At 61.2% G+C, this 57,671-nt stretch carries 45 protein-coding genes (1 of these 45 running past the window's edge); 25 read left to right on the top strand and 20 right to left on the bottom strand.

What is annotated here, in order from left to right; all coding sequences use genetic code 11:
• A protein-coding gene (gene gbcB / locus CAF90_RS25830; RefSeq protein WP_007959796.1) for a glycine-betaine demethylase subunit GbcB crosses the window boundary here: on the bottom strand, positions 1–765 show its 5' portion. The gene continues 336 nt to the left of window position 1, outside the view; the window shows 765 of its 1,101 coding nt (coding positions 1–765); the start codon lies at positions 763–765; its stop codon lies off the left edge, out of view.
• A 293-nt stretch (positions 766–1,058) separates the two neighbouring features.
• Between gbcB and gbcA the strand changes: the two genes are divergently transcribed.
• Complete coding sequence (gene gbcA / locus CAF90_RS25820) at positions 1,059–2,351, top strand: glycine-betaine demethylase subunit GbcA (protein ID WP_085608917.1); 1,293 nt, start codon at positions 1,059–1,061, stop codon at positions 2,349–2,351.
• Positions 2,352–2,457: 106 nt separating this feature from the next.
• On the opposite strand, the gene CAF90_RS25815 is transcribed toward gbcA, so the two are convergent.
• The 9 genes from CAF90_RS25815 to CAF90_RS25775 form a co-directional block, all read right to left on the bottom strand.
• Positions 2,458–3,702 carry a metallophosphoesterase gene (locus CAF90_RS25815; RefSeq protein ID WP_085608916.1) on the bottom strand — a complete coding sequence of 415 codons (1,245 nt, stop codon included), beginning with the start codon at positions 3,700–3,702 and terminating at the stop codon, positions 2,458–2,460.
• 25 nt (positions 3,703–3,727) lie between these two features.
• Positions 3,728–5,596 (bottom strand): hypothetical protein, encoded by a 1,869-nt coding sequence (locus CAF90_RS25810; protein ID WP_085608915.1) that lies wholly within the window; start codon positions 5,594–5,596, stop codon positions 3,728–3,730.
• Between the two features lie 125 nt (positions 5,597–5,721).
• On the bottom strand, positions 5,722–9,174 hold the full coding sequence (locus CAF90_RS25805; RefSeq protein ID WP_085608914.1) for a GMC family oxidoreductase N-terminal domain-containing protein: 3,453 nt from the start codon (positions 9,172–9,174) through the stop codon (positions 5,722–5,724).
• A 994-nt stretch (positions 9,175–10,168) separates the two neighbouring features.
• The gene (locus CAF90_RS25800; protein ID WP_085608913.1) at positions 10,169–10,939 is read right to left on the bottom strand and encodes an electron transfer flavoprotein subunit beta; all 771 of its coding nucleotides are present in this window, start codon (positions 10,937–10,939) and stop codon (positions 10,169–10,171) included.
• A gap of 9 nt (positions 10,940–10,948) precedes the next feature.
• Positions 10,949–12,169 (bottom strand): electron transfer flavoprotein subunit alpha/FixB family protein, encoded by a 1,221-nt coding sequence (locus CAF90_RS25795; protein ID WP_085608912.1) that lies wholly within the window; start codon positions 12,167–12,169, stop codon positions 10,949–10,951.
• A complete protein-coding gene (dgcB, locus tag CAF90_RS25790; protein WP_085608911.1) occupies positions 12,169–14,118 on the bottom strand; it encodes a dimethylglycine demethylation protein DgcB in 1,950 nt (649 codons plus the stop codon). The genes CAF90_RS25795 and dgcB overlap by 1 nt, the downstream gene beginning before the upstream one ends.
• Positions 14,119–14,277: 159 nt before the next feature.
• Positions 14,278–16,338, bottom strand: a complete 2,061-nt coding sequence (gene dgcA / locus CAF90_RS25785; protein ID WP_011336289.1) for a dimethylglycine demethylation protein DgcA — start codon at positions 16,336–16,338, stop codon at positions 14,278–14,280.
• Positions 16,339–16,353: 15 nt separating this feature from the next.
• Complete coding sequence (locus CAF90_RS25780) at positions 16,354–16,884, bottom strand: DUF5943 domain-containing protein (RefSeq protein WP_007959778.1); 531 nt, start codon at positions 16,882–16,884, stop codon at positions 16,354–16,356.
• 214 nt (positions 16,885–17,098) lie between these two features.
• Complete coding sequence (locus CAF90_RS25775) at positions 17,099–18,076, bottom strand: dipeptidase (protein WP_007959776.1); 978 nt, start codon at positions 18,074–18,076, stop codon at positions 17,099–17,101.
• A gap of 234 nt (positions 18,077–18,310) precedes the next feature.
• Between CAF90_RS25775 and CAF90_RS25770 the strand changes: the two genes are divergently transcribed.
• Positions 18,311–18,712, top strand: a complete 402-nt coding sequence (locus CAF90_RS25770) for a lysozyme inhibitor LprI family protein (protein ID WP_007959774.1) — start codon at positions 18,311–18,313, stop codon at positions 18,710–18,712.
• Positions 18,713–18,751: 39 nt separating this feature from the next.
• Here the strand turns inward: CAF90_RS25770 and CAF90_RS25765 are convergent, their stop codons facing one another.
• Positions 18,752–19,717, bottom strand: a complete 966-nt coding sequence (locus CAF90_RS25765; protein WP_085608910.1) for a tyrosinase family protein — start codon at positions 19,715–19,717, stop codon at positions 18,752–18,754.
• 282 nt (positions 19,718–19,999) lie between these two features.
• Here CAF90_RS25765 and CAF90_RS25760 point away from each other — a divergent pair, with 282 nt between their 5' ends.
• Genes CAF90_RS25760 through CAF90_RS25750 form a run of 3 tightly spaced genes read left to right on the top strand, consistent with a single transcriptional unit; the run spans position 20,000 to position 21,010 of the window.
• Positions 20,000–20,254, top strand: coding sequence for a type II toxin-antitoxin system RelE/ParE family toxin (locus CAF90_RS25760; RefSeq protein WP_085608909.1), 255 nt, complete (start codon positions 20,000–20,002; stop codon positions 20,252–20,254).
• Positions 20,238–20,561 (top strand): helix-turn-helix domain-containing protein, encoded by a 324-nt coding sequence (locus CAF90_RS25755; RefSeq protein WP_085608908.1) that lies wholly within the window; start codon positions 20,238–20,240, stop codon positions 20,559–20,561. Before CAF90_RS25760 ends, CAF90_RS25755 begins: the two co-directional genes overlap by 17 nt.
• Positions 20,562–20,593: 32 nt before the next feature.
• Complete coding sequence (locus CAF90_RS25750; RefSeq protein WP_007959772.1) at positions 20,594–21,010, top strand: DUF3010 family protein; 417 nt, start codon at positions 20,594–20,596, stop codon at positions 21,008–21,010.
• On the opposite strand, the gene CAF90_RS25745 is transcribed toward CAF90_RS25750, so the two are convergent.
• Together CAF90_RS25745 and CAF90_RS25740 are read right to left on the bottom strand one after the other, a co-directional pair.
• Entirely contained in the window at positions 21,011–22,183 is a 1,173-nt protein-coding gene (locus tag CAF90_RS25745) for a hypothetical protein (RefSeq protein WP_085608907.1), read from the bottom strand.
• Between the two features lie 68 nt (positions 22,184–22,251).
• Positions 22,252–23,196 (bottom strand): GlxA family transcriptional regulator, encoded by a 945-nt coding sequence (locus tag CAF90_RS25740; RefSeq protein WP_085608906.1) that lies wholly within the window; start codon positions 23,194–23,196, stop codon positions 22,252–22,254.
• Positions 23,197–23,389: 193 nt separating this feature from the next.
• On the opposite strand from CAF90_RS25740, the gene choX reads away from it, so the two are divergent.
• From choX to CAF90_RS25710, 6 genes are all read left to right on the top strand, one after another.
• Positions 23,390–24,334: a choline ABC transporter substrate-binding protein gene (gene choX / locus CAF90_RS25735; RefSeq protein ID WP_007959767.1), complete on the top strand. Its 945-nt coding sequence runs from the start codon at positions 23,390–23,392 to the stop codon at positions 24,332–24,334.
• 75 nt (positions 24,335–24,409) lie between these two features.
• Entirely contained in the window at positions 24,410–25,297 is an 888-nt protein-coding gene (locus CAF90_RS25730) for a 3-keto-5-aminohexanoate cleavage protein (protein ID WP_085608905.1), read from the top strand.
• A gap of 141 nt (positions 25,298–25,438) precedes the next feature.
• Positions 25,439–26,404 carry an L-carnitine dehydrogenase gene (locus CAF90_RS25725; protein WP_085608904.1) on the top strand — a complete coding sequence of 322 codons (966 nt, stop codon included), beginning with the start codon at positions 25,439–25,441 and terminating at the stop codon, positions 26,402–26,404.
• A gap of 125 nt (positions 26,405–26,529) precedes the next feature.
• Positions 26,530–27,006 carry a thioesterase family protein gene (locus tag CAF90_RS25720; RefSeq protein ID WP_085608903.1) on the top strand — a complete coding sequence of 159 codons (477 nt, stop codon included), beginning with the start codon at positions 26,530–26,532 and terminating at the stop codon, positions 27,004–27,006.
• A gap of 24 nt (positions 27,007–27,030) precedes the next feature.
• Positions 27,031–28,194, top strand: a complete 1,164-nt coding sequence (locus CAF90_RS25715) for a gamma-butyrobetaine dioxygenase (protein WP_085608902.1) — start codon at positions 27,031–27,033, stop codon at positions 28,192–28,194.
• 358 nt (positions 28,195–28,552) lie between these two features.
• The gene (locus CAF90_RS25710) at positions 28,553–28,813 is read left to right on the top strand and encodes a hypothetical protein (protein WP_007959758.1); all 261 of its coding nucleotides are present in this window, start codon (positions 28,553–28,555) and stop codon (positions 28,811–28,813) included.
• A 78-nt stretch (positions 28,814–28,891) separates the two neighbouring features.
• On the opposite strand, the gene CAF90_RS25705 is transcribed toward CAF90_RS25710, so the two are convergent.
• Together CAF90_RS25705 and CAF90_RS25700 are read right to left on the bottom strand one after the other, a co-directional pair.
• Entirely contained in the window at positions 28,892–29,995 is a 1,104-nt protein-coding gene (locus tag CAF90_RS25705) for a GlxA family transcriptional regulator (RefSeq protein WP_007959756.1), read from the bottom strand.
• Positions 29,996–30,535: 540 nt separating this feature from the next.
• A complete protein-coding gene (locus tag CAF90_RS25700; protein ID WP_007959754.1) occupies positions 30,536–31,912 on the bottom strand; it encodes an L-serine ammonia-lyase in 1,377 nt (458 codons plus the stop codon).
• 434 nt (positions 31,913–32,346) lie between these two features.
• Between CAF90_RS25700 and CAF90_RS25695 the strand changes: the two genes are divergently transcribed.
• The 3 genes from CAF90_RS25695 to choV all read left to right on the top strand — a co-directional run bounded on the left by CAF90_RS25695 (position 32,347) and on the right by choV (position 35,378).
• The gene (locus tag CAF90_RS25695) at positions 32,347–33,291 is read left to right on the top strand and encodes a choline ABC transporter substrate-binding protein (RefSeq protein ID WP_007959751.1); all 945 of its coding nucleotides are present in this window, start codon (positions 32,347–32,349) and stop codon (positions 33,289–33,291) included.
• A gap of 66 nt (positions 33,292–33,357) precedes the next feature.
• Entirely contained in the window at positions 33,358–34,203 is an 846-nt protein-coding gene (gene choW, locus CAF90_RS25690; RefSeq protein ID WP_007959749.1) for a choline ABC transporter permease subunit, read from the top strand.
• Positions 34,200–35,378: a choline ABC transporter ATP-binding protein gene (gene choV / locus CAF90_RS25685; RefSeq protein ID WP_007959747.1), complete on the top strand. Its 1,179-nt coding sequence runs from the start codon at positions 34,200–34,202 to the stop codon at positions 35,376–35,378. Before choW ends, choV begins: the two co-directional genes overlap by 4 nt.
• Before the next feature lie 226 nt (positions 35,379–35,604).
• On the opposite strand, the gene CAF90_RS25675 is transcribed toward choV, so the two are convergent.
• Entirely contained in the window at positions 35,605–37,545 is a 1,941-nt protein-coding gene (locus CAF90_RS25675) for a BCCT family transporter (protein WP_256578524.1), read from the bottom strand.
• 482 nt (positions 37,546–38,027) lie between these two features.
• Here CAF90_RS25675 and betI point away from each other — a divergent pair, with 482 nt between their 5' ends.
• The 9 genes from betI (at position 38,028) to yccS (ending at position 51,915) form a co-directional block, all read left to right on the top strand.
• The gene (gene betI, locus CAF90_RS25670; protein ID WP_007959743.1) at positions 38,028–38,621 is read left to right on the top strand and encodes a transcriptional regulator BetI; all 594 of its coding nucleotides are present in this window, start codon (positions 38,028–38,030) and stop codon (positions 38,619–38,621) included.
• A 108-nt stretch (positions 38,622–38,729) separates the two neighbouring features.
• Positions 38,730–40,202 (top strand): betaine-aldehyde dehydrogenase, encoded by a 1,473-nt coding sequence (gene betB / locus CAF90_RS25665; RefSeq protein WP_007959741.1) that lies wholly within the window; start codon positions 38,730–38,732, stop codon positions 40,200–40,202.
• 178 nt (positions 40,203–40,380) lie between these two features.
• Positions 40,381–42,084 (top strand): choline dehydrogenase, encoded by a 1,704-nt coding sequence (gene betA, locus CAF90_RS25660; RefSeq protein WP_085608899.1) that lies wholly within the window; start codon positions 40,381–40,383, stop codon positions 42,082–42,084.
• Between the two features lie 272 nt (positions 42,085–42,356).
• Entirely contained in the window at positions 42,357–43,799 is a 1,443-nt protein-coding gene (locus tag CAF90_RS25655) for a TldD/PmbA family protein (RefSeq protein ID WP_085608898.1), read from the top strand.
• Complete coding sequence (locus CAF90_RS25650) at positions 43,799–45,136, top strand: TldD/PmbA family protein (RefSeq protein ID WP_085608897.1); 1,338 nt, start codon at positions 43,799–43,801, stop codon at positions 45,134–45,136. The genes CAF90_RS25655 and CAF90_RS25650 overlap by 1 nt, the downstream gene beginning before the upstream one ends.
• Before the next feature lie 160 nt (positions 45,137–45,296).
• Complete coding sequence (gene mdtD / locus CAF90_RS25645; RefSeq protein ID WP_007959733.1) at positions 45,297–46,724, top strand: multidrug transporter subunit MdtD; 1,428 nt, start codon at positions 45,297–45,299, stop codon at positions 46,722–46,724.
• A 57-nt stretch (positions 46,725–46,781) separates the two neighbouring features.
• A complete protein-coding gene (gene dbpA, locus CAF90_RS25640) occupies positions 46,782–48,167 on the top strand; it encodes an ATP-dependent RNA helicase DbpA (protein WP_007959732.1) in 1,386 nt (461 codons plus the stop codon).
• A gap of 152 nt (positions 48,168–48,319) precedes the next feature.
• Positions 48,320–49,498 (top strand): NAD(P)/FAD-dependent oxidoreductase, encoded by a 1,179-nt coding sequence (locus CAF90_RS25635; RefSeq protein ID WP_085608896.1) that lies wholly within the window; start codon positions 48,320–48,322, stop codon positions 49,496–49,498.
• A 233-nt stretch (positions 49,499–49,731) separates the two neighbouring features.
• Entirely contained in the window at positions 49,732–51,915 is a 2,184-nt protein-coding gene (gene yccS / locus CAF90_RS25630) for a YccS family putative transporter (RefSeq protein WP_007959728.1), read from the top strand.
• A gap of 154 nt (positions 51,916–52,069) precedes the next feature.
• Here the strand turns inward: yccS and CAF90_RS25625 are convergent, their stop codons facing one another.
• Positions 52,070–52,807, bottom strand: coding sequence for an ABC transporter substrate-binding protein (locus CAF90_RS25625; protein ID WP_064380188.1), 738 nt, complete (start codon positions 52,805–52,807; stop codon positions 52,070–52,072).
• A 256-nt stretch (positions 52,808–53,063) separates the two neighbouring features.
• On the opposite strand from CAF90_RS25625, the gene CAF90_RS25620 reads away from it, so the two are divergent.
• Complete coding sequence (locus CAF90_RS25620; protein WP_011336314.1) at positions 53,064–53,516, top strand: GNAT family N-acetyltransferase; 453 nt, start codon at positions 53,064–53,066, stop codon at positions 53,514–53,516.
• A gap of 42 nt (positions 53,517–53,558) precedes the next feature.
• Here CAF90_RS25620 and CAF90_RS25615 read toward each other — a convergent pair whose 3' ends face one another.
• From CAF90_RS25615 to CAF90_RS25605, 3 genes are read right to left on the bottom strand one after another with little or no spacing between them, the layout of a single operon-like run.
• Entirely contained in the window at positions 53,559–53,855 is a 297-nt protein-coding gene (locus CAF90_RS25615; RefSeq protein ID WP_007894945.1) for a helix-turn-helix domain-containing protein, read from the bottom strand.
• A 24-nt stretch (positions 53,856–53,879) separates the two neighbouring features.
• Entirely contained in the window at positions 53,880–54,371 is a 492-nt protein-coding gene (locus CAF90_RS25610; RefSeq protein ID WP_007959720.1) for a M48 family metallopeptidase, read from the bottom strand.
• Positions 54,372–54,412: 41 nt separating this feature from the next.
• Complete coding sequence (locus CAF90_RS25605; RefSeq protein WP_085608895.1) at positions 54,413–56,536, bottom strand: bifunctional diguanylate cyclase/phosphodiesterase; 2,124 nt, start codon at positions 56,534–56,536, stop codon at positions 54,413–54,415.
• Between the two features lie 350 nt (positions 56,537–56,886).
• Here CAF90_RS25605 and CAF90_RS25600 point away from each other — a divergent pair, with 350 nt between their 5' ends.
• On the top strand, positions 56,887–57,555 hold the full coding sequence (locus CAF90_RS25600; protein ID WP_007959711.1) for a polysaccharide lyase family 7 protein: 669 nt from the start codon (positions 56,887–56,889) through the stop codon (positions 57,553–57,555).
• Positions 57,556–57,671 lie beyond the last annotated feature (116 nt).

Genomic DNA, 57,671 nt, shown 5'->3' with positions numbered 1-57,671 from the left:
CGTGGCGCCGAAGGATTCCTCGTGATAGCGCTTCATGTCGTAGCCGGCGTTTTCCAGCAGGCGCTTGACCGCCGTCATGTAAGGCGTCGGGCCGCAGCAGAAGACTTCGCGCTCGAGGAAGTCCGGCACCATCAGTTCCAGCATCTTGTGGTTGAGGTAGCCGCGATAGCCGGCCCACGGCTCGCCCAAGCCGTGCTTCTCGCAGATCAGGTGCAGGCTGAAGTTGTCGATCCGCGACGCCATGTGTTCCAGCTCGCGGTGATAAATGATGTCTTTCGGCGAGCGGGCGCTGTGGATGAACGTCATGTCGACGTTGCCGTTGGTGTCGTAGAACCAGCGCGCCATGGACATGCACGGCGTGATGCCGACGCCACCGCTCAGGTACAGCACTTTCGGGCTCGGGAAATCGATGGCGTTGAACAGCCCGACCGGCCCGTGCACCGCCAGCTCCTGGCCTTCATGCAGGGTGTCGTGCAGCCAGTTGGACACCTTGCCCCCCGGCACCCGCTTGATGGTCACCGAAAAGCTGTACGGCACCGACGGCGAGCTGGAGATGGTGTACGAGCGCATGATCGGCTGGCCTTCGATTTCCAGCTCCAGGGTCACGAATTGCCCGGGCTTGAAGAAGAACAGGATCGGCTGGTCGGCCATGAAGCAGAAGGTGCGCACATCCCAGGTTTCCTGGATGACTTTGACGCAACGGACGATGTGTCGGCCATTGGCCCAGGTCTGGGTGGTGACCGGATTCAGGAAGCTGTTCGACATGCTGTTCTCCACGGCCGACTGTCGGCCTTCATGTGGCGATTCTGCGTATAGCGCGAACGCCCCGTTTACCTATCCGCGACATTGACATACTTATCGCGACCAGCCCCCAACCACCGGGGGTTGCGCGTCGGGAACAGATTGCACCATGTCGCCCATGGATAAGGTTCTCGCCTGCGCCGGCCCCACACTCGCCCCAACACAAACAGATTCTTTACACCTTGCGTAGCACCCCTTAGCCGCACACCCGATCAGCCACTTTCGCGGCCACGCAGATGGCCTTGAGGATTACATCGATGGACACCGCAAAAATCAGCCTGGGCGACCCGCTGGAACCCGCACGCAAGGCCACCGCACAAATGCTGCAGGAGCGCGAGCGCACCTATTCCCTGCCGCAACCGTTCTACAGTGACGAGAGGCTGTTCGATATCGACATGCAGGAGATCTTCCAGAAGGAGTGGTTGATCGCCGGCATGACCTGCGAAATCCCGGCCAAGGGCAACTACATCACCCTGCAGATCGGCAAGAACCCGATCATCGTGATTCGCGGTGCCGAAGGCGTGGTGCACGCATTCCACAACGTCTGCCGCCACCGTGGCTCGCGCCTGTGCACCAGCGACAAGGGCAAAGTCGCCAAACTGGTCTGCCACTACCACCAGTGGACGTATGAGCTGGACGGGCGCCTGCTGTTCGCCGGCACCGAGATGGGCGCCGACTTCGACATGAAGCAGTACGGCCTCAAACCGGTAAACGTGAAAACCGCCGGCGGCTATATCTTCATCAGCCTGGCGGAGAACCCGCCGGCCATCGATGACTTCCTGTCGACGCTGAACCACTACATGGAACCGTACGACATGGAGAACACCAAGGTGGCGATTACCACCACCTTGATGGAGAAGGCCAACTGGAAACTGGTGCTGGAAAACAACCGCGAGTGCTACCACTGCAACGGTTCGCACCCGGAACTGTTGAAAACCCTGCTGGAATGGGACGACGTCACCGACCCGCGCGCCGATCAGGCGTTCAAGGATCACGTCGCCGCCTCCGCTGCCGCGTGGGAAGCCGAAAAGATCCCTTACGCCCACGCCAGTTTCGGCCTGCGCAACCGCATCGTGCGCATGCCGCTGCTCAAGGGCACCGTATCGATGACCATGGACGGCAAACAGGGCTGCGCCAAGCTGATGGGCCGGATCAAGAACCCCGATCTGGGCTCGATGCGCATCCTGCACCTGCCGCACTCGTGGAACCACTGCATGGGCGACCACATCATCGTGTTCACCGTGTGGCCGATCAGCGCCCAGGAAACCATGGTCACCACCAAGTGGCTGGTGCACAAGGATGCCGTCGAAGGCGTGGACTACGACGTCGAACGCATGCGCCAGGTGTGGGATGCGACCAACGATCAGGACCGTCGTCTGGCCGAAGAGAACCAGCGCGGGATCAACTCCACCGCGTACCAGCCGGGCCCGTATTCCAAAACCTATGAATTTGGCGTGGTCAACTTCGTCGACTGGTACAGCGAGCGGATGCTGAGCAACCTGGGGGCCGAGCCGGCGCCATACCTCAAAGGCGTGCCAGTCCAAGGCTAACAGCAAAAGCATCGCCAGCAGGCTGGCTCCCACAGGGGATTTCTGTGCACCGGAGATCCAGTGTGGGAGCTAGCCTGCTAGCGATGGCGTCATCACTGTCATCGCATCACTTGGATGACCACCTCACACTGCCATCCTCACCAATAAACTCCTCGAAAATCTCCTCCCCCACCAACCTGATCTTCGCGTACCCGTTCAAAACCCTTAGCGGATAGTCCGGATCGTTCGCATCCTTCGTCTCCGAAAACAGCACCCGCGAATGTCCGTTCAGCTCGCTGGTGGTGCCGTAGGGAATCGCTCCGTGGCCGGCACAACGCGCATGCAGCCCGCCCTGGGTCGCGTAGACGATGCCGTTGTGCAGATGCCCCCAATACCAGTAATCCGGCTCACGCCCCAGCGCATCGCACACCGGTTGATACAGCGCGGTCTTGTTGTGCCCGGTGATGTCGAAGCCCTGATGGTGGCTGAGCACCATGAGTTTCTTGCGTTTCGGCAGGCCCTTCATCCACTCGATCTGCGGCTTGTTCAGCGTTCCGTCCATGTACAGGTTCATGACGTCCGAGGCGTACGCCGTGTCCAGCCCGACAATCAGCCAGTCGTCATTGATCAGGGCAAAGTAGCTGGTGCCCTGCTGCCCCGGAAAACGCGCGGCCAGTTCCTTGAAATAACCGTGGGCGCCGCTGTACATCTCGTGGTTGGAATTGAGGGTGAACGAGCCGTGGGTGCCCATCGGCCAGCCCGCCATGTCGGTGTCTTCCTGAGAGTGGGTGCCGGCGTAATAAACATCCCCCAAATGAATGGTGAAGTCGGCATTGGCCAGTTGCATCTGGTTCGCCACCGACACCGCCGGCGCATGGCTGTTGAACGGCCCGGTGCCCCAGTCGCCGGCAATCGCCAGCGTCACTTCACGCTCCATTTTCACCAGCGCCGGATCGGTGCCGAAGGTCGCGTGATGGCGCAGGTTTTCGATCCACTTGAGCAGTGCCTCGCTCCACAGCAGATCCAGCAGCTCCCATTTGCGACAGCCCAGCAGCGTGCCGTCCTTGAGTACCTTGGTTTGCAGTTGATCGGGCGATTGCGGCAGCGGCGTCGCGTTGCCGATGCGCAGGATCGACAGGCCGTGGGACAACTCCCACGGCACCGCTGGCTCGTCGTCCGGCAGCTCGCCGTGCTTGAGCACGTATTGCGCCTGATCGTGACCGCGCTGGAGCAACTTGATGATGGCTTGAAACTCCTGCGGCTCCAGCTCGCTGATGAGCTTCATCCAGGCCATTTCGATGCGCGTGAACAAGCCGTGCAGGCGTACCTTGACCTTGTCGTATTCGTGCTTCAGATGTCCGACCGCTGACATGACGTAATCCTCTATCCGTAAGGGTTCACAGGGTTTTCATGAATTCGATCAGCGCTCGCTTGTCGTCGTCCGACAGCGTCGTGCCGTACAGGTGACCGCTGTTGTGGTTGCCTTCCAGGCGCGTGTCGTAGGTGAAGTCCGCCGAAGCTTTGGCCTGGGCGCCACTGGTCACGAAGCCGACGTTGACCGGGTCGTAGACATCGGAGCCGGTGATGAACACCTGCGGACGTTTTTCCGGCGGTTGCAGCAAGTCCCACAACGTCGGCACCGAACCGTTGTGCAGGTACGGCGCGCGCAGCCAGATGCCGTCGGTGGGCGTGTTGCTGTAGCTCTGGGTCTTGCGGTAGGCGCCAAAATCGAACGGTGGTTTCTTGAAGGTGTGGAACGCCGCCACCAGCCCGGTGGTGAACGAGTTCAGCCGGTGCGGATCGGTGCCGAGCTGGTCGATGTTGGTGGTGACCTGCCCGGTGTCGGTACGCCCGAAATCATGACAACTGGCACAATTGGCCTCCCACACCGGTTTGCCCTGGGCGACCTTGGCCTGATCCAGTGCCCACGGCCACGCCGGCGCCTTGTGCCCGAGCAGCCAGTTGGTCACCCGGTTGAAACTCGGCGGCAGCACCGATTCCGGCGTCGCGCCCACGGCCATCGCAGCCGCGTAGTTGCGCTCGTGGATCTTGTTGTTATTGCCGTCCCAGTGCAGGTACATCGATTCCCGGGGTTTCTGGTTCCACACTTGCGGCAGGTCGACGGTGCCGATGGTCGAGTCATCCGGGAAGCCGAACACCACCATTTTCGTCGGGTTGAAGGTGTCGGTGCGCCCCGGCCCCTGTTGCGGGCGCAGTTTCTGCCAAGCGTAGGCCTGCTTCTGTTTGAGCAGCGCGGTCTTGGCCATCGGAATGATCAGGTAACGGTTGTAGAGCTTCTCGAAAAAGCCCAGCTGGAACTTGCTGTTGATCGCCGCCATCACCGCGTCGGTGGTGAATTTCGGATCGCTGGCGCAATCGTAGGCAAACCACTGGAAAGCCTGCAGTTGCAGGGTATTGGCCGGTGCGCTCGGCACATTCACCGCGACGTCGCTGGCATTGGCCCGGTAGGAACCGGTGTGGCACAGCGCGCAGTTCGGCTCGACGGTCGGGTAACCGATCTGTCGCTTGGCCATGCCGATCGGCAGGTCCTTACCGTTCTCGAACAGGAACCCGAAGACTTCCCAGCCGCCGGGTTTCGGCAGTTTTTCCGGGCACATCTGCGGCAATACCGAGAACAGGTAATACGGAATCCGCGCTTCGATACCGAGGCCGATGGCGGCGTATTTGTAGTGGTCTTCGTCGGAGGCGTAATCCTGCTCCGGCACCACGCGCAGCATCTGATACCAGGTCTGGTAACCGATGAACGCCAGCAGCGCCACAACGATCAGCGTGCCGACCTTGAACGCGTGACTCTGCCACTGCCGCGCCCACGCCGCCCGCCATTCGCGCCAGCCATCACAGAGCAGCGCCAAGGGTCGGTTTTCAGGCGTGGTGCCGAGGTACAGCAGGATGCCGAGGATCAGGAAAAAGCTCAGGTCGCCCATCAGCATCGGCACGAACACCGAACCCTGGCTGCTGGTGTTGATCAGGTAGATCCAGAACGCCACCGCGATCAACCGCGTCAGCACGCACAGCCAGGAATGCACCACGTAGCGCGGCGCGTTGAAGCCCGACGGCATGTAGAACACGCTGATGCCCACCAGCAGCATCCCGGCGTTTTCCAGCCACGGGTCGGAGAGTTGCGGCGGCAGGCCGACCACCGATGTCAGCAACCCCGGCGCGAACAGCGCCGGGATCGCGAACACCATGTTCATCGCAATGCCGAGCCAGATGAAGCGTTGAAACCAGCGGATGTAGCTGTCCATATCAGTTCCCCAGATCGTTCCCCCGCTCCGCGGGGGAATGCCGCCATGGACGCTCTGCGTCCGCTCTTGGGACGCAGAGCGTCCCGGTATGCATTCCCACGCAGAGCGTGGGAACGATCGGGGGGCTATCCGAGGGCTGTTTTCTCCAGGTGTTCAAGGATGATCGGATACACATCGACCACCGCGTTCTTGCCGAACATGCAATCGATGTGGCCGTACCCCGGCACCACATGCCGGCTGTAGCGTTCCGGCCCGTGTTTCTCGCAAACCCGCTGATAAGTCTTGAGCGTGCTTTCCGGCAGATAACACTGGTTGTCGGCGCCGCTGATAAAACAGATCGGCATGGTCAGCCGATCAAAGTGCGGCATGTATACGTCGTGCCCTTTGAAATCCACCAGATGCCCTTTGCGCACGATCAGCGCCAGGTGCTCGAAGGTCTCGATGTTCGACTCGCCGAACAGCTCGTGCAGGTTGTCGTGCAGGGTTTCGTTGAGGGTGTCGTGGCGATACAGCGAGGCGTACATGAAGGTGATGCGGTGGCACACCGGGTTGGTGCAATAGCCTTGGGCTTCGATCCGCGCGTAGCCGTTGAGCGCCTTGTCGTAGAGCCGGTTGAACCAGTTCTCCTTGCTGTCGGCGTAGGCGGTCATGGATTTGATGCCGATCGCGTCAAGCATTCCCGGCAAGTGCAGACCGGCCTTCAACCCCGTTGCCGTCGCGACCACCGTGTCGGCGGCAATCTGCGAGCAGACCACCGAACGCACGCCCTGCAAACCGGCGAGCAGCGACATGAAGAACGTCGTCGCACCGTAGCAATGCACCACGCACTGCACGTCCCTGGCTTGGGTTTCCTGCTGGATCTGTGCGATGGCGGCCTTGAAGTCGTACTGGGCGATCTGGTCGCCGTTCCATTCCTTCTTGCTCGCTGGCAACAAGATGCTCACCCGGAAATCCAGCAGCCACACGTCGTAATCGTGCTTGCAGAGAAACTCCAGCAGGTTGGTCTGGATCGTATCGGTAGAAAAGATATTCGAGCCCACGCCCAGACCATGCACCAGCATCACCGGGCCTTTGCTGCCGGCCTGATAGCGGGTCAGGCGCAGCTGGACGCCGTCTTCGGTGGAGAAGAAATGCACGGCAGGCGTCGGCGCATCCAGTGGCCGTTTCAGCCGTGGCGGCGCGTCGGGATTGAAGTATTTGTCCCCGGCAAACACCCCGCCATAACTTTCCCAGAGAATCCCGGCGAAGAACTTGCCGAACCGCGCCAGCCCTTCGATGCGCTCACGCTCGTTGCGCGCATTGAGGACTTTCATGGTGGTCATCTGCTTGGCGAAATCGGCCGGCTTGATATCCATCACCCCGGAGCCAATCACCTCGCCGGACTTGTCCGGCCCGCGATACAGCGTGACGTAGAGGGTGCTGGTGTCGTGCCAGATATTCAGCACGCCGTTGTCTTCCGGCACGGTCTTGAAGGCGCTGAAGAAATAGTCGTGGCCGTCCTCGGCGGTCAGCTTCATGTCGTACTTCATGTGGCGCGTGTCGACCTGCTGCTCGAACTGCTCGAACAGGTTGAACACGCCGTTGCTGGCGGTCAGCGGTTCCGGCGACAGCGCCGGGGCGATCACCGTGCCGACGATGGTCGCGGCGTGTTCCGGCTCCTTGATCATCCGGTTGAGGTCGTTGGCGGTGATGGTCAGGGTGAAGTCGATCGGCGAGTTGTCCGCCTCGCCGCGCTTGGCAGCCGCCTCGTAAACCTTCAGGTCGGTGCTTTGCGCGGCGGTGAAGGCGCGGGAGAAGTAGCCTTTCATGGTTTCAGTGAACTGCACGCCAAGGGTCGGCGGCGCGGTCTGTTTACGCGGGGCCGACGGCAACGTGTAGTCGATCGTCCAGCCACGATCGGCGGCCAGCAGGCCCATGTTGCGCTCGCTCACGGCGGAGATGGTCAGCAGCGGGTTGACCGCCAGTGACGTCGGGATCACCGCGCCGTCGGTCACGTACAGGTTGGCGTAGACATCGGTGCCACTGGCACCGCTGAACACCTGGCCCTTGTGGTTGACCACGCCTTGCGCGGCGTCTTCGCCCATCACGCAACCGCCCAGCGGATGCACCGAGACGATGCTGTGCTTGAGCAGCTTGGTCCAGATCGGATTCTCGACCCAGATCCCGCCCAGGGCTTTGGTGCTCTGGTACAGGCGTTCGTTGCCGATCTTGAAGTTTTCCTGCTCGCCGACGCCCGGCCAGTCGATGCGCAGCTGATCCTTGCTGTCGAGGACCATGCGTCCCTGACCGCTGTCGTGGCTCATGATCAGGTAGGTCTGCATGTTGTGCAGCGCGCCGTGATACGGACCGCGCAGGAAGCTTTCGGCTTCACGCTCCTTGTACTTCACTTTGCCGCTGAAGCTGTCGTCGGTGGGCTTGCCGATCATCTCGGCGAACCCGGCCATCGCCGGCACCATCGGCCGGCCGAGCGCGCCGGGGATCGAACCTTCCTCGATGACCATGCGACTGCTGCGGTCACCCTCGGTGCGCATGTCGATGATCGAAGTGATGCAGGGGCCGACCGGTTGCATTTCCTTGGCCGAATGCGCGCCGAAACCGATGCCGTTGATGGTCTGCTCGCAGTTGTGGCCGAAGCCGAGGATGTCGCCGTTGCCGCTCATGTTCTCGCCGAGCTGCCCGGACATCACCAGGCCCTTGTCCCGCGAGCGCAGCAGAATTTCGGTGGAACCGAGGGTGCCGGCAGAAACCACCACGATGTCAGCCTTCACGAACAGCGTCGGCGCGTCGAATTTCTCGCGACCGCTGTCCAGATACTGGAAGTGCACGATCCAGCCATTGCCGTCGCGCTCCAGATGCCGCACCTGGGCCTGACAGAAAATCTCCGCGCCGTGGTTGGTGGCGTCCGGCAGGTAGTTCATCAGCGTGGTGTTCTTGGCCTTGTTGTTACAGCCCGATACGCAGTCGCCGCAGTGGTTGCACGGCAGTTGCTCGACGCCGACGTGATTGAGGTTGTTGGGCAGTTTGTCGAAGGTCACGTTGATCGGCGGCTTGTAGAAATGCGCGCCTTGCTTGAGGAAGTCTGCGGATTTTTTGTTGGCATCAAGCTTAGGCAGGTTCGGCGAGGTGCTCGGGTAGGGATTGGGTTTGAGCATCTCCCGGGCTTTTTCGTAACCCGCCTTGAGCAGGCCATCGTTATCCTCGCGCACCGCCAACGGCCAGCGTGGATCCTTGAACACATCGGCTGTCGGTTCCAGCGAGACGTTGGCATTGATCAGCGACGTGCCGCCGAGGCCGCAACCGACCACCACGTTCTGCTGCGCGTTGACATGCAGATCGAACAACCCGGTACGCGAGCCGATGTGGCCGTCCGGATCGTGTACCTGCAATTCCTCGGTCGCGGCGATCATGGTGTTGGGGTATTCGCCGGGCTGGATCTCCCGACCGCGTTCCAGCAGGCAGACCTTCTTACCGGCCCGGGACAGGCGCGACGCGGCAATGCCGCCGCCGTACCCGGAGCCGATGACGATCACGTCGTAGTGTTCTTTTATTTCGCTGATGGGCGTTGCGATCCGTGTCATGAGGGGGTTCCTCTCTCAGGCAGATGGGGCAACTCTGCGGTTGCCTGCAATCGATGGGCGAACGGGCACCTGGCCTCCGGGAAATCCCGACGGCAGTACAACGGTTTAGGCAGGAATCAAGCGCTACAGGCGGGCGTGCTGATTGGCGGCACGACGCAACGTGCGCTTTCGCGGCGAAGGTGCCGGCAGCGCGCGGAGCGTGCAGGGACTGAGGGGTAAGCGGTGTGGCTGGGTATCCATCACGCGTTCTCCCTGAACCAGATGTGGATAAGTGACGGCTGTCCTTGTGCCATTGCAGTGAAGACAGGCACCGGATCGAAGTCAAGGCAGCCTCTTAGAACTGTATGAAATCTGATCAATTGCCTTTTGGACTAAGCCCGCCGGGGGTTGCAGAGTTTGGCGAACAAGTTATCCACATAGACACCCACAGCTAATGGGGACAACTGTGGATGACCTGGAAAAATAATCGGGATTTTGCGAAGAAAAACCGTGACTTATCCAGAAGCAGGGTTTTCATTAGCGATTGATTGTTTTTTGATCAACACTCTATACGGCACGGATTACGTGGCTTGCAGAGGATGGCGAACACCTTATCCACAGAAGCGCCAACAGAGTTCGGGGGTAACTTGTCGGGTGCTGTGGAAAAGCGCTGGAGGCGTTGATAAATGGGGGTTTGCGTGGGGATTAGCGGGTTAAAAGGCTGAATTGAGCGTTTTTTGATCAGGTCTTTGTAAGCCACGGTTTATATGGCTCTTAGCGGATAGCGAACATCTTATCCACAGAAGCGCCAACAGAGATTGGGGGCAAGTCTGGGAATTGTTCTGGGGAAAAAGCTCGTAAAAACCGAGAGTTAGGCTGGTTGTTTTTTGATCTGGGGGCTGGAGGGCTTGATTGGCGTGGGATTCAGGGAGGGGCGAACACGTTATCCACAGATCCGCCAACAGGGATTGTGGGTAAAGCGCCCTCTCCCGAAGGGAGAGGGTCAACAAAGGTTTCAGCGGACAACACCTTCTTCGATCAACAACTTCAAAATCGCTTCAGCCCCGGCCTGCGCCGTCACGCCCTTGAGCACTTGCCCCCCGCCCCCACTGGCCTTGGCCGTAGCCGCCTTCATCCGGTCAGCCCCGCTCTTGGCCTTGATCACCTTCAAGCGTTTCGGCCGGGGCTTGGCCGGTTGCAGGGTCGCCACCGCGAGCAATTCGTCGTCGACCACTTCCACATCCCCAGCTTGGAGAACGCCACGCCGGGCCGGGCCGTAAGCACTTTGCCGAGGCTTGGGCGCAGCGTTATCCACAGTCGCCAGAAACGGCAGGCGCACCTTCAACCGGCGCCGCTGCCCACGGGGCAACGCTTGCAGCACCAGCGCAGAACCATCGTTGATCGATTCGACCTGGGCCAAACCGACGACCAATGGCCAGCCCAGCCCTTCGGCCAGCAGGAACGGCAGCATCCCCGAACCCTCGCCGGTTTCCGCCTGACTGCCGGTCAACACGACCTGTGCGCCGGCATCACGCAGATACTCGGTCAACGCCGGCAACGCGTCGGCACCGGCCGGTTGTTCCAGCACATGCATCTGCGCAAGCCCCATGCCCAGATAGGCGCGCAGCGCCGGTTCCGCGATATCGCCGGCGTGCAGCACTTGCAGGTTATCCCCTGCCAGTTGCAGGCCGAGTTCCACCGCGCGGGCGTCCTGATCGGCGCGGCGCGGGCGGCCGGAGGTCGGGTGGGCGCCGATTGAAACCAGACTGATGATCTTTGTGCTCATAACCGTTCCTTAAGCCGCATCGCGCTTGGCTTCGTTGCGGTAAGCCTCTACCGCCGCGATCAAGGCCTGAAGAATTTCCGCGCTTTCGCCGATCACCGACAGGTCGGCACGCTTGATCATGTCGCAACCCGGATCGAGGTTGATCGCCACCACCTTGTCGCAGGCACCGATGCCTTGCAGGTGCTGGATCGCCCCGGAAATCCCCACGGCCACGTAAACCCGCGCGGTGACCCAGGTGCCGGACGCGCCGACCTGACGGTCGCGGGCCATGAAGCCATCGTCCACCGCCACCCGCGAAGCGCCTTCGGTGGCACCGAGGGCGCCGGCGGTCCTGTGGAAAAGCTCCCAGTCCTTGACCCCGTTGCCGCCGGAGAAAATGAACTCGGCTTCGGCCATCGGAATCGCTGCAGGGTCCACCGCCACCGCACCCAGATCCTCGATCCGCGACAGGCTGCGCGCGACAGGTGTGGATAACTCCACCGGCAGCGCTTCGTGACGGGTTTCGCTGACCGGTTCCGCGCATTCGGCGGACGCCAGAATCAAACGCGCCACCGGGCGGGCAAGATCCTGCAACCCGGCACCGGCGCGGCCGATGCACTCCTGATCCTTGACCTGCCACACCCGCGTCGCCGGGCGCTCGCCCAATGCAGCAGCAAAGCGTCGACCGAGTTCGCCGCCACCGCTGCGGCTGTCCGGCAGCAGCCAGTGACGCGGGTTGAACTGGTTATCCACAGCCCGCAGGCCCTGGATCCGTTGTTCCGGTGCATAACCACTGAATTCTTCACCTTCCAGCACCAGCAAGCGGTCAACGCCTGCGGTGGCGAAAGCGTTTTCCTTGTGCTCGCCGAACACCACAGCCAATACCGCGCCGTCGCTGCCGGCCAGTTGATGAGCAAGGCCAAGCAGATCGCGGTCGTGGCTGCTCAAGCGGCCGCCGACCATGTCCGGCACCACGCTGATATAGAACGCCGGGGCCGGCACCTGATGCAGCGGCAATTGCACTTCGACCGCAGCCGAGCGCTTGACCGCCCCGCCCTGCTGGGCGCCGCTGCGGTCGATGCGCTTGATGCCGTTCGGCCCGATGAAGCCGATGCCGTGCAGGTTCTTGCGAATGATCCCGTTAGGGCCCATCCAGCTGTGTTGCGCTGGTTGCATGGCCGCGTGCAGCGGGTGCAGGCGGTTGCGTGCGATCCATTCGGCGCGGGGGTCGCGGCGGATAATGTCGCTCATCAGTGGGCCTCCGCAGGTTCACGTTTGGCCGGGGTGGCGGGCTTGTTCGGCGCGGCGTCTTCGAGCAGCGCGTCGGCCACCAGTTCGGCGATGTCCTTGATCAGCGGACGCGGTTCGACCACGCCTTCGAGCATCGCCGTGCACTGTGGACAACCCACGGCTACCAGTTCGGCGCCGGTCTCGCGGATGTCCTCCATGCGCATGTCGGGGATCCGCTGCTTGCCCGGAATGTCAGTGATCGGCGCCCCGCCACCGCCGCCGCAGCAGCGCGAACGGAAGCCGGAACGTTGCATTTCCTTGATCTCGATGCCGAGGGCGCGCAGCACTTCGCGCGGCGCCTCGTACTCGCCGTTGTAGCGACCGAGGTAGCAAGGATCGTGATAGGTCACGCTGTTGCCTTTGTGCTGACCGAGGTTCAGCGCGCCGGCCTGGATGATTTCCGCCAGGTAAGTGCTGTGGTGCTGCACGAGGTAGTTGCCGTCGAAGGCGCCGTACTCGTTTTTCAACACGTGGAAGCTGTGCGGATCGCAGGTGACGATGCGGTTGAAGCTGTATTTGGCCAGGGTCTGGATGTTGCGTTTGGCGAGCAACTGGAAAGTCGCTTCGTCACCCAGACGTCGGGCCACATCGCCGCTGTCGCGTTCTTCAAGCCCCAGCACCGCGAAGTCGACCTTGGCCGCTTTCAGCACTTTGACAAACGCACGCAGAGTGCGCTGGTTACGCATGTCGAAGGCACCGTCGCCGACCCAGAACAGCACGTCGGTGGACTTCTTCTCGCTGAGCAGATTGAGGTTCAGGTCCGCCGCCCAGTTCATCCGGCCGCCCGGAGCAAAACCGCCAGGGTTGTCGGTAGCAATCAGGTTTTCCAGGACTTCGGCACCCTTGTTCGGGGTCGCGCCTTTTTCCAGGGTCAGATGGCGGCGCATGTCGACGATGGCATCGACGTGCTCGATCATCATCGGGCACTCCTCGACGCAGGCGCGGCAGGTGGTGCACGACCACAAGGTTTCGGCGTCGACCAGGCCGTTGACAATCGGTTGATGCGGATTGCCGCTGTGCTCACCCACAGGTTTCCCCGGATAAGGGCTGCCGGCGAACTTGGCATCGGTGCCGCCGGCAAGGCCGACGACCATGTCCTGAATCAGCTTTTTCGGGTTCAACGGCTGGCCGGCGGCGAACGCCGGGCACGCGGCTTCGCACTTGCCGCACTGCACGCAGGCGTCGAAACCGAGCAACTGGTTCCAGGTGAAATCCTTGGGTTTCTCCACGCCCAGCGGCGCGGTCGGATCATTCAGGTCCAGCGGTTTCAAACCGGTGGAACGACCGCCACCAAAACGTTCGGCGCGACGGTGCCAGGCCAGGTGCAGGGCACCGGCGAAGGCGTGTTTCATCGGGCCGCCCCAGGTCATGCCGAAGAACAGTTCCGACACGCCCCACAGCACACCGATACCGAGAATCGCTGCAAGCATCCAGCCGCCGAAGTTCTCCGGCAGGATCCCGGCCACCGGCAAGGTCACCAGGAAGAACGAGGCCGAGAACGCCAGCAGGCTTTTCGGCAGGCGCATCCACGGGCCTTTCGACAGCCGCGACGGCGGGTTGAGCCGGCGCCGATAAACGAAGATCGCCCCGACGAACATCACCGCCGTCATCAGCAGTAACGCGTAGCCGAGGATCCGGTTATGCAGGCCGAAACCGTGCACCAGAATCGCCAACACGATCGACGCCACCGCACCGCCCGCCGTGGCGACGTGGGTGTTGGCGATGTATTTGTCCCGCGCCACCACGTGGTGCAGATCGACCATGTAACGCTTGGGCATGGCGAACAGGCCGCCGATCAGATCGACCTTCGAGGCCCGGCCCCGACGCCACATGGCCACCCGCCGCAACGCACCCAGCACCGCGAGGGCCAGGGCTGCGAACAACAGGATTGGAAGAAGGGTGTTCAACATGGTGAAGCTCCCACCAGTACAGCCTGGAGAAACACGTGACGATCGTTCCCACGCTCTGCGTGGGAATGCCTCAATGGACGCTCTGCGTCCGCTTTGGGACGCGGAGCGTCCCGGGCTGCATTCCCACGCAGAGCGTGGGAACGATCAGTCCATCAGCGTTTAGAAGTCTTTGCACAACCGCAGGGCGTCATAGATCGCAGCATGGGTATTACGCTGCGCCACGCAGTCACCGATGCGGAACAGCAGGTAACCGTCGCCGGTGCTGCTCAGCGAAGGTTGCGGCTGGATCGCGAACAGCGCCTCGACGTCGATCTGGCCCTTGTTGCGCGAGCCGTCCTTGAGGGCGTAGTAGATTTCTTCATCCGGGCGCACGCCGTTCTCGACGACCACCTGATCCACCACCCGCTCCTCTTTGGCGCCGGTGTATTCGTTCTCCAGCACGGCGACGAGTTTGTCGCCTTCGCGGTAGACCTTCTCCAGCATCATGTCGCCGGTCATGATCACTTCTTTCGGGTACATGCTGCGGTAGTAAGTCGGGAACGATGTACCACCGATAGCCACGCCCGGTTTGATGTCGTCGGTGACGATCTCGACCTGGCTGCCCTTGTCGGCGAGGAAGTCGGCCACCGACATCCCGGTGAACTCGCAAATGGTGTCGTAGACCAGCACGTTCTTGCCCGGCGCAACCTTGCCGTCGAGCACGTCCCAGCTGCTGACGACCAGCCCTTCAGCTGCGCCCCAGTGTTCGTTCTGCTCCAGGTATGGATGCCCGCCAACGGCCAGCACCACGATGTCCGGACGCAGGTCCATGATGGTGTCGGCGTCCGCCGCAGTGCCCAGACGCAGATCGACTTTCAGGCGTGCCAGTTCCAGCTGGAACCAGCGAGTGATACCGGCGATCTGGTCACGCTGCGGCGCTTTCGAGGCCGTAGTAATCTGGCCGCCGATGAATTCCTTCTTCTCGAACAGGGTCACGTCGTGGCCACGTTCGGCTGCCACACGGGCAGCTTCCATCCCCGCCGGGCCGGCACCGACGATCACCACCTTGCGTTTCGGCCCGGTGGATTTCTCGATGATGTGCGGCACGCCCATGTATTCACGGGAAGTCGCGGCGTTCTGGATGCACAGCACGTCCAGACCTTGATACTGACGGTCGATGCAGTAGTTGGCGCCGACGCACTGCTTGATCTGGTCGATCTGACCCATCTTGATCTTGGCGATCAGGTGCGGGTCGGCGATGTGGGCGCGGGTCATACCGACCATGTCGACGTAACCGCCCTCCAGAATCCGCGTGGCCTGGTTCGGGTCCTTGATGTTCTGCGCGTGCAGCACCGGAACCTTGACCACTTCCTTGATCCCGGCCGCCAGGTGCAGGAACGGCTCCGGCGGATAACTCATGTTCGGAATCACGTTGGCCAGGGTGTTGTGGGTGTCGCAACCCGAGCCGACGACGCCGATGAAATCGAGCATGCCGGTGTCGTCGTAATATTTGGCGATCTGCTTCATGTCTTCGTGGGACAGACCGTCCGGGTGGAACTCGTCGCCGCAGATGCGCATGCCGACACAGAAGTCGTCACCGACCTCGGCGCGCACGGCTTTCAAAACTTCCAGACCGAACTTCATCCGGCCCTCGAAAGTGCCGCCCCATTCGTCGGTCCGCTTGTTGACGCGCGGGCTCCAGAACTGGTCGATCATGTGCTGGTGCACGGCCGACAGTTCAACACCGTCCAGGCCACCGGCCTTGGCGCGGCGCGCGGCTTGCGCGTAGTTGCCGATCACCCGCCAGATCTCTTCCGGCTCGATGGTCTTGCAGGTGGCGCGGTGCACCGGTTCGCGGATGCCCGACGGCGACATCAGGGTCGGCCAGTGGAAACCGTCCCAACGGGAGCGACGGCCCATGTGGGTAATCTGGATCATGATCTTAGCGCCGTGCTTGTGCATGGCGTCGGCGAGATTCTGGAAGTGCGGGATGATCCGGTCGGTGGACAGGTTCACCGAACTCCACCATTGCTGCGGGCTGTCGATCGCCACCACGGACGAACCGCCACAGATCGCCAGGCCGATGCCGCCCTTGGCTTTCTCTTCGTAATATTTGACGTACCGTTCGGTGGTCATGCCGCCGTCGGTCGCGTAGACCTCGGCGTGCGCGGTGCTGAGCACGCGGTTGCGGATGGTCAGTTTGCCGATCTGGATCGGCTGGAACATTGCTTCGAAAGCCATGGCGGGTTCCTCGACTTACAACGGCTTGACGGTGAACAGGCCGTCGTCGTGGCCTTCTTCGGAGCCACCGTAGACCTGCTCGGCCACGGTGCGGATCTTGCTGCCGCGAGCGGCGAGGATCTGGTCCATGGCACCGGCAAACCAGCCGGTGAACATGTAGTCGACCTTGCGCCCGACTTTGCCGTAGACGTAGACGAACGCCGAGTGTTCGAGCTTGACGCTGCAGGTGCCTTTATCGAGGTCGATGTCCTGGATCTTGAACAGGCCCCAGCCGCGCTGCGACAGGCGCTTCATGTAGTGCTCGAACACCGCGACGCCTTCCAGACCGTGGCACTCGGCTTCTTTTTCACACCAGTGCCAGGCGGATTTGTAGCCGGCCTTGTAGAGGATCTCGGCATAGGCGTCAGCGCCCAGCACTTCCTCGATGCCCATGTGGTTGTTGACGAAGAAATGCCGTGGCACATACAGCATCGGCAGGGCGTCGGAGGTCCAGACACCGGTCTCGCTGTCGACTTCGATTGGCAATTGCGGGGCGATCTTGGCCATGGAAACTTAACTCCAGAAAAATTCGTGGTTGGTGCCGAGCGAAGCTTTTGCTTTGCTCTTATAAACAAGCCGTATGAATGACTTTGGAGCCGTAGCGAGCACGTCGAGAGCAAGGAAGGACCGGAGCGACAAGCGAGACAGTACGGGACGTACGGCGAGTTTGGCGCGAGGACCTGACGCAGCTATCGGCGAGCGGAGTAGGCTCCAGAGTTATTCATTCGCCCCAGACGTCTTTCAGGACGTTCACCCAGTTTTCGCCCATGATCTTGCGAACGACTCGTTCGGAGTGGCCGCGCTTGAGCAGGGTTTCGGTCAGGTTCGGGAACTCGCCGACGGTGCGGATGCCCAGCGGGTTGATGATCTTGCCGAAGTTGGTCAGACGGCGGGCGTAGCCCTTGTCGTGGGTCAGGTATTCGAAGAAGTCCTGGCCGTGACCCTGGGTGAAGTCGGTGCCGATGCCGATGGCGTCTTCGCCGACGATGTTCATGGTGTATTCGATGGCTTCGGCGTAGTCGTCGATGGTCGAATCGATACCCTTGGCCAGGAACGGCGCAAACATGGTCACGCCGACGAAACCGCCGTGGTCAGCAATGAACTTGAGCTCTTCATCGGACTTGTTGCGCGGGTGCTCTTTCAGCCCCGACGGCAGGCAGTGGGAATAGCAGACCGGTTTTTTCGATTCGAGGATGACTTCCTCGGAGGTCTTGGAACCGACGTGGGACAGGTCGCACATGACGCCGACGCGGTTCATCTCGGCGACGATCTCGCGACCGAAGCCCGACAGGCCGCCGTCACGTTCGTAGCAACCGGTGCCCACCAGGTTCTGGGTGTTGTAGCACATCTGCACGATGCCGACGCCGAGCTGCTTGAACACCTCGACATAGCCGATCTGGTCTTCGAATGCATGGGCGTTCTGGAAGCCGAAGAGGATGCCGGTCTTGCCCTGCTCCTTGGCCTTGCGGATGTCGGCGGTGGTACGGACGGGGATCACCAGGTCGCTGTTTTCGCGAATCAGTTTCTGGCTGGCGGCGATGTTATTGACCGTGGCCTGAAAGCCCTCCCACACCGACACGGTGCAGTTGGCCGCCGTCAGACCGCCCTTGCGCATGTCTTCGAACAGCTCGCGGTTCCATTTGGCAATGATCAGACCGTCGATAACGATGCTGTCGGCGTGTAATTCGGCTGGGCTCATCAGGCGTCCCCTTATTGGCGATTCATGCGCCGAATCGTCTGCCGGCGCTTTGGGGCCAGCATATGCCTCGGTGCGCGACCAGCCGGGTGCAAAAACGACAGGGGAATTGCCGAAAGCGTCAATCCGCGACAAAGGGTCGCCAACCGGTCCGACCGGCCACCTGTTCAAGCCCGCGAGCTTGAGCCAGAATCTGCCGCATCCCGGAAACACCACTGGATTAGAGCGGCGACATCAATGAAATCGATCTTCCTGGCCCTGGCCCTGATTGCGACCGGCGTACACGCCGCCGAAGAGTCCGACAACAACCCGTGCGACGCGGTGGAAAACGACATCCAGACCCTGGAATGCTCGACTTATAGCCGCACCACCGCCGAGGACCTGCTCAAGGACAACTACGCCAGCCTGAACGAGCGCATGCAGACGACCTACGGCAAGAACCCGGCGCAACTGGCCGACATCACCGCCAAACTCAAGGCCGCCCAGCAACAATGGTTGAAAACCCGCGACGCCGACTGCGCCGTGGAAGCCTTCCCGGCGACGGACGGCAGCAAGGCGTTCAAGATTGCGCAGAATGACTGCGTGGCGCGGATGAGTGACGAGCGGTCGGAGTTTTTGGAGTCGATTGGGCAGGAGTGAGGAGTGTTCCTGCACGAGTCGTGCAGGAACGTTGACGCGTCATGACGCCATGAAGGGCGACTTGAATGGGCTCTTCTGCAACGGCTGGATGGGTGCGTATTCATAGCCCAGTGCGCGGACGTCCATGACCTCACTGACGGTTCTCGTCCATGGCGCGAGCGCGTCATCAAAGTTATGACCGGGCGGCCCACCACGGATCGGCGTGTAATGCGGAGCCCATTGCGGATTGTCCAGCGCCATTTGTGCCTGCCACTCCGCCCAGATCCTGTCGATATTGCAATGATGCAGGAAGAACACCGGATCTTCAGGGGAGGTCATGGCCAACATGTTGCCCCCTGTCCACAGATGGACGCGGTTGTGCAGCTGCGAACCCGGGGTGGTGACTTGAGGATCACCTCGTTGCGTGATCCACCCCTCCAGTCGATTGCGAAATCCCCTGGTGTATGGGCCGGAATCGTAAGGCGGCGTGTCATATAACCACTCTCGCATCGCCATGCCCACGTCTGCCGACGTCGGAAGCGAGTTCACAAGAACGCCGAACTGACGCTTGAGACCAGGTTCCGTCTCACCGTTTTCCGGGTAGGCAGGAACCGGCCAGTTTCCGTACTGGTGAGCAAAAGGCCCGGTTTGTACTCGGTCATGATCACCTTGGCTGCCATTGCCGCCCATCCATTGATCCGTCCAGACGGGTGAGCTTGTCGGATCCAACGCATCTTCAGTCCAGTCCCAATACGGCAGAGTCACTTGAGGATCAATCGCGCGCAAATCCGTCTCGAACTGCATCAGCATTTCTCTATGCCATGGCAGAAATGCCGGGCCAAGGTGGGCTCCGTTTCGATACTCAGAATCCTGCGGTTCCCAAGGATGCACAGTGGGTTTCATCACTTGGTGATGCCAGTGCACATATTTGTCGTACCCCCCATTACGCTTGAGGGTGAGCAGACAGTTGATGAACGCTGCCCGCTCGACGGCCGTATGCGAGCGAATGTTTTTCCTGACGATCATTGTGCGACTCCTTTGCCGGAACAGTCATTCTTGGGTTCAGAGCCGGTGATGGCCCTCGCATCAATCTTCGAGGCAATGTCGATAAGGATCTACTGTCAGAAATAACAGGTCGCCCAGGGTTTCAGATGAACGGCATTTACCACTGTGTAATTCATGGATGACAGCTAAGCCCGAAATTTTCCCCGCCATGCACCCTGCAACATTCGGTCGAACGTTGTTTATTGGCCACCTGAAAAATATAAGCAAAGATTCGCAAATCTTATAAAAGACTTATATTCTGCCATGAACAGCATCCACTGGACTCGAAAGGCCGTTAAGCAACTCCTGAAATTGCATTCCGCTCATCAGTGTCAGGTCAGAGATGCCATCACGGTGCTTACTGACATGCCTGATGTGGGCAATGTGAAAGCACTGGTTGGTCATGACTACGCCTATCGGCTGCGTGTGGGTAATTACCGCGTCATGTTCGACTGGGATGGCGCGATCAAAGTGGTCAGTATTCAAGAGGTAAAAAAACGCGATGAACGCACTTACTGACATCCAAATCATCAATGATTCCGAGGGCAAACCCGCTTTCGTAGTCATTCCATACGCGCAATATGTGGCGCAGAAAATGGAGCCTGACCTGATTCCCCATGAGGTGGTCAGTCGCATTGTCGACGGGGCAACTCCGATCAGGGCCTGGCGCGAACATCTCAACCTGACCCAGGAAGAAGTCGCTCGGCGCATGGGCATTTCACAGCCGGCTTTTGCCCAGCAGGAAACCGTTGCAAAGCCGCGCAAGGCCACTCGCGAGAAGATTGCGGCGGCGTTTGGTATCACCGCCAACCAGCTTGAGCTGTAAGCTCCATCTCTTCAGCCAATCAAGGGATTCACATGAACATCTGCGGTATCGAAATCAAAGGCAGTGAAGCGATCATCGCCGTGGCCTCCCTCGACGGTTCGGTGCTGAGCCATGTCGCGCTGAACACCAAGAAAATCGCGCTGGACGATGACGACGAGGCGGCCAACGTGAAGCTGTTCGCCGCACAAGTGGCGTCGTTCGTGCGCGAGAACTCGATTGATCGCATCGCGATCAAGAAGCGCAGCAAGAAGGGCGAGTTTGCCGGTGGGCCGACCACGTTCAAGATCGAGGGCGTGTTTCAGTTGCTGGACGGTTGCGAGGTGACGCTGCTGTCGCCGCAGACGATCAATGCCCAGGCCAAGAAGCACAATTTCGAGCTGCCGGGCACGCTGAACAAGTATCAGCATGAAGCCTACAAGGCAGCGTGCTCGGCATTGGTGAAGAAGTAACTAGCCCGCTTTGCGCGCGCTCAGCCAGTCGCCGAAGGACTTGTCTTCCAGCGCATAGCCACCACGGCTCGATTTCCACACCAGCTCCTTGTCGCGCAGGGCATCGATACAGGCCTGAATGGTCTGGGTGCCCGGCACCACGTCGCTGCCCAGGTTTTCCAGTGCCTTGCCGACTGCCATGAGCGTGCTGTCGGTGAACGGTGCAAAAGGCTCGTTGTTCTGTGAGCGCTCCACCATCACTTCCAGCACGGCGCGCTGAGGGATGGTCAGCGCGTTCCAGGCGCTCTCGAACTCGGTCCACACGCCTGCGCGCAACAATTCGGCACGGCTTTGCAGCAACTGCCCCAGATTGCTGGCCTCGCCCAGTTCCAGCGCGACTTCGCCGATGATGGTGCGCAACATTTCCGGGCGCCGCCCCACCAACTCAAAGGCGTCGTCGATATCCGCCGCACTGAACTGGTTGGTCTCCGCCAGATGGGCGTTGAGGTGCAAGGTGTACGCCTGGGTGAACTCTTTTCCCAACAATGGAAAGGGCGTGATGCTCGAGCCGAAAAACGGTTGGCTCTTGCCCAGCACCAGATGGGCGAGTTTGTCGCGATTGGAACCTGTGAATACCAGATGCAAACCGCTGCCCTCGCCTTCACGTCCCTGGTTGAGCTGATCCCGTGCAGCCTTCAGGGCAAACATCGCGTTGATGCCTGCGGCGGTGGTGAGCGCGTGCTGGGCCTCATCGATCACCAGCACTACGGATTTTTCGGCGGCACTGTGGAGCAGTTCCAGCGCTTGCGTCAGGGTCGCGCCCGAAGGCAGTTGCGGCTTGGTGAAATCCCAGGACAAGGTGCGCAGAAAGCTGAGTTTTTCGATGCCGATATTCTTCGCCAGTTTGCGGATACCCTTTTCAAAGGGGACCAACGCGCCTGCAATGGCACTGGCGATCAAGTCAGCAGGGTCTTTTTCCTTGTCGGCCCACAGGTCGACGTAAACCGTCAGCCAGCCTCGGGCCTGGCATTCCGGGATCAGGTCCTCGCGCAGAAAGGTACTTTTGCCGGTGCGACGCGGCGCTGCCAGAAAAAGGCCGGAGGTGAAATCCTGCAGACCTGCACCCACCAGACCATCGGCAACGCTGCGGGCCAGAGCGGGGCGGCGGAAGACGAAGCCGTTGTTTCGGGACATGGTTTTACACTCAATTATTCAAACGACTGTAATTTATACCTGAAAGTATAATTAACTATAATCGTCCGTCAAACGGCCTCCCGTCGCCGATCCTCCCGTGGACACCGGGCAAACTTCGCCCGGTAGCTGCGGGTGAAATACGACGGTGATTCAAACCCGCAGGCGATGCTGACTTCGAGCACGCTCATGTCGGTCTGGCGCAGCAGCTGTCGGGCCTTCTCCAGTCTCAAGCGCAGATAGAAATTGCTTGGCGTGTCGTTCAGGTGCAGGCGAAACAGGCGCTCCAGTTGCCGCCGGGTCACCTTGATCGATTCCGCCAGTTCCAGCGTGGTCAGCGGCGGTTCGCTGTGCTGCTCCATCTCGCCGATCACATGCACCAACTTCTTGTTACTGATGCCGTAACGCGTGGCGACTTCCATGCGCTGGTGGTCTTTGCGCGGACGAATCCGCCCCAACACAAACTGCTCGCTGACCTGAATCGCCAGTTGCGGGCCGTGGGCCTGGGCGATCAGGTCGAGCATCAGGTCGATGGACGCGGTGCCGCCAGCCGACGTGATACGCCGACGGTCGATCTCGAACAGCTCCTGGGTGACGCTGAGCTGTGGATAAGATTCCTTGAAGGCGTCGATGGCTTCCCAGTGCAGGGTCAGGCGATGACCCTCGAGCAGGCCCGCTTCGGCGAGGACGAAACTGCCGGTGTCGATGGCGCCGAGGGTCACGCCTTCGTTGTCCAGCCGTCGCAGCCAGTGCTCCAGCGCCGGGGTGGCGAACTTCAACGGTTCGAAGCCGGCGACCACTAGCAACGTCGCCCCTTTCTTCAGCGGCTCCAGCGCCGCATCCGCGTTGACCGACATTCCATTACTCGCCAGCACCGCCCCGCCATCGGCGCTCAAGACGTGCCAGCGGTACAGCTCGCCGCGAAAGCGGTTGGCCACTCGCAGCGGTTCGATCGCAGAGATGAAACCGATGGCGGAAAAACCCGGCATCAACAGAAAGTAGAAATCCTGGGACATGGCGCGCACTCGGTTAGCGGGTAGCGTGCAACGTTGATACGCCAATTGTCGGCGGCATTCAAGGGGACAGGTCGCTACAGTGCAAGAGCCAGTCGCCGCAGTGCGCTTTCAAGGGCGTACAGCTGCGTAATTTGAGCATCACCGGCGCATCAGACACCGGAACCCACAATAACGACCTGCCGAGGAACCCGACATGAAACGACTGATCAGCAGCTGTGTTCTCGCACTCAGCGGTACCGCGTTTTTAAGCGCCAGTGTCATGGCGGCCGATTCCGCATCGTGTCAGAACGTGCGCATGGGCGTGGTGAACTGGACCGACGTGATCGCCACCAGTGCCATGGCCCAGGTTCTGCTCGACGGCCTCGGCTACAGCACCAAACAGACCAGCGCCTCTCAGCAAATCGTTTTCGCCGGCATCCGCGACCAGCGCCTGGATCTGTTCCTCGGCTACTGGAACCCGCTGATGACCCAGACGATCACCCCGTTCGTCGACGCCAACCAGGTCAAGGTGCTTGAAGCGCCAAGCCTCAAGGACGCCCGCGCCACCCTCGCCGTGCCGACCTACCTGGCGGACAAGGGCCTGAAAACCTTCGCCGACATCGCCAAGTTCGAGAAAGAACTGGGCGGCAAGATCTACGGCATCGAGCCAGGCTCGGGCGCCAACACCCAGATCAAGGCGATGATCGCCAAGAACCAGTTCGGCCTCGGCAAGTTCCAGCTCGTGGAATCCAGCGAGGCCGGCATGCTCGCCGCCGTCGATCGCGCCGTGCGCCGCAAGGAAGCCGTGGTGTTCTTCGGCTGGGCGCCGCACCCGATGAACGTCAACGTGCAGATGACCTACCTGACCGGCAGCGACGACGCCCTCGGCCCGAACGAAGGCATGGCCACCGTATGGACCGTCACCGCGCCGAAATACGCCGAACAATGCCCGAACGTCAGTCGCCTGCTGAGCAACCTGACGTTCACCGCCGAAGACGAGAGCCGGATGATGCAGCCGCTGCTCGATCACAAGGACGCTTTCGAATCGGCCAAACAATGGCTCAAGGATCACCCGCAAGACAAACAGCGCTGGCTCGAAGGCGTCACCACCTTCGATGGCAAACCGGCGGCTGAAAACCTCCAGCTCACCAGCAAATAAACCGCAACGAACGAACCACTTCGCAGCCCGCCACGGGCTGCGAACAGACCCATCACGCCTGAAGGAAAACGCACCATGAACCACGACGTCATCATCACCTGCGCACTCACCGGTGCTGGCGACACGACCGCCAAGAGCCCTCACGTGCCGGTCACCCCGAAACAGATCGCCGCAGCCGCGGTGGAAGCGGCCAAGGCCGGCGCCACGGTCGTGCACTGCCACGTCCGTGACCCGCAGACCGGCAAGTTCAGCCGTGACGTGGCGCTGTACCGCGAAGTCATGGAGCGCATCCGCGAAGCCGACGTCGACATCATCGTCAACCTCACCGCCGGCATGGGCGGCGACCTGGAAATCGGCCCGGGCGAGAACCCGATGGAGTTCGGCCCGAACACCGATCTGGTCGGCCCGCTGACCCGTCTGGCCCACGTTGAAGAACTGCTGCCGGAAATCTGCACGCTGGATTGCGGCACCCTGAACTTCGGCGACGGCGACACCATTTACGTCTCCACCCCGGCCCAGCTGCGGGCTGGCGCCAAGCGCATCACCGAGCTGGGCGTGAAGGCGGAGCTGGAGATTTTCGACACCGGCCACCTGTGGTTCGCCAAACAGATGATCAAGGAAGGCTTGCTCGACAAGCCACTGTTCCAGCTGTGCCTGGGCATCCCGTGGGGCGCGCCGGCCGACACCACCACCATGAAAGCCATGGTCGACAACCTGCCTGCCGACGCGGTGTGGGCCGGGTTCGGCATCGGCCGGATGCAAATGCCGATGGCCGCGCAAGCGGTGCTGCTTGGCGGCAACGTGCGGGTCGGTCTGGAAGACAACCTGTGGCTGGACAAAGGCGTGCTGGCGACCAACGGCCAACTGGTCGAACGCGCCACCGAGATCCTCAGCCGCCTCGGCGCCCGCGTGCTGACCCCGGCTGAAGGTCGCAAGAAAATGGGCCTGACCCAGCGCGGCTGACGGCCACACATCAAACCCTGTGGGAGCGAGCTTGCTCGCGAAGAGGCTGGTACATCCGAAGCATCTTCATCAGCAATGCCGCCGCATTCGCGAGCAAGCTCGCTCCCACAGGGAATCACCGAATTTGCCTAGGAAATCACCATGAGTTTTATCACCGAAATCAAAACCTTCGCAGCACTGGGCAGCGGCGTCATCGGCAGCGGCTGGGTCGCCCGCGCCCTCGCCCATGGCCTTGACGTGGTGGCCTGGGACCCGGCGCCGGGTGCCGAAGCGGCGCTGCGCAAACGCGTGGCCAACGCCTGGGGTGCGCTGGAGAAAAACGGTCTGGCGCCGGGCGCGTCGCAGGATCGTCTGCGCTTTGTCGCGACCATTGAAGAATGCGTGCGCGATGCGGACTTCATCCAGGAAAGCGCCCCGGAACGCCTCGAACTGAAACTGGATCTGCACAGCAAAATCAGCGCGGCGGCCAAGCCGAATGCGTTGATCGGTTCCAGCACTTCCGGCCTGTTGCCGAGCGAGTTCTACGAGAGCTCGACCCACCCGGAACGCTGCGTGGTCGGTCACCCGTTCAACCCGGTTTACCTGCTGCCGCTGGTGGAAGTGGTCGGCGGCAAGAACACCGCGCCGCAAGCGATTCAGGCGGCGATGAAAGTCTACGAATCCCTCGGCATGCGCCCGCTGCATGTGCGCAAGGAAGTGCCGGGCTTCATCGCCGACCGCCTGCTCGAAGCGCTGTGGCGTGAGGCGCTGCATCTGGTCAACGACGGCGTGGCGACCACGGGTGAGATCGATGATGCAATCCGCTTTGGCGCCGGTCTGCGCTGGTCGTTCATGGGCACGTTCTTGACCTACACCCTGGCCGGTGGCGATGCCGGCATGCGCCACTTCATGTCGCAGTTCGGACCGGCGCTGCAGTTGCCGTGGACGTACCTGCCGGCACCGGAACTGACCGACAAGTTGATCGACGATGTGGTGGATGGCACCAGCGATCAACTGGGCCGGCACAGTATTTCGGCGCTGGAGCGCTATCGTGATGATTGCTTGCTGGCGGTGCTTGAGGCGGTGAAGACCACGAAAGAAAAGCATGGAATGAGTTTCAGCGAGTAATCGATCGTTCCCACGCTTTGCGTGGGAATGCAGCCCGGGACGCTCTGCGTCCCAGAAGCGTGACGCAGAGCGTCACAGGAGGCGTTCCCACGCAGAGCGTGGGAACGATCGCATCAGGAGAAAATATGCCCACACTCACCACCTACCAAACCCGCATCATCCCCGACTGGGTCGACTACAACGGCCACCTGCGCGACGCCTTCTATCTGCTGATTTTCAGCTATGCCACCGACGCCCTGATGGATCGTCTCGGCATGGACAGCAACAACCGCGAAGCCAGCGGTCACTCGCTGTTTACCCTCGAACTGCACCTCAACTACCTGCACGAAGTGAAGCTCGATGCAGAAGTCGAAGTGCGCACGCAGATCATCGGCCACGATCAGAAACGCCTGCACCTCTATCACAGCCTGCACCTGGCCGGCGGTGACAAGGAGCTGGCCGGCAACGAACAGATGCTGCTGCACGTCGACCTCGTCGGGCCGCGCTCCGCACCATTTACCCCGGACACCCTGGGCCGTCTGCAAGCCATCGTCGCCGAGCAGGCCGACCTGCCCGCCCCGGCTTACATCGGCCGGGTCATCGCCCTGCCACCAGCCCGGTAAATCCATCCATCGCAAGGAGCCGCCATGCACACCGCCGTCGCAGTTGCCGATTTCCGTACTTATCCGTTGATCAGCGCGCTGAACGGCGTGCAGAACCTGGCGGATCGCGTCCTGATTGAATGGGCCGACGGGCGTGTCAGCCCGTTTCACCACGTGTGGCTGCGCGACAACTGTCCGTGTCCGCACTGCGTCTACAGCGTCACCCGCGAGCAGGTGTTCGAGATCGTCGATGCGGCGCAGGATCTGTCGCCCTCCGCCGCACATATCGACACCGATGGCTGCCTGCGTATCGACTGGCAGGACGGCCACCTCAGCCGCTTCGATGCGGGCTGGCTGCGGGCCCACGCCTATGACGACGAATCCCGCGCCGAACGCCTCGCCGCCAAACCTAAACCCTTCCTGTGGCGCAGCGATTTGCAGTTGCCGGTGTTCGACTATTCAGCCCTGATGAACGACAACGCCGCGTTGCTGCAATGGTTGCTGGCAGTACGCGATATCGGTCTGACTCAGGTGCGTGGCGTGCCCACCGAACCCGGTTCACTGAAGCTGATCGCCCAGCGCATTTCGTTCATCCGCGAGAGCAATTTCGGCGTGCTGTTCAACGTGCAATCCAAGGCCGACGCCGACAGCAATGCCTACACCGCTTTCAACCTGCCGTTACACACGGATCTACCGACCCGCGAGCTGCAACCGGGGCTGCAATTTCTGCATTGTCTGGTGAACGACGCCGAGGGTGGCGAGAGCATTTTCGTCGACGGTTTTGCGATTGCCGAAACATTGCGTCAGGAGGATCCCGCGTTGTTTCAGGCGCTGTGCGAGATCCCGGTGGAGTTTCGCAACAAGGACCGCCACAGCGACTATCGCTGCCTGGCGCCAATCATCGCCCTGGATGCGTTGGGCCGGGTCGCGGAAATCCGCATGGCCAACTTTCTGCGCGGCGCGTTCGACACGTCAGTGGAGCAAATGCCCCCGCTGTATCGCGCTTACCGTCGCTTCATCGCCATGACCCGCGAGCCACGTTTCCGGGTGATGCAGCGGCTCAATCCGGGCGAGCTGTGGTGCTTCGACAACCGCCGCACTTTGCACGCGCGCAATGCGTTCGACCCGACCACCGGGGCCCGGCATTTTCAGGGCTGCTACATCGATCGGGATGAATTGCTGTCGCGGATTCTAGTGTTGCAGCGCTAAACCGCGTCATCGTTCATCGCCAGCAGGCTGGCTCCCACAAAGAGCGCATTTCAATGTGGGAGCCAGCCTGCTGGCGATGAATGCACCTCGATTTACCTGACACACAGGCAAAAAAAGCCCCGATACAAGCCGTGACAGGATCGGGGCGAGGGTACTGTTGAGGAGCTGCCGTGGCGAGGGTGACCAAACCTTCGTGAAGCGAGCTGGGTCCAGTGTGCCCACTCCCCATGCCGGCAAGTTAGCCGAAAACGACATGCTCATAGCCAATGTGGACACTGCGACAAATCGCCCTTGCCGTGCCTGGGCAGGCCTACCAGAATCGAGCCACGACCTCCGTTGCCGAAGAAGGATTCGCGTCATGATGTATGCCGATTTGATCGATCAGGAAGACCTGTTGGGCCAGCTCAAGTCGTTGGGATTCGAAGTACCGTCGGGCTCTACCGCCCAGCAGGCGTGCGAGTGCGCGGTGCGGGGGCTGGACGATGTGCGGGCCAACACGCTGCGCACCATGGTCAAGCAGATGTACACCAGCAGCGCGAGCATTCAGCCGACCGTGCGCGAAGCCATCGACAAGCAGTTGCTGCCGGCCCTGGCGCAGTATCAGCAAACCCGCGCCTGACATCTGACCAAAAAAAAAGATCGCAGCCTGCGACAGTGCCTTTTTTCAAGGCGCTGTCGCAGGCTGCGATCTTTCGTTTTAGAGGCGCACGCTGGCGAAGGTCGACTCGTTGCGCGCCTGGCTCAACGCCGACATCGGCCCGGACAGCGGCGACATCACGATGGCCTGCGGCAGCGGCATCATCGCCACCTGCTGGGTGGTGTTGGAGCCGACGCGCTCGTCACGCGGCGGAATGCCGAAGTATTCGCGGTAGCACTTGGAGAAGTGCGGTGTCGACACGAACCCGCAGACCGACGCCACTTCGATGATCGACATCGGCGTCTGCTTGAGCAGTTGCCGGGCACGGATCAGACGCAGCTTGAGGTAGTAGCGCGACGGCGAACAGTGCAGGTATTTCTGGAACAGGCGCTCGAGCTGGCGACGGGACACGGCGACGTACACCGCCAGTTCGTCGAGGTCGATCGGCTCTTCCAGGTTGGCTTCCATCAGCGCGACGATTTCCTGCAGTTTCGGCTGGTTGGTGCCGAGCATGTGCTTGAGCGGCACGCGCTGGTGATCCTGCTCGTTGCGGATGCGTTCGTAGACGAACATTTCCGAGATCGCGGCGGACAGTTCACGCCCGTGATCGCGGCTGATCAGGTGCAGCATCATGTCCAGCGGCGCGGTGCCGCCGGAGCTGGTGAAACGGTTGCGGTCGAGGGTGAACAGACGGGTGCTCATCGCAACGCGCGGGAAAGCTTCCTGCATCGCCGCCAGACATTCCCAGTGCACGCTGCAATCGAAGCCGTCGAGCAGGCCGGCGCAGGCCAGGGCCCAGCTGCCGGTGCACACGGCGCCGAGGCGACGGGACTGACGCGCCTGGCTTTGCAGCCACGAGACGTGTTCACGGGTAACGGTGCGTTGAATGCCGATCCCGCCGCACACGATGATGGTGTCGAGGGCCGGGGCTTTGTGCATGGAGGCGTCGGGGGTGATCTGCAGACCGTCACTGGCCCAGACCTGGCCGCCATCAACGGTGAGGGTGGTCCAGCGATACAGCTCGCGACCGGACAACTGGTTGGCCATGCGCAGCGGTTCGACTGCGGAAGCCAGGGAAATCAGCGTGAAATTGTCCAGCAGCAGAAAGCCGATGGATTGAGGCGCACGGTTCTGGGGTTGAGCCCCGGAGTTGAACGACGTCATCGCGGTATCTCCTCACACAAAGCGGGTGATGGCCTCAGGCGGAGGCTCTTGTTATTGCCATCGTTCTCTTGCGTGAGACGGGCTTTGTTATGACAGAGCAATTGCCATGCCTAAATTTGAATGGCTGTTCAATAACTCCTGAAAACGACGTCGCGACGCGTCTATACAAGCGCTCCGACGAAAGGTAATTCGAAGTGCCATCAGCGGCCGCGAATGCCCTGCTCCGATGGGTGTGAGCAAATCGGTAGCACTTGTGGGAACTGGCCTGCGCACGATTGTCCTACAGTGTCACCGCAGGCACGGGTGACGGACGGTAGCGCCTGCAAATCAGGCGCTGGAGGTGGGAAAGACTCTTATCTGATAGCGACGCGCCAAAAGGTGGCGCGTTTTGATTCCGGTGTGCACTTAACGCGCAGTTTTGACTGGTCCGGCCTCATCGCTGGCAAGCCAGCTTCCACAATTGAGCGAGTTCCTCTGCCGGAATGCGATCGAATGTGGGAGCGGGCTTGCTCGCGAAGGCCACACCTCGGATTTACTGACTCAACATTCAACCGCACTGACCGCCAACCCGCCCCGCGATGTCTCTTTATATTTGTCATGCATGTCGGCGCCGGTATCACGCATGGTGCGGATCACCCGGTCCAGCGAAATAAAGTGCTGGCCGTCCCCGCGCAAGGCCATCTGCGCCGCATTGATCGCCTTCACCGCCGCAATCGCATTGCGCTCGATGCACGGCACTTGCACCAGGCCACCCACCGGATCGCAGGTCAGGCCGAGGTTATGTTCCAAGCCGATTTCCGCCGCGTTGCACAACTGCTCGGGGCTTGCGCCAAGTATTTCCGCCAGCCCTGCCGCCGCCATTGCGCAGGCCGAACCGACCTCACCCTGACAGCCGACTTCAGCGCCGGAGATCGAAGCGTTCTTCTTGCACAGAATTCCCACCGCTGCGGCGCCGAGGAAGTAGTCGACCACGTTGGCGTCGGTCACTGCCTCGCTGAATTTCATGAAGTAATGCAGCACCGCCGGAATGATCCCCGCCGCGCCGTTGGTGGGCGCCGTGACCATGCGTCCGCCGGCGGCGTTTTCCTCGTTCACCGCGAGGGCGAACAGGTTGACCCACTCCATGGCGCTGAGGGTCGAGCCGATCACGTTGGGCTTGTTCAATTCCTGAAGGCTGCGGTGCAACTTCGCCGCGCGGCGGCGCACGTTGAGGCCGCCGGGCAGGATGCCTTCGTGCTTGAGGCCCTGCTCGACGCAATCCTGCATCGCCCGCCAGAGTTTCATCAGGCCGGCGCGGATTTCTTCCTCGCTGCGCCAGACCTTCTCGTTGGCCATCATCAATTCGGCCACGCGCAGGTTGTGGGTCTTGCACAGCTCCAGCAGCTCCACCGCGCTGGAAAAGTCGTAAGGCAACTCGGTGCGATCCAGATCCACCACGCCGCTGGAGGCCTGCGCCTCGTCCACCACAAAACCACCGCCGACCGAATAGTAGGTGTCGCGATGCAGCTCGCCGTGATCGCCTTCGGCAACCAGGGTCATGGCGTTGGGATGGAACGGCAGGTTCTCGTCGATCAGGCGCATGTCCCGGCCCCATATAAAGGGCACCGACAAACGACCGTCGAGCAACAGCGTATGGGTTTCACGCAGGGCCTGGATCCGCGGGCCGATCTGCGACGGGTCGATCGCGTCCGGCCACTCGCCCATCAGACCCATGATCACCGCGTTGTCGCTGCCATGACCGACACCAGTGGCCGACAGCGAACCGAACAGCTGCACCTCGATGCGACGCACCTGCTCCAGTAGATGTTTGTCGCGCAACGACTCGACGAACAGGGCGGCGGCGCGCATGGGCCCGACGGTGTGGGAACTGGAAGGGCCAATGCCGATTTTGAACAGGTCGAAAACGCTGATAGCCATTGCTGCAGAGCTCCTGAGAGTGCCGGTCCGGGGCGTGAAGCGCCCGCTGGCGGAGCTGCTACGCTCAAGCTGCGATCCGCCGGAATGCCCGCATCATCGGGCTTTTCCCGGGTCGCTCGGCGTCTGACACCGACGCACTCATGCCCACTAACGCCGTGCCGGTTTCAGCCCGTGTTTTCGCCGTTTTTATGCGGTTCAGATGGCCAGACAGGGCAGAAAAAAGCTGTAAACGACGTCACTGACACTGGATGCGACCATCCCTGTACTGGATACGACGCACCCTGTAGGCGTCAGATTTTCACTGGTACATGATCGTATCGACTCGATTGCAAGGCGCTGCGGTAGAGCTGTCTCCAGAACGCCATCCAACCGCAACCCATAAGTGCGGTGGTCCAATCGGAACACTGCCAAAAAAAACACCAAGGAGTCCATTCATGAAAGGTTCCCCGTCGTTGTTGTTGGCCGCCATGCTGAGTCTGCCGTTACTGGCTCAAGCCGCAGAACCGGCGCAGTGCAGTACCGTGAACTTCTCCGATGTCGGCTGGACCGACATCACCGCAACAACCGCCACCACCTCCGTCGTGCTTCAGGCCCTCGGCTACAAGACCAAGACCACCATGATTTCCGTACCCGTGACCTACAAGTCGCTGGCCGACGGCAAGAACATGGACGTATTCCTCGGCAACTGGATGCCGACCATGGAAAACGACATCAAGGCCTACCGCGACGCCGGCACCGTGGAAACCGTGCGCACCAACCTCAAGGGCGCCAAGTACACCCTCGCCGTTCCGCAAGCCTTGTATGACAAGGGTCTGCATGACTTCGCCGACATCGCCAAATTCAAGAAGGAACTCGACGGCAAGATCTACGGGATCGAACCGGGCAACGACGGCAACCGCCTGATCCAGAGCATGATCGACAAGGACGCCTTCGGCCTCAAGACCGCCGGCTTCAAGGTCGTCGAGTCCAGCGAAGCGGGCATGCTGTCGCAGGTCGACCGCGCACAGAAACGCGACACCGCCGTGGTGTTCCTCGGCTGGGCGCCGCACCCGATGAACAAGCGCTTCAAGATTCAGTACCTGACCGGTGGTGACGATTTCTTCGGCCCGGATTTCGGCGCCGCCACCGTGGCGACCAACACCCGCAAGGGCTACGCCGAGGAATGCAGCAACGTTGGCCAACTGCTGAAAAACCTGGAGTTCACCGTCGACATGGAAAGCGAACTGATGGGCAACATCCTGGACGACAAGATGAAGCCTGACGCGGCCGCCAAGGCCTGGCTGAAAAAGAATCCACAGGTGCTCGATACCTGGCTCGCTGGCGTGACCACCATTGACGGTAAACCAGGCCTGGAGGCCGTGAAAGCCAAACTCCAGTAATCGCTTATGCCGGACGGCTCACGCCGTCCGGGCTGTTTATTTCCTTGCATGCGGACGTTCACTACCATGCTGATTGATCAGAAAATCCCTTTAGGCCAGTACATCGCGGGCTTCGTTGAATGGTTGACGCAACACGGCGCCAACACCTTCGACGCAATCGCCGTGACCCTGGAAACGATGATCCACGGCGTGACGTTTGCGCTGACCTGGTTCAACCCGCTGGTGCTGATCGGCCTCATCGCCCTGCTGGCCCACTTCATTCAACGCAAATGGGGCCTGACCGCGTTCGTGGTCGCCTCCTTCCTGCTGATCCTCAACCTGGGGTACTGGCAGGAAACCATGGAAACCCTCGCCCAGGTCATGTTCGCGACCCTGGTCTGCGTGGTCATCGGCGTGCCGCTGGGCATCGTCGCCGCGCACAAACCGATGTTCTACACTTTGATGAGGCCGGTACTCGATCTGATGCAGACCGTACCGACCTTCGTTTACCTCATTCCTACCCTGACCCTCTTCGGGCTGGGCGTGGTACCGGGCCTGATCTCGACGGTGGTGTTCGCCATCGCCGCGCCGATCCGCCTGACCTACCTGGGCATCCGCGATGTCCCGCAAGAACTGATGGACGCCGGCAAGGCCTTCGGCTGCTCGCGTCGCCAACTGCTTTCACGGATCGAACTGCCTCACGCCATGCCGAGCATCGCGGCCGGCATCACCCAGTGCATCATGCTGTCGCTGTCGATGGTGGTGATCGCGGCACTGGTGGGCGCCGACGGACTCGGCAAACCGGTGGTCAACGCACTGAACACTGCTGATATCGCCCTGGGCTTCGAAGCGGGCCTGGCGATCGTACTGCTGGCGATCATGCTCGACCGTATCTGCAAACAACCCGACGCCAAAGTAGGGGGTGACGCATGAGCATAATTCGCTTCGATAACGTTGACGTGATCTTCACCAAGGATCCGCGCGAAGCACTGAAACTTCTCGATCAAGGCCTGACCCGCAGTGAGATCCTGAAAAAGACCGGGCAGATCGTCGGCGTTGAAAAAGCCAGCCTCGACATCAACAAAGGCGAGATCTGCGTGCTGATGGGCCTGTCCGGTTCCGGCAAGTCGAGCCTGTTGCGCTGCATCAACGGCCTCAACACCGTGAGCCGCGGCAAGCTGTTCGTCGAACACGAAGGCAAGCAGATCGACATCGCCTCCTGCACCCCGGCCGAGCTGAAAATGATGCGCACCAAACGCATCGCCATGGTGTTCCAGAAGTTCGCTCTGATGCCGTGGCTGACGGTGCGCGAGAACATCAGTTTCGGTCTGGAAATGCAGGGTCGTCCGGAAAAGGAACGGCGCAAGCTGGTCGATGAAAAACTCGAACTGGTAGGCCTGACCCAATGGCGCAACAAGAAGCCGGACGAGCTGTCCGGCGGCATGCAGCAGCGTGTCGGTCTGGCCCGCGCACTGGCGATGGATGCCGACATTCTGCTGATGGACGAACCGTTCTCGGCCCTCGACCCGCTGATCCGTCAGGGTCTGCAGGATGAACTGCTGGAACTGCAACGCAAGCTGAGCAAGACCATCGTGTTCGTGAGCCACGACCTCGACGAGGCGCTGAAACTCGGCAGCCGCATCGCGATCATGAAGGACGGCCGGATCATCCAGTACAGCGTGCCGGAAGAAATCGTGCTCAACCCGGCGGACGATTACGTGCGCACGTTCGTCGCCCACACCAACCCGCTGAACGTGCTGTGCGGTCGCAGCCTGATGCGCACCCTGGACAACTGCAAACGCATCAACGGTTCGGTGTGCCTGGATCCGGGCGGCGACTCGTGGCTGGACCTGGCCGAAGGCAACACCATCAAAGGGGCGCGGCAGAACGGTTCGGTGCTGAACCTGCAGAACTGGGCACCGGGGCAAGCCGTGGAAGGGTTGGAGCGCAAACCGACGCTGGTGGACTCGAACATCGGCATGCGCGACGCGTTGCAGATCCGTTACCAGACCGGCAACAAACTCGTGCTGCACGACAACAATCATGTGGTGGGGATTCTTGGGGACAGCGAGCTGTATCACGCGCTGCTCGGCAAGAACCTGGGGTAAAGAGAGCAGACACAAAAACGCCGCGAAAGGATCGCGGCGTGATCGTTCCCACGCTCCGCGTGGGAATGCAGCCCGGGACGCTCCGCGTCCCAAATCAAAAGCCGAACGCGGAGCGTCCGTTGAGGCATTCCCACGCAGAGCGTGGGAACGATCAGGCACAAAAAAGGGGCTCAACTTGAGCCCCTTTGTATTCCCGCACAACGTGCAGGAAAGATCACTTCACAACTCAGCTATAGACCCGGCCAAGGAGCTGCCGATGGCTTTCAAACTGATCGAGCACATCACGCGTGATCTGATCCTGTGTGAAGCCCATCAGGTCGTAGTCCTGGCTGCCGTTGTGCAGGTACACCTCGGCGCGGTAGAAACGCTGGCGCGCTTCATCGGACTGGACCGACTCGCTCGGGGTCGCCAGGTAGCCGTCCAGGCTCACTTCGTAGACAAAAGGGTTGCCCTCTTCCATCTCGACCCGCACGCCCATGCAGCGCTTGGATTTGCCCAGCAGCGTCTGCACTTCCAGACCCTGTGCACGCATTTGCGCAGCAGCATCTTCCAGCGCCGGGCTGACGTGTTTGTCCATGAAGCGCTGAACCACCGACTGGCTTGGTTGCAGATCCAGCTGGGTCAGACGCTCGCTGAAACCACGACGACCGCGTTCAGCCAGTTGCGCCTGCTCCTGTTCGATCTGCATGTCCTGACGCATCGCCTTGTGCAGGCCGAACATGAAGCACACCAGGACCACCGAGAACGGCAGACCGGCCAGCACCACCATGGTCTGCATGGCTTCGAAGTTACCGGCGAACAGCAGGCCGATGGTCACCAGGGTGATCACGACCGACCAGAAGATCCGCAACCAGTGCGGGGCGTCTTCGTCGACGTTGCCGCCCTTGCAGGACAGGTTCGCCATCATCACCGCGCCGGAGTCGGCCGGGGTCAGGAACAGTACGAAACCAACAAAGATCGACACACCGATGATGACTTTCGACGCCGGGTAGTGTTCAAGCAACTGATAGATCGCCATCGACGGCTGTTCCAGCGCCGTCTTGCCGAGTTCCACCGCACCCTGGTTCATCACCAGATCCAGCGCCGAGTTACCGAAGATCGACAGCCACGCCAGGGTGAAACCCAGCGGAATCAGCAGCACGCCAGCCACCAGTTCACGCACGGTACGACCACGGGAAATACGCGCGATGAACATGCCGACAAATGGGGCCCAGGAAATCCACCACGCCCAGTAGAACAGAGTCCACAGGCCCAGCCAGCGGTCGGACTTCTCGCTGTCGCCTTCATAGACGTACAGGTCGAAAGTCTTCAGCACCACCCCGTTGAGGTAGTCGCCGATGTTCTGCACGAAGCCGTTGAGCAGGTGCAGGGTCGGGCCGAACAGCAGAACGAAAATCAGCAGGCCGCTGAACAGGATGATGTTGAGGTTGGACAGACGACGGATGCCGTTTTCCACGCCGGACACGGCAGCGATGGTCGCCACCGTGCTCATCACGATGATCACGATCAGCAGGTTGGTGTTGCTGTGTTCCATGCCGAACAGGTTTTCCAGGCCCGAAGACACTTGCAGCGAGCCGATCCCCAGGTTGGTCACCAGACCCAGCAGGGTCACGAACATGCCGAAGCCGTCCACCGCATGACCGGCAGCGCCCTTGACCCAACGCTCGCCCACCAGCGGGTACAGCGCCGAACGCAGTGCCAGCGGCTGGTTATGACGGTAAGCGAAATAAGCCACGGCCAGACCGACCAGTGCGTAGATCGCCCAGCCGTGCAGGCCCCAGTGCAGGAAAGTCAGCTGAACAGCCTGACGTGCCGCCATATTGGTAGCGGACGCGCCTTCCGGCGGATTGAAGTAGTGATCCAGCGGTTCGGAAGCGCCGAAGTACAGCAGCGAAATACCGATACCCGACGAGAACAGCATCCCCGCCCAGGCGCCGTAGCTGAAATCCGGGGTGTCGTCCTTGCTACCCAGTTTGAGTTTGCCGTACGAGGAAAACGCCAGGCCCACCACGAAAACCAGGTAAGCGGCGATCACCACCATGTAGTACCAGCCGAAGCTGCGGGACAACCAGGCCTGAGCCACTCCCAGCATTCTGCCGGCCTCTTGCGGGGCGATGATCAGAATGGCGGTCAACAACAGAATCAGCGCGGTAGAGGTGTAGAACACCCAACCGTTGACCGTCACCTTCTCGGGCGGGGTCTTTATAAGCGAGGCAGAACTCATGGCACAAATGCTCCAGGCAGTGCGAGAGAAGAACACAAGGCAACACGGAACCCGACCAATCGGTTAGTTGGCAGCCGACCGGCGGGTGATATAAAGACACCCCGAAAAAAGCCCGAACCTGCAGAGATGGCATCGCGAATCACCGTCGTGGCCGAGGCATGGACGTTCATCCGAAACCTGGCCTTGAGCGTCTTGCCCATTCAACACGTCCATCGAACGTCGAACCGCGCCTTGCCCCGCGCAGGTTTCGAGCATTTTCGGATGTCGGTTTATCGCCACTTACACGTAGGAAAAATCTGTAGGCAGCGACGATTTGTCGCAGATCTTATTCTTTGTTGATTGAACGTTCAATCAAAACAAAATAGACTGGCCCTCAATCCGATAGGCGTCATTCGCCCGTCGGAAGGCCTAAGGAGATGTGCAAGATGCCCAAGGTCGGTATGCAACCCATCCGCCGCCAACAACTGATCGAAGCCACTTTGCAGGCGGTTGATCAGGTCGGAATGGGGGACGCCAGCATTGCGCTGATCGCCCGTTTGGCCGGTGTCTCGAATGGCATCATCAGTCACTATTTTCAGGACAAGAATGGCCTGATCGCCGCCACGATGCGGTATCTGATGACCGCCCTCAGCGAGAGTGTCACCGCGCGCCGTCAGGCGCTGGCAGACAGCAGCCCCCGGGCGCATCTGCAGGTGATCATCGAAGGCAACTTCGACGCCAGCCAGGTCAATGGCCCGGCAATGAAAACCTGGCTGGCCTTCTGGGCCACCAGCATGCACCAGCCGTCTTTGCACAGGTTGCAGCGGATCAACGATCACCGTCTGTATTCCAACCTGTGCTGCGAGTTCCGCCGTGTGTTGCCGCTCGAAGATGCGCGCACCGCCGCCCGTGGACTGGCAGCTCTGATCGACGGTTTGTGGTTGCGCGGCGCGCTGTCGGGAGACGCTTTCGACACTGCGCAGGCGCAACAGATCGCTTACGAATACATGGATTTCCAATTGGCCAAGCAGGTGAGCTAGAGCACAGAGAAAACGCTCGGCCCCTGAACTGTCACCGACCAGTGATGCCACAGCTATATGGCTCACCCGGTGACCAACGCCAACCACTAATGCACTTGCGAGGACACTATGGCCCGTTTCGAACTGCAAAAACTCTACATCGATGGCGCGTACTCCGACGCCGGCAGCGATGCCACCTTCGAAGCCATCAACCCGGCTAACGGTGAAGTCCTCGCACAAGTGCAACGTGCGACCAAGGAAGACGTCGAGCGTGCTGTGGTCAGCGCTGAAAAGGGCCAGAAAATCTGGGCCGCGATGACCGCCATGGAGCGTTCGCGCATCCTGCGTCGCGCCGTCGACATCCTGCGCGAGCGCAACGATGAACTGGCTGCCCTGGAAACCCTGGACACCGGTAAAGCCTTCTCCGAAACCAAGTACGTCGACATCGTCACCGGCGCCGACGTGCTGGAATACTACGCAGGCCTGGTACCCGCCATCGAAGGCGAGCAGATCCCGCTGCGTGACACCGCATTCGTCTACACCCGTCGCGAGCCGCTGGGCGTTGTCGCCGGTATCGGCGCGTGGAACTACCCGATCCAGATCGCTCTGTGGAAGTCCGCTCCAGCCCTGGCGGCCGGTAACGCGATGATCTTCAAGCCAAGCGAAGTCACCTCGCTGACCACCCTGAAACTGGCCGAGATCTACACCGAAGCCGGCGTTCCGAACGGTGTGTTCAACGTACTGACCGGCAGCGGCCGTGAAGTCGGCACCTGGCTGACCGAGCACCCACGCATCGAGAAAATCTCCTTCACCGGCGGCACCGACACCGGCAAAAAAGTAATGGCCAGCGCTTCGGCTTCGTCGCTCAAAGACGTGACCATGGAACTGGGCGGCAAGTCCCCGCTGATCATCTGCGACGACGCCGACCTGGATCGCGCCGCCGACACCGCCATGATGGCCAACTTCTACAGCTCCGGTCAGGTCTGCACCAACGGCACTCGCGTGTTCGTGCCGAGCCACCTGAAAGCCGCTTTCGAAGCCAAGATCGTCGAGCGTGTTGCGCGCATCCGCGTTGGCAACCCGGAAGACGAAAACACCAACTTCGGCCCGCTGGTCAGCTTCCCGCACATGGAAAGCGTGCTGGGCTACATCGCCAAGGGTAAAGAAGAAGGCGCCCGCGTTCTGTGCGGCGGCGAACGTCTGACCGACGGCGAATTCGCCAAGGGCGCGTTCGTGGCTCCGACCGTGTTCACCGACTGCACCGACGACATGACCATCGTCCGTGAAGAAATCTTCGGCCCGGTGATGGCGATCCTGACCTACGAAACCGAAGAAGAAGTGATCCGTCGCGCCAACGACACCGACTTCGGCCTGGCCGCCGGTATCGTCACCCGCGACCTGAACCGCGCCCACCGCGTGATTCATCAACTGGAAGCCGGTATCTGCTGGATCAACGCCTGGGGCGAGTCCGACGCAAAAATGCCGGTTGGCGGTTACAAGCAGTCGGGCGTCGGCCGTGAGAACGGCATCAGCTCGCTGAACAACTTCACTCGCATCAAATCGGTACAGGTCGAGCTGGGCGATTACGTCTCGGTGTTCTAAGACCCGAGTCATTTATTGCTCGCGAGGCCGCCTTCGCTGGCAAGCCAGCTCCCACAGATTGGATGTCGTCCACCCAATCTGTGGCAGCCCCGATCCCTGTGGGAGCGGGCTTGCCCGCGAATCGAGTGCAAAGCACTCGCCAGGCCTGACCTGACCAACTTCAAAGAGGGTGCATTCAATGTCCCAAGAATTCGATTACATCATCGTCGGTGCCGGCTCTGCCGGTAACACCCTGGCGACCCGTCTGACTGAAGACGAAGGCGTCACCGTCCTGCTGCTCGAAGCCGGTGGCCCGGACTACCGTCTCGACTTCCGCACGCAAATGCCGGCAGCCCTGGCATTCCCGCTGCAAGGCCGCCGCTACAACTGGGCGTACGAAACCGATCCGGAGCCACACATGGACGGTCGCCGGATGGAATGCGGTCGTGGCAAGGGCCTCGGCGGTTCCTCGCTGATCAACGGCATGTGCTACATCCGCGGTAACGCGATGGACTACGACGGCTGGGCCAAACTGCCAGGCCTGGAAGACTGGACCTACCTCGACTGCCTGCCGTACTTCCGTAAAGCGGAAACCCGCGATATCGGCCCGAACGACTACCACGGCGGCGAAGGCCCGGTCAGCGTGACCACGCCGAAAGCGGGCAACAACCCGCTGTTCCACGCCATGGTTGAAGCTGGCGTGCAGGCCGGCTACCCGCGCACCGAAGACCTGAACGGCTATCAGCAGGAAGGCTTCGGCCCGATGGACCGCACCGTGACGCCGAACGGCCGTCGTGCTTCCACCGCCCGTGGTTACCTGGACGTGGCCAAGAAGCGTTCGACCCTGACCATCGTCACCCACGCCTTGACTGACAAGGTTCTGTTCGAAGGCAAGCGTGCGGTCGGCGTGCGTTACCTGGTCGGCGCCGCTGAAGAGCGCGTTGAAGCCCGCGCCCGTAAAGAAGTCATCGTCTGCTCCGGCGCGATCGCTTCGCCGCAACTGCTGCAACGCTCCGGCGTCGGCCCGGCAAAACTGCTGGAAAGCCTCGACATCCCGGTCGTTCACGATCTGCCGGGCGTCGGCGAAAACCTGCAGGATCACCTCGAGCTGTACCTGCAATACGCTTGCACCCAACCGGTCTCGCTGTACCCGTCGCTGCTCTGGTACAACCAGCCGGCCATTGGTGCCGAGTGGCTGTTCAACGGCACCGGCATCGGCGCCAGCAACCAGTTCGAAGCCGGCGGTTTCATCCGTACTCGCGAAGAGTTCGAATGGCCGAACATCCAGTACCACTTCCTGCCGGTCGCGATTAACTACAACGGCAGCAACGGTGTGAAAGAACACGGCTTCCAGGCGCACATGGGTTCCATGCGTTCGCCGAGCCGCGGTCGCATCCAGGTCAAATCCAAGGATCCGCGCCAGCACCCGAGCATCCTGTTCAACTACATGGCCACCGAGCAGGACTGGCAGGAATTCCGCGATGGCATCCGCCTGACCCGTGAAATCATGCAACAGCCTGCACTGGACGCTTTCCGTGGCCGTGAAATCAGCCCGGGCATCGAAGTGCAAACCGATGAGCAGCTGGACAAGTTCATCCGCGAGCACGCCGAAACCGCGTTCCACCCGTCCTGCTCGTGCAAGATGGGCACCGACGACATGGCCGTAGTGGATGGCGAAGGCCGCGTGCATGGCATGCAGGGTCTGCGTGTGGTCGATGCCTCGATCATGCCGATCATCACCACCGGCAACCTGAACGCGCCGACGATCATGATGGCCGAGAAAATCGCCGACAAGATCCGTGGCCGTCAGCCGCTGCCGCGCAGCAAGGCGCCGTACTATGTCGCTGGCGATGCGCCGGTGAAAGGCAAGGCACTGCGTGATGTGAGCGCTGTTGCTCAGTAAGCCGTAATACTCCCCACCCGGATCGTTCCCACGCTCTGCGTGGGAATGCATCCCGTGACGCTCCGCGTCACACAGCGGACGCGGAGCGTCCATGGCGGCGTTCCCACGCAGAGCGTGGGAACGATCTGCTGTTATCAGAGTAAATCCCCCTACACCCCCTCTTCACTTGATCCTACCCCCTCGCAGGCCTACTCTAGTCCTCGCCCAATCGTTTCACCCCCTCCCCGCCGAATCCGCTTCGCCGTTTCTCCCATAACAAGGAGGTTTCCCTGATGTTCGATTTCCACCCCCAGCTCAAGCAGCGCTTCGCTGCCTTGCGCACGGGCGCCGAGTTTTTTTCCTTGCGGTATGTCCGCGAGTCCGGCCAGTACCTGTCGGTGCGCAAGAACGTCGCCGAACCGCCGAGCCTGAGCCGCGACGAAGGCGCGATGCTCACCGTTCGCATCAACGGCGTCGAAGCCTACGCCGCGACCAATGACCTGTCGCAACAAGGCCTGCAAGCCGCCCTTGAGCGTGCCGAGCAACAGGCCCGGCGGATCAAGCCCCACGCCCTGCTCGACCTGAGCCGGCAGCCGGTGTCCAGCGACCGCGCCGACTACTTTTCACCCAATCTCGAACAACCCTTTCCGTCCCTGAGCGAATGCTTCGAGCTGCTCGGCGCGGAATCCGCCTCGGTGCCAAAGGATGAGCGCCTGGTGAATTGGGAAGTGAGCATCGGCATCACCCACGTCGAACAGATCTACCTGAGCAGCGCCGGCGCCGAATTGCGCCAGGCCCAGCGCTTCGTCTACCCGGGCCTCGACGTCACCGCGTACGACGGCAACGACAGCCAGACCCGCAGCCTCGGCCGTGAGAACTTCGGCCAGCAGGGCGGCGCCGACGTGATCAGCCGTTGCGGCCTGATCGGCGCCGGCCCGCAAGTCGCCGATCAGGCGCTGCAATTGCTGCTCGCGCCGAACACCCCGCAAGGCCCGCGCGACCTGCTGCTGATGCCTGACCAGATGATGTTGCAGATCCACGAATCCATCGGCCACCCGCTGGAGCTCGACCGGATCCTCGGCGACGAGCGCAATTATGCCGGCACCAGCTTCGTCAAAGCCTCGGATTTCGGCAGCCTGCAATACGGCTCGAAACTGCTCAACGTGACGTTCGATCCGGGCATTCCCGAAGAACTGGCGAGTTACGGTCACGATGACGACGGTTCCAAGGCCAGCAAGCAATTTTTGATTCACGAAGGCCTGCTGGTCCGTCCGTTGGGCGGCGCACTGTCGCAGTTCCGCGCGGGCCTGGACGGCGTCGCCAACAGCCGCGCCTGCGGCTGGAATCGCCCACCGATCGACCGCATGGCCAACCTCAACATCGAGCCGGGTGACCAGCCGCTGGAACAACTGATCGGCGGCATCGAAAACGGCATTCTGATGAGCACCAACCGCTCATGGTCGATCGACGATGCACGCAACAAGTTCCAGTTCGGCTGCGAATGGGGCCAGTTGATTGAAAACGGCGAACTCAAGGGCGTGGTGAAAAACCCGAACTACCGGGGAATTTCCGCGCACTTCTGGAAAAGCCTGCGCGCCGTCGGCAATGCCGGCACCACCCAGGTGCTGGGCACGCCGAACTGCGGCAAGGGCGAACCGAACCAGGTGATCCGCGTCGGCCATGCGTCGCCGGCCTGCGTGTTCAGCAATGTTGATGTGTTTGGGGGAGACGCCTGATGAGTATTTCCAAGAACCCGTCCGAGGCGTTCAAGGTGCTGGTCAACTGGCTGCGCGATGCCGTGCGTGAGCCGGAACAGTTCACCCTGAGTTACGACGCCGAATCGTCGGCCTTTGTCCGTTTCAACCACGCCAAGGTGCGTCAGGCCGGGCAAGTGCAGCAAGCCGGTATCGGTCTGAAACTGATTGACGACGGTCGCCATGCGGACCTGCACATCACCCTGTCCGGTGAGCAGGCCACCGACCTGCAACGCCTCGCCGAAGGCTTGCAGCAACTGCGCGAAACCCTGCCGCTGCTGCCACAGGACCCGTACCTGCTGCTCAACCACAACGGCTGGCAGAGCAAGAATGTGCAGGAGCATCCGCTGCCGGACACCGAGCAAGTTGTCGCTGAAATCGCTCAAGCGGCCGAAGGTCTGGATCTGGTCGGCTTCTACGCTGCCGGCCCGATCAGCCGTGGCTTCGCCAGTTCTTCCGGCGCATTCGGCTGGCATCAGGCCAACAGTTTCAACTTCGACTTCAGCCTGTTCCACGAGAACGGCGAAGCGGTGAAGGCCAGCTACGCCGGGCATGACTGGAACAGCGAAGACTTCGCCAAACGCATCCAGCAGGCCCGCGAACAACTCGAGTTTCTCGGTCGCCCGCTGCGCACCCTGCCGCCCGGCCAATACCGCGCCTATCTGGCGCCCGCAGCGCTGGAAGAAATCATGGGTATGCTGTGCTGGGGCGGTTTCTCGGCGCAGTCGATTGCCAGCAAAAGCAGCCCGCTGCAGAAGCTGTATGCCGGCGATCAGACGTTCAGTCCGCTGGTGTCCCTCGACGAGAAAGTCAGCGACTCGCTGAGCCCGGCGTTCTCCGGCGAAGGTTACCCGCGCAGCGATCTGCGGTTGATCATCGAAGGCAAGGCGGGAGACCAGTTGGTCGGGTCGCGCAGTGCCGCCGAATACGGTCTGACGGCCAACGGTGCCGGCGGTGGCGAATCGCCGAGCGCGCTGAACATGGGCGCAGGTGATCTGCCGCAGGCCGAGATCCTCAAGCAGTTGGGCACCGGGTTGTACATCAGCAATCTGTGGTACCTGAACTTCTCCGATCAACCGGCGGCGCGCCTGACCGGCATGACCCGGTTTGCCACGTTCTGGGTCGAGAATGGCGAGATTCAGGCGCCGGTCAGCACCATGCGTTTCGACGACAGCGCCTACAGCCTGCTGGGTTCGCAGCTGGAGGCGTTGACTGCCGAGCGGGAGTTGCTGCTGTCGGCGAGCACTTACAGCCAGCGCAATACCTCTTCGGCGCTGCTGCCGGGGGCGCTGGTGAGCCGATTGACCCTGACGCTGTGAAACCCTGTGGGAGCGAGCTTGCTCCGGGCGGCGATCCGACGAAGAGGCCATTTCATTCAACATTGATGTCGACTGATTTACCGCTTTCGCGAGCAAGCTCGCTCCCACATTGACCGTGCTCGACCATGGATATGCATTAACCCCAACCACAAGAGGTTCCATGCCCAACCGCCCGCCTCTCGACGCCATCACCGCCCGCTGGTTGCCGTGGGTCGTCGCCATCGCTTTCTTCATGCAGTCCCTCGACGGGACCATCCTCAACACCGCCCTGCCGGCCATGGCCAGGGACCTGGCCGAAGACCCGCTGCGCATGCAGGGCGTGATCATCGCCTACATGCTCACCGTGGCCCTGCTGATTCCGGCCTCAGGCTGGATCGCCGACCGCTTCGGCACCAAGAAAATCTTCTTCGGCGCGATCCTGCTGTTCAGCCTCGGCTCGCTGCTCTGCGCCTTGTCCAGCAGCCTGAGCATGCTGATCGGCGCGCGCGTGATCCAGGGCCTCGGCGGTGCGCTGATGCTGCCGGTCGGGCGTTTGGTGGTGCTGCGCGCCTACCCGCGCTCGGAACTGGTGCGGATCATGGGTTTCATCACCATTCCCGGCCTGCTCGGCCCGCTGATCGGCCCGACCATGGGCGGCTGGATGGTGGAATACCTGACGTGGCACTGGATCTTCCTGATCAACCTGCCCGTCGGCGTCATCGGTTGCTACGCGGTGTGGAAATTCATCCCCGACCTGCGCGGCACCGAGCGCACGCGGTTCGATAGCCTCGGTTTCCTGCTGTTCGGCGCGGCGATGGTGCTGATCACCATCGCCATGGAAGGCCTCGGCGAACTGCACCTGCCGCACCTGCGAGTGATGCTGTTGCTGTTCGGCGGTATGGCGTGTCTGGCGGCGTACTGGTTGCGCGCCGGGCACATTGAAAACCCGCTGTTCGCGCCGTCGCTGTTCAAGACCCGCACCTTCGCGGTCGGCATTCTCGGCAACCTTTTCGCCCGGCTTGGCAGCGGCGCCCTGCCGTTTCTGGTGCCGTTGCTGCTGCAAGTGGCGCTGGGGTATTCGCCGTCCCAGGCCGGGATGAGCATGTTGCCTTTGGCCGCTGCGGCGATGGTCGCCAAGTGGGGCGCGCGGCCGCTGATCGAGCGTCTGGGCTATCGCATCGTGCTGACCGGCAACACGCTGTTTCTGGGGATCATGCTGGCGAGCATGGGCCTGGTCAGCGAGCAGACGCCGTACTGGTTGCTGTTGTGCCTGCTGGCGATTCTCGGGGCGATCAACTCGCTGCAATTCACCGCGATGAACACCGTGACCCTGATCGACCTCGACGACGCCAGCGCCAGCAGCGGCAACAGTCTGCTGTCAGTGGTGGCGCAGTTGTCGCTGAGTCTTGGCGTGGCGTGCGCCGGTGCGCTGCTCGGCGGCTTTACGGCGGAGATCGGGAATGACGGCGTTGAGACCGTGTTGGGCGCGTTTCAACTCACGTTCGTGACCGTTGGGATCATGGCGATGTTGGCCGCGACGATTTTCTCCCAGCTCTCAAAGAATGACGGGCGGCGCGTCAGACGTCCGGAAGAACACATCGAGTCTTAGGGCTAATGGCCACCGGACTGGTACACTGCGCGACATTTTGTTTTGCAGGCCAGTCCCGTGACCACCATCGCCACCGCTTTTAATACTTTGCCGCTGTCCGCCGCCATGCTGGCTAACCTCGACTCCCTCGGTTATGCCCAGATGACGCCGATCCAGGCGCAGAGCTTGCCGGTGATCCTCAAGGGGATGGACCTGATCGCCCAGGCCAAGACCGGCAGCGGCAAGACTGCCGCGTTCGGTATCGGCCTGCTGAACCCGATCAATCCGCGCTACTTCGGTTGCCAGGCACTGGTGATTTGCCCGACCCGCGAGCTGGCCGACCAGGTTGCCAAGGAAATCCGTCGTCTGGCCCGTGCCGAAGACAACATCAAGGTCCTGACCCTGTGCGGCGGCGTGTCCTTCGGCCCGCAGATCGGCTCGCTGGAGCACGGCGCGCACATCATCGTCGGCACTCCGGGCCGTATCCAGCAGCACCTGCGCAAGGGTTCGCTGGTCCTCGACGGCCTGAACACGCTGATCCTCGACGAAGCCGATCGCATGCTCGACATGGGTTTCTACGACGCCATCGAAGACATCATCGAGCAGACCCCGGCCCGCCGTCAGACCCTGCTGTTCTCGGCCACCTACCCGGTGGGCATCAAGCAGCTGGCGTCGAAGTTCATGCGCGATCCGCAAACGGTCAAGGCCGAAGCGTTTCACGACGACACCCAGATCGAACAGCGCTTCTACGAGATTTCCCCGGAAGAGCGCATGAGCGCGGTGACCAAGGTCCTGCACCACTTCCGTCCGGCCTCCACCGTGGCCTTCTGCTTCACCAAGCAGCAGGTGCAGGAAACCGTCGATCACCTGACCTCCAAAGGCATTTCCGCCGTCGGCCTGCACGGTGATCTGGAACAGCGTGACCGCGATCAAGTACTGGCGATGTTCGCCAACCGTAGTACTTCGGTACTGGTTGCCACCGACGTTGCCGCCCGTGGTCTGGACATCGATGCACTGGACATGGTGATCAACGTCGAACTGGCCCGCGATTCGGAAATCCACATTCACCGTGTTGGCCGTACCGGTCGTGCCGGCGAGAAAGGCATCGCGGTCAGCCTGGTGGCGCCGTCCGAAGCTCACCGCGCGCAAGCCATCGAACAACTGCAGAAAACCCCGCTGAACTGGGATCAGGTGGACAACCTGAAATCCCAGGGCGGTGCCCCGCTGCAACCGCCGATGAGCACGCTGTGCATCGCTGGCGGGCGCAAGGACAAGGTGCGTCCGGGCGACATTCTTGGCGCACTGACCGGTGAAGCCGGGATTCCGGGCGCTCAGGTCGGCAAGATCGCGATCTTCGACTTCCAGTCCTATGTGGCGGTTGAACGTACCGTGGTCATGCAGGCGCTGCAGCGCTTGAACAACGGCAAGATCAAGGGTCGTTCGCTGCGCGTTCGCGTTTTGTAAGAACGCTTAAATGATCGTTCCCACGCTCCGCGTGGGAATGCATCCTGTGACGCTCCGCGTCACGATTCAAAAGCGGACGCAGAGCGTCCATGGCGGCATTCCCACGCAGAGCGTGGGAACGATCTACGTGATGATTGTGTGAGGACACCGTTTTGCGCTCTACCGAAGTCGTGATCATTGGCGCTGGCGCCGCAGGGTTGATGTGTGCACTGACCGCCGCCGGGCGCGGGCGTCAGGTGATGCTGCTCGACCACGCGAACAAGGCCGGCAAGAAAATCCTGATGTCCGGCGGTGGGCGCTGCAACTTCACCAACATGTACACCGAACCGAGCAATTTTCTCTCGCAGAACGCACACTTCTGCAAATCCGCGCTGGCCCGCTACACCCAGTGGGACTTCATCGGCATGGTCGCCAAACACGGCGTGCCGTACCACGAGAAGAAACTCGGTCAGCTGTTCTGCGATAACAAATCCAGCGACATCCTCGGCATGCTGCTGGACGAGTGCGATCAGGTCGGCGTCAATCTGCACCTCGACACCTCGATCCAGACCATCGAGAAGGTCGAGGGCGGTTACCTGCTCGACACCACCCTCGGCCAGATCCAGTGCCAGTCGCTGGTGATCGCCACCGGCGGCCTGTCGATCCCGACCCTCGGCGCGACCGGTTTCGGTTATCAAGTCGCCAAGCAGTTCGGCCACGACCTGCTGCCAACACGCGCCGGTCTGGTGCCGTTCACCATCACCGATCAGCTCAAGGATTTGTGCACCGAACTGTCCGGCACCTCGGTGGACTGTCTGGTCAGCTGCAACGACCAGAGCTTTCGCGAGAACATCCTGTTCACCCACCGCGGCCTCAGCGGCCCGGCGATTCTGCAGATTTCCTCGTTCTGGGAGCCGGGCGACACGGTCGAAATCAACCTGCTGCCCGACCACGACGCCGCGAGCTGGCTGCAACAGCAAACCGCCGAGCGCCCGAACAGCGAACTGAAAACCCTGCTCGGCGAAATCTTCACCAAGAAGATGGCCAACCTGCTGGCGGACAACTGGTTCGTCTCCAAACCGATGAAGCAGTACACCCACGCCGAACTGGCGGACATCGCCGAAAAGCTCGGCAGCTGGAAAGTCGTCCCGGCCGGCACCGAAGGCTACCGCACCGCCGAGGTAACGCTGGGTGGCGTCGACACCCGCGAAGTCTCGTCCAAGACCATGGAATCGCTGAAAAGCCCGGGCCTCTACTTCGTTGGTGAAGTGCTGGATGTCACCGGGCATCTGGGCGGATTCAACTTCCAGTGGGCGTGGGCATCGGGTTACGCGGCGGCGCAATACGTCTGACAAATATCAAACTGTGGGAGCGAGCCTGCTCCGGGCGGCGATCCGACGATTGCAGTCTGTCAGTTGATACTTTTGTGACTGACACACCGCGATCGCGAGCAGGCTCGCTCCCACATTTGTTATCGGTGAAGCTGTAGGGAACACTTTTTGCTGTCAGATGTGATCGGCGCCATTGCGTCGGCGTCATTACTGGCTCAATTTAGCGGCATCGCCTCGGAAGGCCTTCGCACTTCATGTCCTCGACCTCGTTTCGTCAGTCTTTGCGGCGCCTGTGGGCGCTGGATAAATTCAGCTACAGCGTGCGGGTGTTCATCGCCCTGACCGGCAGCATGGCGCTGTGCTGGTATCAGGATGAAATGGGGCTGCTGATCCCGCTGTTCCTCGGAATTATCGCCAGCGCCCTGGCCGAGACCGACGACAGTTGGCAGGGCCGCCTCAATGCATTGGCGGTGACGCTGGTGTGTTTCAGCGTCGCGGCGCTGTCCGTGGAATTGCTGTTCCCCTACCCCATCGTTTTTGTCATCGCTTTGGCACTGGCCAGTTTCGGCCTGACCATGCTTGGGGCGCTCGGTGAGCGTTACGGGGCGATTGCTTCGGCGACGCTGATTCTTTCCGTCTACACCATGATCGGCGTGGATCAGCGCGGCGGCGCGGTCACGGATTTCTGGCACGAGCCGATGCTGCTGGTGGCCGGCGCTGCGTGGTACGGCCTGCTGTCGGTGCTGTGGCAGGCGATGTTTTCCAATCAGCCGGTGCAGCAGAGTCTGGCGCGGCTGTTCCGCGAACTCGGCTATTATCTGAAGCTGAAATCCTCGCTGTTCGAGCCGATCCGTCAGATGGACGTCGAAGCACGGCGACTGGAACTGGCCCAGCAAAACGGCCGGGTCGTCGCAGCCCTGAACAGCGCCAAGGAAATCATCCTGCACCGGGTCGGCAACGGTCGCCCCGGCTCGAAAGTCAGCCGTTACCTGAAGCTGTACTTCCTGGCGCAAGACATTCACGAACGCGCCAGTTCTTCGCACTATCCCTATAACGCCCTGGCCGATGCGTTTTTCCATAGCGATGTCCTGTTCCGCTGCCAGCGCCTGCTGCGCCAGCAAGGCAAGGCCTGCCGGGCACTGGCCGAATCGATCCAGATGCGCCAGCCGTTCATATACGACGCGAGTTTCGCCGAAGCCCTGAGCGACCTGCACGCTTCCCTCGAACACCTGCGCATCCAGAGCAACCCGGCCTGGCGCGGACTGCTGCGTTCACTGCGCGCACTGGCGGCCAACCTCGGCACCCTCGACCGTTTGCTCAGCGACGCCAGCAACCCCGACGCCCTGGCGGATGCCACCGACAGCAGCCTGCTCGACCGCTCGCCGCGCAACTTCAAGGACGTGTGGATTCGTCTGCGCACGCAGCTGACGCCGACCTCGCTGCTGTTCCGCCACGCCCTGCGCTTGCCACTGGCGTTAAGCATCGGCTACGGCATGGTGCACTTGATTCACCCGTCGCAAGGCTACTGGATCATCCTCACCACGCTGTTCGTCTGCCAACCGAACTACGGCGCCACCCGGCGCAAACTCGGTCAGCGGATTTTCGGCACGGCGATCGGCCTGACGATTGCCTGGGCGCTGTTCGATCTGTTCCCGAATCCGCTGGTGCAGTCGTGCTTCGCCATCGCCGCCGGCGTGGTGTTCTTTACCAACCGCACCACCCGCTACACCGTGGCTACGGCCGCAATCACGATCATGGTGCTGTTCTGCTTCAACCAGGTCGGCGATGGTTATGGTCTGTTTGTGCCGAGGTTGTTCGATACCTTGCTCGGCAGCCTGATCGCCGGGCTTGCGGTGTTCCTGTTCCTGCCGGACTGGCAGGGTCGGCGCCTGAACAAAGTGCTGGCCAACACCCTCACCTGCAACAGCATCTATTTGCGCCAGATCATGCAGCAATACGCAGCCGGCAAGAGCGACGACCTCGCCTATCGCCTGGCCCGGCGCAACGCACACAACGCCGACGCGGCGCTGTCGACTACGCTGGCGAACATGCTGATGGAGCCGGGGCATTTCCGGAAGGAAGCCGACGTCGGCTTCCGCTTCCTGGTGCTGTCGCACACCTTGCTCAGCTATCTGTCAGGGCTTGGTGCACACCGGGAAACCCAGCTGCCGGCCGAGGTGCGCGAACACCTGATCGACGGCGCCGGCGTGAGTCTGGCGGCAAGTATCGATGAAATCGCCCAGGGTCTGGCGAGCAAACAGCCGATCGCGATTCAGAGCGATGAGGAAGAAGCGCTGGCCAACGAGCTTGAGCAAATGCCGGACGAAATCGACGAAGGCCAGCGGCTGGTGCAGACGCAACTGGCGTTGATCTGCCGTCAACTCGGGCCGTTGCGCACGCTGGCGGCGCACCTGATCAAAGACACAGCCGAAGATTGAGGTGGCCGGACAGGCCTCTTCGCGGGCAAGCCCGCTCCCACAGTGTCGGTGTGGTACACAAAATATGTGAACTGCCGCTGTACTTGTGGGAGCGGGCTTGCTCCGGGCGGCGATCCGACGAAGAGGCCAGTTAGTGCACTAAAAATCTTTCAGACTACATTCCATGCTGCCTGAGCAGCTTGTCATAGCTGCCATCGGCCTTCATCGATGCAATCGCCTTGTCGAACCCGGCCACGATCTGTTCGTGCTGCGGGTTCTTCAGGCTGACCAGGATGTGCAGGCTGTTCTCGCTCAGCGGTTTCGGCAGGAACTCCACCGCGTTTCGTACCTTCGGTGACTCCCGGGCCAGGTAATAGCGGGCGACGTACTCGTCTTCCAGAGTCAGCTTGACTCGGTCCGCCGCCAACATGCGCACGGCCATGGCGAAGTTATGCACAGGGACTTTCTGCAACGCGGTGTCGGCATCGAACGGCGCCGAATAGGCGTAGCCGCGCACTACCGCAATCGGATAGGTGTGCAGTTCCTGCAGGTTGTTGTATTCGATGGGCGCGTCTTTGCGCTTGAGGAAACGCACGCGATTGAGCAGGTACTCAGCAGAAAACTGCCCCAGCTTCGTGCGCTCGTCGTTGTACCAGGCGTTGACCAGCACGTCGTAACGTCCTTCGCCAACCCCCATCAACGCCCGCGCCCACGGCACCTGCTCATAACCGCTGGCATAACCGGCACGGGCCAGGGCCGTGCTCACGATGTCGGTCGCCAGCCCACCGTTGACCAGCGTGTCATCGGTAAAGGGCGGCCAGACGTCGAATACCAGACGCAATTTCTCCGCTGCAGCGCTTTGACCCAGCAACAGCAATCCGATCAAAGCAAAGGCTCGATGCAATCGCGGCATGCTTGAAAATCCTTAGCGGGCGGGCCGCCCGGCGTGTTTTCAGTCAAAACCCCAAGGCCCCTTACCGGCGAATCCCAGGCCCTAACATTAGCTCATTGAAGCCATTGCACAGCGCTTCCCAGCAGATTACACAAAGTACGGCGGGCCGCGATATTGGAATGATGGCATTTTGGCCTTTGTCACAGATTTCTCAGCCATACAGACATATTTCGGCGCTGCGCTTAGTATCGGGCGACGTAGTTCAAGGAATCGGAAGATGACAATCGAGTGGGTCTGCAAACATCACAGCGATCTGGGACTGGAGCAGCTGTACGCCATTTTGAAATTGCGCTCGGAAGTGTTCGTGGTCGAACAGCGCTGCGCGTACCTGGATCCGGACGGTCAGGATCTGGACGGTGACACCTGCCATTTGATGGGCTGGGACGGTGATCAGCTGGTGGCGTACCTGCGCCTGCTGGATCCGGAATCCCAGGGTGGCGACGTGGTGATCGGCCGCGTGCTGACGGCGCCGGCCGGCCGTGGCAAGGGATTGGGGCATGAAATGATGGAACAGGCGCTGAAACAGGCCGAGAAGCGTTGGCCTGAAGTGCCGATCTATCTGTCGGCCCAGGCGCATTTGCAGGGGTATTACGGGCGGTACGGGTTTGTGGTGGCGGGTGAGGAATATCTTGAGGATGACATTCCGCATATTGGTATGCGGCGGTCTTGAGATTTCCCCTTCGCGGGCTTGCCCGCGAAGGCTCTGCTGAGGTCAGGGATACTCGAGAACAGCCTTGATCTGCCGCAAATTCCGCTCAATCCACCCCCGATCAATCGCCCCCCACTCGCGAATCCGATAGCGCCCCGCATGATTGCGCGCGCCCTCTTCCTGTTCGAACTCGCAGACGATATCCAGATCCGCCAGCGCCGCAATGGTGTCCTGCGCCGTGCGCCGGGGCATGCCGGTGACTTCGGTCAGCGCCGGCACGCTGCTGGCCAGGCCGCTGTCGATCAGGTACGCCACGTACAAGCGCCGGTAGAAACTGCTCTTGGTCTTGCTTACGTCCATGCATGCGCTCCGTTGTTTGATGTCTTATTGCATGTCCCGCCACGTCAGGTACACCCGCAGGTCGAACTCGACCTGGTGGTAGCCCGGCAGCATGTGCTCACATAACTTATAGAACGCCTTGTTGTGATCCGACTCCTTGAAGTGCGCCAGCTCGTGGACGACGATCATCTTCAGAAACTCCGGCGCGGCGTCCTTGAACAGCGAGGCGATGCGGATTTCTTTCTTGGCCTTGAGCTTGCCGCCCTGCACCCGCGAGACCGTGGTGTGCAAGCCGAGGGCGCGATGGGTCAGGTCGAGGCGGTTGTCGAACAGAACCTTGTCGATGGCCGGGGCGTTGCGCAGGTATTCCTGCTTCAGGTCCAGCGCGTAGCCGTACAACGCCTTGTCGCTCTGCACATCGTGGCGGCCCGGATAGCGTTGGCTCAGGTAATCACCGAGGCGGTTGTCGGCGATCAATTGGCGCACCTGATCCTGCAGATTCGCGGGATAGGCCTGGAGGTATTTCAACGCAGTCATGGGGCGGCACGGGTCATGAAAAGGCCGCCAGTGTAGCGAATTCAACCGGCCAACGCGCTCCAGTCGAACGGCTCGGTAAAGCGTGCGGTGTCCTCGGCGACCAACGGCCGCGCCACCAGGAACCCTTGCACGTACTCGCAACCATGGGCTTGCAGCCACTGGTATTGCTCGACGGTTTCCACGCCTTCGGCAATCACCAGCAAGCCGTATTCCTTGCACAGGTCGATGACCGTGCGCACCAGCGAAGCGTCGCGAGACGAGTCCGGCAAACGGGCAATGAGGTGCCGATCGAGTTTGAGAGTGTCCAGCTCCAGATCACGCAGATGCGCCAGCGAGCAGGACCCGGAACCGAAATCATCCAGCGCCACCCGCACCCCGAGATTGCGTAGCAGCTTCAGCTGTTTGCGGGTCTCGTCCGGATTGATCGTCAGCGCCTCCTCGGTCACTTCCACTTCCATCTGGTGTGGCTGCAAACCATGGCGCTCCAGCACCTGGCGCAATTCAGTGACCAGATTTGGCAGGCCGAACTGGGTGTTGCTCAGGCTCACGCCGATGACCAGATCTTTGGAAAACTCGGACTCCCAGGCCTTACGCTGCCCGGCGCTGCGGTGATAAATCCAGCTGCCGAGCCGGCTGATCAACGTCGCCTCTTCCAGTAACGGCAGGAACAACCCCGGCGGCACGTCGCCGACGCTCGGGTGCTGCCAGCGCAGCAATGCCTCGAAACCGCGAATCCGGCCGTCACCAATCGCCACCTGCGGCTGATACACCAGATTGAAATCGCGGTTCTCGATGGCGTTGCGCACGCTCTCTTCCAGCATCAGCCGAGAGCGCGCACGGCCGTTCATTTCGTGATCGTAAAAGCGATATTGCTGACGCCCGGCACGCTTGGCTTCGTACATGGCAATGTCCGAGGCGCGCATCAACCCGTCGAGGTTGTTGCCGCAATCCGGGTAGGTGGCGATGCCGATACTCGCACCCAGAGCGATATCGAGGCCTTCGATCTGCTGACAGATCGACACCCGCTCGATGAGCTTCTCGGCGATCTTCGCCGCTTGTTCGGGGAATTCCAGATCCAGCAGCGCGGTGAACTCATCGCCGCCCATCCGCGCCAGAATATCGAATGGCCGCAGGCAGGCTTTCAGTTGTTCGGAGACCCAGCGCAACACCCGGTCCCCTGCATCATGGCCGAGGGAATCGTTGACCCTCTTGAAGCCGTCGAGATCGAGGTACATCAGCACCCAACTGCTGTCCGTGCGCTCGCCGCGCAACAGCAGGTTTTCCACAGTCTGGTAAAAACCCCGGCGATTGAGCAGCCCGGTCAGCGGGTCGGTGACCGCCTGAAATTCCAGCTGTTGATGCAGATGGCGCACCACCGACATGTCCAGCACCGTCACCACCATCGCGTGCTGTTCACTCGGGAGCGGCGCGCAGGACAAGGCCACCGGCACTTGCTGCCCCGGCGCGGTACGCAGCAGCGCGTCGTGCAAGCGCAACGTCTCGCCGCGTTTGTAACTGGCATAAAACTCGGAGTCGGCCCACAGCGGAATGTGCGGTTTCTGCAGGAAATCGAGAAACTCCTGCCCTTCCAGTTCTTTCACCGGCGCATTCAGCAGCCGGGAAATCGCCGGGTTGGCGAAGCGAATCAAACCATCCTCACCCAACACCAGAATGCCTTCGGCGGCGTTATCCAGCACCGACGCATTGAAGGCTCGCGCCGATTCCAGATCCTGACTCAAACGCTGCAAGGCCCGGCGATTGCGCTGGTGCTCCAGCAACGCCTGGACTTTCGGTTTGAGAATCTGCGGATCGAACGGTTTGAACAGGTAATCCACCGCGCCGCTGGCGTAGCCCTTGATCACGGCGTCCTGGGACTGCTCGTTGGCGGTGAGGAAAATGATCGGGGTCAGGCGCGTGCGCTGACTGCCGCGCATCAGCCGCGCGACTTCGAAACCGTCCATGCCCGGCATCTGCACATCCAGCAGCACCAGATCGACGTCGTGTTCGAGCAGCAGGCTAAGGGCTTCGAAACCGGAAGCCGCGGTCATCACCTGCCAGTCCTGGCGCTGCAGCAACGCGCGCATGCTGATCAGATTTTCAGGGTAATCATCAACGATCAAAAGGACTGAGCTGCCTTCACCTGGCTGGGGTTGCGCGCATTCCATGCTGCTTCTCTTGTCGGGACATCTCGTGTCGGGGCATCTCGGATCGCGTTCCGCGCGGTTTCTCGTGAAAACCGTACAGTCACTGAGCCTTCACTCTAGTCCGGGATCTGTAAAAGCAATAGCTGTCATCCAGCCATCATTTAACCAAACCGATAGGCAGCCGACTAACGGTCACCGCTGAAGCCCCCGAAAACCGGGAAAGATGGCATTTCGACAGGATGTTGACGCCAATCATCCGCCAGACGGCCGTTAACAAAAAATCCCTCTACGCTTATAAAGGCCGCCCCCAAGAACCGCGGGCTAGAGCTTCTGGCACGCGCGTGCAACAGCAACAGAGTGGAAGAACCGACATGATCGACCTCGCAACCTGGAACCTCAGCGTTCCCGTTGGCAGCCCGCCCTACACCGTCGAAACCTCCAAACTGGTGAACGGCTTCAAGGATCAGTACTTCCATTCCGACACCGGCACCCTGTTCTTCTGGTCCCCGGTGACCGGCTCGAAAACCGAAAACGCGATCTACCCGCGCACCGAATTGCGCGAAACCTACAGCAACGGAACATTGCGCAACTGGTATTACCCGGACGCCGACAACCTGCTGCGCGCGACCCTCTCGGTCAACAAGGTGCCCAGCTCCGGCAAGATCGTCATCGGCCAGATCCACGCCTATGAAAGCCAGAAGCCGATGCTCAAGCTTGAGTACCAGTACAAAGACAAAACCGAGACCGGCAACCTGGTGATCAAACTGCGCACCCATCCGGATCAGGACGAAAGCCGCGTCATCACCCTTGCCACCGGGATCAAACTCAATCGCGAGTTCAACTACCTCATTCACCTGAGCCCCGGCGGTGCGCTGGGCGTGAGTGCGGCCGGGTATCAATGGGATTCGCAGATCAGCGCGACATGGCGCAACAAGCCGCTGTATTTCAAGGCAGGCGTGTATGTGCAGGACAACACCGGGTACACCAGTGAGGGGGGGCAGGTGACGTTCAGCAAGCTGGATATCGATCACGATAAATAGCGGCCGCGCGACCGTTTAAGGCTTCTGTTTAAAGGCAATTCGCGAAACGTCCCGAAGCCTACAACGGCTTGCGTCGCTGCCTACCGGTACGCCAGAATCCGCCGGCTTGTGCGCCT

It is taken from the genome of Pseudomonas sp. B37(2017), from assembly GCF_002112885.1.
Taxonomy (GTDB): Bacteria; Pseudomonadota; Gammaproteobacteria; order Pseudomonadales; family Pseudomonadaceae; genus Aquipseudomonas; species Aquipseudomonas paraglycinae.
Note: the sequence above shows the minus strand (reverse complement) of the source record. Positions and strands in the feature narration are given on the sequence as shown.

Coding starts and splice junctions, on each gene's coding strand:
- gbcA (WP_085608917.1), top strand. CDS start 1,059: ATGGACACCGCAAAAATCAGCCTGGGCGACCCGCTGGAACCCGCACGC.
- CAF90_RS25815 (WP_085608916.1), bottom strand. CDS start 3,702: ATGTCAGCGGTCGGACATCTGAAGCACGAATACGACAAGGTCAAGGTA.
- CAF90_RS25810 (WP_085608915.1), bottom strand. CDS start 5,596: ATGGACAGCTACATCCGCTGGTTTCAACGCTTCATCTGGCTCGGCATT.
- CAF90_RS25805 (WP_085608914.1), bottom strand. CDS start 9,174: ATGACACGGATCGCAACGCCCATCAGCGAAATAAAAGAACACTACGAC.
- CAF90_RS25800 (WP_085608913.1), bottom strand. CDS start 10,939: ATGAGCACAAAGATCATCAGTCTGGTTTCAATCGGCGCCCACCCGACC.
- CAF90_RS25795 (WP_085608912.1), bottom strand. CDS start 12,169: ATGAGCGACATTATCCGCCGCGACCCCCGCGCCGAATGGATCGCACGC.
- dgcB (WP_085608911.1), bottom strand. CDS start 14,118: ATGTTGAACACCCTTCTTCCAATCCTGTTGTTCGCAGCCCTGGCCCTC.
- dgcA (WP_011336289.1), bottom strand. CDS start 16,338: ATGGCTTTCGAAGCAATGTTCCAGCCGATCCAGATCGGCAAACTGACC.
- CAF90_RS25780 (WP_007959778.1), bottom strand. CDS start 16,884: ATGGCCAAGATCGCCCCGCAATTGCCAATCGAAGTCGACAGCGAGACC.
- CAF90_RS25775 (WP_007959776.1), bottom strand. CDS start 18,076: ATGAGCCCAGCCGAATTACACGCCGACAGCATCGTTATCGACGGTCTG.
- CAF90_RS25770 (WP_007959774.1), top strand. CDS start 18,311: ATGAAATCGATCTTCCTGGCCCTGGCCCTGATTGCGACCGGCGTACAC.
- CAF90_RS25765 (WP_085608910.1), bottom strand. CDS start 19,717: ATGATCGTCAGGAAAAACATTCGCTCGCATACGGCCGTCGAGCGGGCA.
- CAF90_RS25760 (WP_085608909.1), top strand. CDS start 20,000: ATGAACAGCATCCACTGGACTCGAAAGGCCGTTAAGCAACTCCTGAAA.
- CAF90_RS25755 (WP_085608908.1), top strand. CDS start 20,238: ATGAACGCACTTACTGACATCCAAATCATCAATGATTCCGAGGGCAAA.
- CAF90_RS25750 (WP_007959772.1), top strand. CDS start 20,594: ATGAACATCTGCGGTATCGAAATCAAAGGCAGTGAAGCGATCATCGCC.
- CAF90_RS25745 (WP_085608907.1), bottom strand. CDS start 22,183: ATGTCCCGAAACAACGGCTTCGTCTTCCGCCGCCCCGCTCTGGCCCGC.
- CAF90_RS25740 (WP_085608906.1), bottom strand. CDS start 23,196: ATGTCCCAGGATTTCTACTTTCTGTTGATGCCGGGTTTTTCCGCCATC.
- choX (WP_007959767.1), top strand. CDS start 23,390: ATGAAACGACTGATCAGCAGCTGTGTTCTCGCACTCAGCGGTACCGCG.
- CAF90_RS25730 (WP_085608905.1), top strand. CDS start 24,410: ATGAACCACGACGTCATCATCACCTGCGCACTCACCGGTGCTGGCGAC.
- CAF90_RS25725 (WP_085608904.1), top strand. CDS start 25,439: ATGAGTTTTATCACCGAAATCAAAACCTTCGCAGCACTGGGCAGCGGC.
- CAF90_RS25720 (WP_085608903.1), top strand. CDS start 26,530: ATGCCCACACTCACCACCTACCAAACCCGCATCATCCCCGACTGGGTC.
- CAF90_RS25715 (WP_085608902.1), top strand. CDS start 27,031: ATGCACACCGCCGTCGCAGTTGCCGATTTCCGTACTTATCCGTTGATC.
- CAF90_RS25710 (WP_007959758.1), top strand. CDS start 28,553: ATGATGTATGCCGATTTGATCGATCAGGAAGACCTGTTGGGCCAGCTC.
- CAF90_RS25705 (WP_007959756.1), bottom strand. CDS start 29,995: ATGACGTCGTTCAACTCCGGGGCTCAACCCCAGAACCGTGCGCCTCAA.
- CAF90_RS25700 (WP_007959754.1), bottom strand. CDS start 31,912: ATGGCTATCAGCGTTTTCGACCTGTTCAAAATCGGCATTGGCCCTTCC.
- CAF90_RS25695 (WP_007959751.1), top strand. CDS start 32,347: ATGAAAGGTTCCCCGTCGTTGTTGTTGGCCGCCATGCTGAGTCTGCCG.
- choW (WP_007959749.1), top strand. CDS start 33,358: ATGCTGATTGATCAGAAAATCCCTTTAGGCCAGTACATCGCGGGCTTC.
- choV (WP_007959747.1), top strand. CDS start 34,200: ATGAGCATAATTCGCTTCGATAACGTTGACGTGATCTTCACCAAGGAT.
- betI (WP_007959743.1), top strand. CDS start 38,028: ATGCCCAAGGTCGGTATGCAACCCATCCGCCGCCAACAACTGATCGAA.
- betB (WP_007959741.1), top strand. CDS start 38,730: ATGGCCCGTTTCGAACTGCAAAAACTCTACATCGATGGCGCGTACTCC.
- betA (WP_085608899.1), top strand. CDS start 40,381: ATGTCCCAAGAATTCGATTACATCATCGTCGGTGCCGGCTCTGCCGGT.
- CAF90_RS25655 (WP_085608898.1), top strand. CDS start 42,357: ATGTTCGATTTCCACCCCCAGCTCAAGCAGCGCTTCGCTGCCTTGCGC.
- CAF90_RS25650 (WP_085608897.1), top strand. CDS start 43,799: ATGAGTATTTCCAAGAACCCGTCCGAGGCGTTCAAGGTGCTGGTCAAC.
- mdtD (WP_007959733.1), top strand. CDS start 45,297: ATGCCCAACCGCCCGCCTCTCGACGCCATCACCGCCCGCTGGTTGCCG.
- yccS (WP_007959728.1), top strand. CDS start 49,732: ATGTCCTCGACCTCGTTTCGTCAGTCTTTGCGGCGCCTGTGGGCGCTG.
- CAF90_RS25625 (WP_064380188.1), bottom strand. CDS start 52,807: ATGCCGCGATTGCATCGAGCCTTTGCTTTGATCGGATTGCTGTTGCTG.
- CAF90_RS25620 (WP_011336314.1), top strand. CDS start 53,064: ATGACAATCGAGTGGGTCTGCAAACATCACAGCGATCTGGGACTGGAG.
- CAF90_RS25615 (WP_007894945.1), bottom strand. CDS start 53,855: ATGGACGTAAGCAAGACCAAGAGCAGTTTCTACCGGCGCTTGTACGTG.
- CAF90_RS25610 (WP_007959720.1), bottom strand. CDS start 54,371: ATGACTGCGTTGAAATACCTCCAGGCCTATCCCGCGAATCTGCAGGAT.
- CAF90_RS25605 (WP_085608895.1), bottom strand. CDS start 56,536: ATGGAATGCGCGCAACCCCAGCCAGGTGAAGGCAGCTCAGTCCTTTTG.
- CAF90_RS25600 (WP_007959711.1), top strand. CDS start 56,887: ATGATCGACCTCGCAACCTGGAACCTCAGCGTTCCCGTTGGCAGCCCG.